The sequence below is a fragment of the Neptuniibacter caesariensis genome (assembly GCF_000153345.1).
GTDB classification, from domain to species: domain Bacteria; phylum Pseudomonadota; class Gammaproteobacteria; order Pseudomonadales; family Balneatricaceae; genus Neptuniibacter; species Neptuniibacter caesariensis.
In genome coordinates this window covers 1,933,667-1,990,871 of record NZ_CH724125.1, presented here as the reverse complement: position 1 = coordinate 1,990,871, position 57,205 = coordinate 1,933,667, and the positions used below count along the sequence as shown (strand labels likewise).

General features: G+C 47.3%; 62 protein-coding genes and 1 pseudogene (1 of these 63 only partly in view). 11 read left to right on the top strand and 52 right to left on the bottom strand.

Annotated elements, in window-relative coordinates:
- Positions 1-255, top strand: partial view of a hypothetical protein gene (locus tag MED92_RS09215; protein WP_007021258.1) — the 3' portion only. It extends 18 nt beyond the left edge of the window; 255 of the gene's 273 nt are visible here — the last part of the coding sequence; its start codon lies off the left edge, out of view; its stop codon occupies positions 253-255.
- 33 nt (positions 256-288) lie between these two features.
- Here the strand turns inward: MED92_RS09215 and MED92_RS09210 are convergent, their stop codons facing one another.
- The 3 genes from MED92_RS09210 to MED92_RS09200 all read right to left on the bottom strand — a co-directional run bounded on the left by MED92_RS09210 (position 289) and on the right by MED92_RS09200 (position 3,202).
- Complete coding sequence (locus MED92_RS09210) at positions 289-906, bottom strand: flavin reductase family protein (protein ID WP_007021257.1); 618 nt, start codon at positions 904-906, stop codon at positions 289-291.
- A gap of 77 nt (positions 907-983) precedes the next feature.
- The gene (gene ilvN / locus MED92_RS09205; RefSeq protein ID WP_007021256.1) at positions 984-1,478 is read right to left on the bottom strand and encodes an acetolactate synthase small subunit; all 495 of its coding nucleotides are present in this window, start codon (positions 1,476-1,478) and stop codon (positions 984-986) included.
- Between the two features lie 2 nt (positions 1,479-1,480).
- Positions 1,481-3,202, bottom strand: coding sequence for an acetolactate synthase 3 large subunit (locus tag MED92_RS09200; protein ID WP_007021255.1), 1,722 nt, complete (start codon positions 3,200-3,202; stop codon positions 1,481-1,483).
- A 460-nt stretch (positions 3,203-3,662) separates the two neighbouring features.
- Between MED92_RS09200 and MED92_RS09195 the strand changes: the two genes are divergently transcribed.
- Positions 3,663-3,929, top strand: coding sequence for a hypothetical protein (locus MED92_RS09195; protein ID WP_007021254.1), 267 nt, complete (start codon positions 3,663-3,665; stop codon positions 3,927-3,929).
- A gap of 70 nt (positions 3,930-3,999) precedes the next feature.
- Here the strand turns inward: MED92_RS09195 and MED92_RS09190 are convergent, their stop codons facing one another.
- The 11 genes from MED92_RS09190 to rluD form a co-directional block, all read right to left on the bottom strand.
- Positions 4,000-4,785: a response regulator gene (locus MED92_RS09190; protein WP_007021253.1), complete on the bottom strand. Its 786-nt coding sequence runs from the start codon at positions 4,783-4,785 to the stop codon at positions 4,000-4,002.
- Between the two features lie 187 nt (positions 4,786-4,972).
- Positions 4,973-5,743, bottom strand: a complete 771-nt coding sequence (locus MED92_RS09185) for a hypothetical protein (protein ID WP_007021252.1) — start codon at positions 5,741-5,743, stop codon at positions 4,973-4,975.
- A gap of 36 nt (positions 5,744-5,779) precedes the next feature.
- Entirely contained in the window at positions 5,780-7,096 is a 1,317-nt protein-coding gene (locus MED92_RS09180; RefSeq protein WP_007021251.1) for a sensor domain-containing diguanylate cyclase, read from the bottom strand.
- Between the two features lie 118 nt (positions 7,097-7,214).
- Positions 7,215-9,794 (bottom strand): ATP-dependent chaperone ClpB, encoded by a 2,580-nt coding sequence (gene clpB / locus MED92_RS09175; RefSeq protein WP_007021250.1) that lies wholly within the window; start codon positions 9,792-9,794, stop codon positions 7,215-7,217.
- A gap of 170 nt (positions 9,795-9,964) precedes the next feature.
- Entirely contained in the window at positions 9,965-10,294 is a 330-nt protein-coding gene (locus tag MED92_RS09170) for a hypothetical protein (protein WP_007021249.1), read from the bottom strand.
- Positions 10,278-11,234, bottom strand: coding sequence for a GTP-binding protein (locus MED92_RS18525; RefSeq protein WP_007021248.1), 957 nt, complete (start codon positions 11,232-11,234; stop codon positions 10,278-10,280). The genes MED92_RS09170 and MED92_RS18525 overlap by 17 nt, the downstream gene beginning before the upstream one ends.
- 215 nt (positions 11,235-11,449) lie before the next feature.
- Positions 11,450-11,803: a hypothetical protein gene (locus MED92_RS09160; protein ID WP_007021247.1), complete on the bottom strand. Its 354-nt coding sequence runs from the start codon at positions 11,801-11,803 to the stop codon at positions 11,450-11,452.
- Positions 11,800-12,753, bottom strand: coding sequence for a GTP-binding protein (locus tag MED92_RS18520; RefSeq protein ID WP_050764145.1), 954 nt, complete (start codon positions 12,751-12,753; stop codon positions 11,800-11,802). Before MED92_RS18520 ends, MED92_RS09160 begins: the two co-directional genes overlap by 4 nt.
- A 213-nt stretch (positions 12,754-12,966) precedes the next feature.
- Positions 12,967-13,596, bottom strand: coding sequence for a M15 family metallopeptidase (locus MED92_RS09150; protein ID WP_007021245.1), 630 nt, complete (start codon positions 13,594-13,596; stop codon positions 12,967-12,969).
- On the bottom strand, positions 13,596-14,351 hold the full coding sequence (gene pgeF / locus MED92_RS09145) for a peptidoglycan editing factor PgeF (protein ID WP_007021244.1): 756 nt from the start codon (positions 14,349-14,351) through the stop codon (positions 13,596-13,598). The genes MED92_RS09150 and pgeF overlap by 1 nt, the downstream gene beginning before the upstream one ends.
- Positions 14,352-14,354: 3 nt before the next feature.
- Positions 14,355-15,323, bottom strand: a complete 969-nt coding sequence (rluD, locus tag MED92_RS09140) for a 23S rRNA pseudouridine(1911/1915/1917) synthase RluD (protein WP_007021243.1) — start codon at positions 15,321-15,323, stop codon at positions 14,355-14,357.
- A gap of 147 nt (positions 15,324-15,470) precedes the next feature.
- On the opposite strand from rluD, the gene MED92_RS09135 reads away from it, so the two are divergent.
- Positions 15,471-16,394, top strand: coding sequence for an outer membrane protein assembly factor BamD (locus MED92_RS09135; protein ID WP_007021242.1), 924 nt, complete (start codon positions 15,471-15,473; stop codon positions 16,392-16,394).
- A 96-nt stretch (positions 16,395-16,490) separates the two neighbouring features.
- Positions 16,491-17,324 carry an ammonia-dependent NAD(+) synthetase gene (gene nadE / locus MED92_RS09130; protein WP_007021241.1) on the top strand — a complete coding sequence of 278 codons (834 nt, stop codon included), beginning with the start codon at positions 16,491-16,493 and terminating at the stop codon, positions 17,322-17,324.
- Between the two features lie 27 nt (positions 17,325-17,351).
- Here nadE and thiO read toward each other — a convergent pair whose 3' ends face one another.
- The 13 genes from thiO to murJ form a co-directional block, all read right to left on the bottom strand.
- A complete protein-coding gene (thiO, locus tag MED92_RS09125; protein WP_040661702.1) occupies positions 17,352-18,437 on the bottom strand; it encodes a glycine oxidase ThiO in 1,086 nt (361 codons plus the stop codon).
- Between the two features lie 60 nt (positions 18,438-18,497).
- Positions 18,498-19,043, bottom strand: coding sequence for a GspH/FimT family pseudopilin (locus tag MED92_RS09120; protein ID WP_007021239.1), 546 nt, complete (start codon positions 19,041-19,043; stop codon positions 18,498-18,500).
- Between the two features lie 46 nt (positions 19,044-19,089).
- On the bottom strand, positions 19,090-19,503 hold the full coding sequence (locus tag MED92_RS09115) for a type IV pilin protein (RefSeq protein ID WP_007021238.1): 414 nt from the start codon (positions 19,501-19,503) through the stop codon (positions 19,090-19,092).
- Between the two features lie 8 nt (positions 19,504-19,511).
- On the bottom strand, positions 19,512-23,339 hold the full coding sequence (locus tag MED92_RS09110; RefSeq protein WP_007021237.1) for a pilus assembly protein: 3,828 nt from the start codon (positions 23,337-23,339) through the stop codon (positions 19,512-19,514).
- Positions 23,340-23,354: 15 nt separating this feature from the next.
- Entirely contained in the window at positions 23,355-23,864 is a 510-nt protein-coding gene (locus MED92_RS09105; protein ID WP_007021236.1) for a pilus assembly PilX family protein, read from the bottom strand.
- Positions 23,861-24,910, bottom strand: coding sequence for a PilW family protein (locus MED92_RS09100; protein ID WP_007021235.1), 1,050 nt, complete (start codon positions 24,908-24,910; stop codon positions 23,861-23,863). The genes MED92_RS09105 and MED92_RS09100 overlap by 4 nt, the downstream gene beginning before the upstream one ends.
- Positions 24,907-25,410 carry a type IV pilus modification protein PilV gene (gene pilV / locus MED92_RS09095; protein WP_007021234.1) on the bottom strand — a complete coding sequence of 168 codons (504 nt, stop codon included), beginning with the start codon at positions 25,408-25,410 and terminating at the stop codon, positions 24,907-24,909. Before pilV ends, MED92_RS09100 begins: the two co-directional genes overlap by 4 nt.
- Positions 25,395-25,955, bottom strand: coding sequence for a GspH/FimT family pseudopilin (locus tag MED92_RS18515; protein ID WP_007021233.1), 561 nt, complete (start codon positions 25,953-25,955; stop codon positions 25,395-25,397). Before MED92_RS18515 ends, pilV begins: the two co-directional genes overlap by 16 nt.
- A 157-nt stretch (positions 25,956-26,112) precedes the next feature.
- Positions 26,113-26,547: an FKBP-type peptidyl-prolyl cis-trans isomerase gene (locus tag MED92_RS09085; RefSeq protein WP_007021232.1), complete on the bottom strand. Its 435-nt coding sequence runs from the start codon at positions 26,545-26,547 to the stop codon at positions 26,113-26,115.
- Positions 26,540-27,088: a signal peptidase II gene (gene lspA, locus MED92_RS09080; protein ID WP_007021231.1), complete on the bottom strand. Its 549-nt coding sequence runs from the start codon at positions 27,086-27,088 to the stop codon at positions 26,540-26,542. Before lspA ends, MED92_RS09085 begins: the two co-directional genes overlap by 8 nt.
- Positions 27,088-29,904, bottom strand: a complete 2,817-nt coding sequence (ileS, locus tag MED92_RS09075) for an isoleucine--tRNA ligase (protein WP_007021230.1) — start codon at positions 29,902-29,904, stop codon at positions 27,088-27,090. Before ileS ends, lspA begins: the two co-directional genes overlap by 1 nt.
- A gap of 17 nt (positions 29,905-29,921) precedes the next feature.
- On the bottom strand, positions 29,922-30,854 hold the full coding sequence (gene ribF / locus MED92_RS09070; protein WP_007021229.1) for a bifunctional riboflavin kinase/FAD synthetase: 933 nt from the start codon (positions 30,852-30,854) through the stop codon (positions 29,922-29,924).
- A gap of 104 nt (positions 30,855-30,958) precedes the next feature.
- Entirely contained in the window at positions 30,959-32,455 is a 1,497-nt protein-coding gene (murJ, locus tag MED92_RS09065) for a murein biosynthesis integral membrane protein MurJ (protein ID WP_040662494.1), read from the bottom strand.
- Between the two features lie 247 nt (positions 32,456-32,702).
- Here murJ and rpsT point away from each other — a divergent pair, with 247 nt between their 5' ends.
- Positions 32,703-32,969: a 30S ribosomal protein S20 gene (gene rpsT / locus MED92_RS09060; RefSeq protein WP_007021227.1), complete on the top strand. Its 267-nt coding sequence runs from the start codon at positions 32,703-32,705 to the stop codon at positions 32,967-32,969.
- Positions 32,970-33,041: 72 nt separating this feature from the next.
- Here rpsT and proB read toward each other — a convergent pair whose 3' ends face one another.
- From proB to rplU, 4 genes are all read right to left on the bottom strand, one after another.
- Positions 33,042-34,166, bottom strand: coding sequence for a glutamate 5-kinase (gene proB, locus MED92_RS09055; RefSeq protein WP_007021226.1), 1,125 nt, complete (start codon positions 34,164-34,166; stop codon positions 33,042-33,044).
- A gap of 43 nt (positions 34,167-34,209) precedes the next feature.
- Entirely contained in the window at positions 34,210-35,409 is a 1,200-nt protein-coding gene (gene cgtA / locus MED92_RS09050; protein ID WP_007021225.1) for an Obg family GTPase CgtA, read from the bottom strand.
- 235 nt (positions 35,410-35,644) lie between these two features.
- On the bottom strand, positions 35,645-35,902 hold the full coding sequence (rpmA, locus tag MED92_RS09045; RefSeq protein WP_007021224.1) for a 50S ribosomal protein L27: 258 nt from the start codon (positions 35,900-35,902) through the stop codon (positions 35,645-35,647).
- 27 nt (positions 35,903-35,929) lie between these two features.
- Positions 35,930-36,241: a 50S ribosomal protein L21 gene (gene rplU / locus MED92_RS09040; protein ID WP_007021223.1), complete on the bottom strand. Its 312-nt coding sequence runs from the start codon at positions 36,239-36,241 to the stop codon at positions 35,930-35,932.
- Between the two features lie 244 nt (positions 36,242-36,485).
- Here rplU and ispB point away from each other — a divergent pair, with 244 nt between their 5' ends.
- Positions 36,486-37,454 carry an octaprenyl diphosphate synthase gene (gene ispB, locus MED92_RS09035; protein WP_007021222.1) on the top strand — a complete coding sequence of 323 codons (969 nt, stop codon included), beginning with the start codon at positions 36,486-36,488 and terminating at the stop codon, positions 37,452-37,454.
- A 59-nt stretch (positions 37,455-37,513) separates the two neighbouring features.
- Here the strand turns inward: ispB and MED92_RS09030 are convergent, their stop codons facing one another.
- Positions 37,514-38,131 carry a thiopurine S-methyltransferase gene (locus MED92_RS09030; protein WP_007021221.1) on the bottom strand — a complete coding sequence of 206 codons (618 nt, stop codon included), beginning with the start codon at positions 38,129-38,131 and terminating at the stop codon, positions 37,514-37,516.
- A gap of 129 nt (positions 38,132-38,260) precedes the next feature.
- Here MED92_RS09030 and fabA point away from each other — a divergent pair, with 129 nt between their 5' ends.
- Positions 38,261-38,776, top strand: a complete 516-nt coding sequence (gene fabA, locus MED92_RS09025) for a 3-hydroxyacyl-[acyl-carrier-protein] dehydratase FabA (RefSeq protein WP_007021220.1) — start codon at positions 38,261-38,263, stop codon at positions 38,774-38,776.
- 142 nt (positions 38,777-38,918) lie between these two features.
- Positions 38,919-40,136 carry a beta-ketoacyl-ACP synthase I gene (fabB, locus tag MED92_RS09020; protein WP_007021219.1) on the top strand — a complete coding sequence of 406 codons (1,218 nt, stop codon included), beginning with the start codon at positions 38,919-38,921 and terminating at the stop codon, positions 40,134-40,136.
- A gap of 82 nt (positions 40,137-40,218) precedes the next feature.
- Here fabB and MED92_RS09015 read toward each other — a convergent pair whose 3' ends face one another.
- The 7 genes from MED92_RS09015 to moaA form a co-directional block, all read right to left on the bottom strand.
- Positions 40,219-40,956, bottom strand: a complete 738-nt coding sequence (locus MED92_RS09015) for a lysophospholipid acyltransferase family protein (RefSeq protein WP_007021218.1) — start codon at positions 40,954-40,956, stop codon at positions 40,219-40,221.
- Between the two features lie 2 nt (positions 40,957-40,958).
- Positions 40,959-41,210, bottom strand: a complete 252-nt coding sequence (gene moaD, locus MED92_RS09010; RefSeq protein ID WP_007021217.1) for a molybdopterin converting factor subunit 1 — start codon at positions 41,208-41,210, stop codon at positions 40,959-40,961.
- A gap of 1 nt (position 41,211) precedes the next feature.
- The gene (gene moaC / locus MED92_RS09005) at positions 41,212-41,691 is read right to left on the bottom strand and encodes a cyclic pyranopterin monophosphate synthase MoaC (RefSeq protein WP_007021216.1); all 480 of its coding nucleotides are present in this window, start codon (positions 41,689-41,691) and stop codon (positions 41,212-41,214) included.
- Positions 41,688-42,803 (bottom strand): 1-acyl-sn-glycerol-3-phosphate acyltransferase, encoded by a 1,116-nt coding sequence (locus MED92_RS09000; protein WP_007021215.1) that lies wholly within the window; start codon positions 42,801-42,803, stop codon positions 41,688-41,690. Before MED92_RS09000 ends, moaC begins: the two co-directional genes overlap by 4 nt.
- 121 nt (positions 42,804-42,924) lie before the next feature.
- A complete protein-coding gene (locus tag MED92_RS08995; protein ID WP_007021214.1) occupies positions 42,925-44,139 on the bottom strand; it encodes a molybdopterin molybdotransferase MoeA in 1,215 nt (404 codons plus the stop codon).
- A 3-nt stretch (positions 44,140-44,142) separates the two neighbouring features.
- On the bottom strand, positions 44,143-44,679 hold the full coding sequence (moaB, locus tag MED92_RS08990; RefSeq protein ID WP_007021213.1) for a molybdenum cofactor biosynthesis protein B: 537 nt from the start codon (positions 44,677-44,679) through the stop codon (positions 44,143-44,145).
- 38 nt (positions 44,680-44,717) lie between these two features.
- Positions 44,718-45,722, bottom strand: a complete 1,005-nt coding sequence (gene moaA, locus MED92_RS08985; RefSeq protein ID WP_007021212.1) for a GTP 3',8-cyclase MoaA — start codon at positions 45,720-45,722, stop codon at positions 44,718-44,720.
- Between the two features lie 111 nt (positions 45,723-45,833).
- On the opposite strand from moaA, the gene MED92_RS08980 reads away from it, so the two are divergent.
- A complete protein-coding gene (locus MED92_RS08980) occupies positions 45,834-46,211 on the top strand; it encodes a SirB2 family protein (protein WP_007021211.1) in 378 nt (125 codons plus the stop codon).
- A gap of 6 nt (positions 46,212-46,217) precedes the next feature.
- Here MED92_RS08980 and rfbD read toward each other — a convergent pair whose 3' ends face one another.
- The 3 genes from rfbD to ssb all read right to left on the bottom strand — a co-directional run bounded on the left by rfbD (position 46,218) and on the right by ssb (position 48,447).
- Positions 46,218-47,132: a dTDP-4-dehydrorhamnose reductase gene (gene rfbD / locus MED92_RS08975; RefSeq protein ID WP_007021210.1), complete on the bottom strand. Its 915-nt coding sequence runs from the start codon at positions 47,130-47,132 to the stop codon at positions 46,218-46,220.
- Between the two features lie 172 nt (positions 47,133-47,304).
- Positions 47,305-47,739: a hypothetical protein gene (locus MED92_RS08970; protein WP_007021209.1), complete on the bottom strand. Its 435-nt coding sequence runs from the start codon at positions 47,737-47,739 to the stop codon at positions 47,305-47,307.
- Positions 47,740-47,889: 150 nt separating this feature from the next.
- Positions 47,890-48,447, bottom strand: coding sequence for a single-stranded DNA-binding protein (ssb, locus tag MED92_RS08965; protein ID WP_007021208.1), 558 nt, complete (start codon positions 48,445-48,447; stop codon positions 47,890-47,892).
- Between the two features lie 197 nt (positions 48,448-48,644).
- On the opposite strand from ssb, the gene uvrA reads away from it, so the two are divergent.
- Both uvrA and MED92_RS08955 read left to right on the top strand, forming a co-directional pair.
- The gene (uvrA, locus tag MED92_RS08960; RefSeq protein WP_007021207.1) at positions 48,645-51,467 is read left to right on the top strand and encodes an excinuclease ABC subunit UvrA; all 2,823 of its coding nucleotides are present in this window, start codon (positions 48,645-48,647) and stop codon (positions 51,465-51,467) included.
- 41 nt (positions 51,468-51,508) lie between these two features.
- On the top strand, positions 51,509-51,934 hold the full coding sequence (locus tag MED92_RS08955; protein WP_007021206.1) for a c-type cytochrome: 426 nt from the start codon (positions 51,509-51,511) through the stop codon (positions 51,932-51,934).
- A gap of 71 nt (positions 51,935-52,005) precedes the next feature.
- On the opposite strand, the gene rplQ is transcribed toward MED92_RS08955, so the two are convergent.
- The 10 genes and pseudogenes from rplQ to MED92_RS18980 form a co-directional block, all read right to left on the bottom strand.
- On the bottom strand, positions 52,006-52,392 hold the full coding sequence (gene rplQ / locus MED92_RS08950) for a 50S ribosomal protein L17 (RefSeq protein WP_007021205.1): 387 nt from the start codon (positions 52,390-52,392) through the stop codon (positions 52,006-52,008).
- 39 nt (positions 52,393-52,431) lie between these two features.
- The gene (locus MED92_RS08945; protein ID WP_007021204.1) at positions 52,432-53,436 is read right to left on the bottom strand and encodes a DNA-directed RNA polymerase subunit alpha; all 1,005 of its coding nucleotides are present in this window, start codon (positions 53,434-53,436) and stop codon (positions 52,432-52,434) included.
- A gap of 24 nt (positions 53,437-53,460) precedes the next feature.
- On the bottom strand, positions 53,461-54,081 hold the full coding sequence (rpsD, locus tag MED92_RS08940) for a 30S ribosomal protein S4 (RefSeq protein WP_007021203.1): 621 nt from the start codon (positions 54,079-54,081) through the stop codon (positions 53,461-53,463).
- 15 nt (positions 54,082-54,096) lie between these two features.
- Positions 54,097-54,486: a 30S ribosomal protein S11 gene (gene rpsK, locus MED92_RS08935; protein ID WP_007021202.1), complete on the bottom strand. Its 390-nt coding sequence runs from the start codon at positions 54,484-54,486 to the stop codon at positions 54,097-54,099.
- 25 nt (positions 54,487-54,511) lie between these two features.
- The gene (gene rpsM, locus MED92_RS08930; protein ID WP_007021201.1) at positions 54,512-54,868 is read right to left on the bottom strand and encodes a 30S ribosomal protein S13; all 357 of its coding nucleotides are present in this window, start codon (positions 54,866-54,868) and stop codon (positions 54,512-54,514) included.
- Positions 54,869-55,016: 148 nt separating this feature from the next.
- Complete coding sequence (gene rpmJ, locus MED92_RS08925; RefSeq protein WP_007021200.1) at positions 55,017-55,133, bottom strand: 50S ribosomal protein L36; 117 nt, start codon at positions 55,131-55,133, stop codon at positions 55,017-55,019.
- A 26-nt stretch (positions 55,134-55,159) separates the two neighbouring features.
- Positions 55,160-56,479, bottom strand: a complete 1,320-nt coding sequence (gene secY / locus MED92_RS08920) for a preprotein translocase subunit SecY (RefSeq protein WP_007021199.1) — start codon at positions 56,477-56,479, stop codon at positions 55,160-55,162.
- On the bottom strand, positions 56,480-56,914 hold the full coding sequence (gene rplO / locus MED92_RS08915; protein WP_007021198.1) for a 50S ribosomal protein L15: 435 nt from the start codon (positions 56,912-56,914) through the stop codon (positions 56,480-56,482).
- Positions 56,915-56,930: 16 nt separating this feature from the next.
- Entirely contained in the window at positions 56,931-57,110 is a 180-nt protein-coding gene (gene rpmD / locus MED92_RS08910) for a 50S ribosomal protein L30 (RefSeq protein WP_007021197.1), read from the bottom strand.
- A gap of 6 nt (positions 57,111-57,116) precedes the next feature.
- Positions 57,117-57,205 (bottom strand): annotated as a pseudogene (locus MED92_RS18980) (30S ribosomal protein S5); the annotation flags it as partial.

The window sequence follows — 57,205 nt, the reverse complement described above, 5'->3', positions numbered from 1 at the left end:
GACTTTAAAAACTACCAGATTGTTTTCTATTGGTACGAAAAGGGTAAAGGCCGTCAAAGCCCATTAATGCCAACGCTCAATCACGCTGAAGAGTGGTTGCAACAATGGAGTAATGCGCAATATCAAGGCACTGAACGACGCAGACGCAGTGGGAATATGAGCTTTAGCCGCCGTTCCACAGATAAACGGATCTGTGTAGATGTGGACCTGTGCGAAAAGAAACTCGCCGAGTTAAAACATTCCTTTGCTGCCTGACTTCGCAGGCAGCACACCCTCATTTTTGGCAAATCAGGCAGGACGCGGAACCGAAAGCACCTGACCAAAGGTTTCGTATTCTGTGCCGCCAAGGCGTCCTAACGGATCAACTTTAACAGCATCGATTTTGGCTCTGCCTTTATCATCTGTAGTCACAACCGCATCATCCACCCAGATTTTTTCGATTTCACCAAAGATCAGATGTTGATTGTTATTACCGATATCCTGCTGCTGGTAAAGGGAGCAAGCCAGTGCAATTTTTGGCCCTTTGACACGTGGTAGCGAAAACCCTTCTATGGTTTCTAATTCAAGACCACAATGCTCAACTTCAGAAATACCATGGTCCAGTGACGCAGAGCTTTGCGTGACCTCATTAGCCATATCCGATCCCGCAATATGGATCACAAACTGCTTCTTACTCATGATATTTCGATAAGTGTCTTTCTCACTACCATCAGGTTTTGCAGGACCTACAGAGATCATAATGACAGGAGGATCGCTACAAACCGCAGAAAAGTATGAGTAAGGAGCCAGATTAAGCTCACCGGTTTCATTTTCCGATAAAACCCAGGCAACCGGACGCGGCACAACTACCTGCGTCAATGTATGGTAAGCCTGCAGTTTACTTAACTCGGACATTTCTATAATCACGTTGATTCTCCTCAGACACAAAAAAGCCGCACTCTGTGACCAGAGCGCGGCTTATGATCTCACAGGGGGAGGTTGACTTACAGTGTCAGAACCTTCTCACCACGAGCAATACCGGATACACCAGAACGAACAACTTCCATAATATTAGAAGTGCCCAGCGCTTCAATAAACGCATCCAGTTTGCTGCTAGAGCCTACCAACTGAACCGTAAAAGTATTCGGCGTTACATCAATAATAGTGCCACGGAAGATGTCCGCAGTACGTTTGATCTCTGCACGTACCGTTCCGTTGTTTGCCTTCATCTTGATCATCATCAGCTCACGCTCAAGATGGTCACCTTCCGTCAAATCAACAACTTTTACTACATCAATTAGCTTATTCAGCTGCTTTGTGATCTGCTCAACAACACGATCATCACCGATAGTCGTTACCGTCAGACGAGACAGTGTTTCGTCTTCGGTTGGCGCTACCGTTAGTGATTCAATGTTGAAGTTACGCTGAGAGAACAAACCCACTACGCGAGACAGTGCACCTGGCTCGTTTTCCATCAATACTGAAATAATATGACGCATGATTATGTTCTCTCCGTTTTGCTCAGCCACATGTCACGCATAGAACCACGCGGTACCTGCATTGGGTAAACGTGCTCAAACGGATCCACTGCAATATCCATGAATACCATACGATCTTTCATTGCAAAGGCTTCGCGCATTGCGCCTTCCAGATCTTCGTAGCGTTCAACTTTGATACCTACATGTCCATAAGACTCAACCAGTTTCATAAAGTCAGGTAGCGACTTCATGTAAGACTGAGAGTGACGAGACTCATAGTTCATGTCCTGCCACTGACGAACCATACCGAGAGACTGGTTGTTCAGGCAGATAACCTTAACCGGGATATCGTACTGACTGATCGTAGACAGCTCCTGGATATTCATCTGGATACTGCCTTCGCCCGTTACACAAACCACCTCTTCTTCAGGGAAGTTCATCTTAACGCCCATCGCAGCTGGCAGACCAAAGCCCATCGTGCCAAGGCCACCGGAGTTAATCCAACGGTTTGGCTTATTGAACTTGTAGTACTGAGCAGCAAACATCTGATGCTGACCTACGTCAGAACAAACGTACGCATCACCATTGGTCACTTTGCTAAGCATTTCGATCACCTGCTGAGGCTTCATCAGCTCAGAGTCATCGGTCTTATAACGACCACCATGGCGCGCACGCCACTCTTCGATCTGCTCCCACCACAGTTTCATGCTGTCAGCACAAGGAGCTTTCTTTGCAGCCTGAACCTGTTCCAGCATCTCTTTCAGTACTGCCTGAGCAGGACCTACGATTGGTACATCAGCTTTAATCGTCTTAGAGATAGAAGCCGGATCAATATCGATGTGAACAATCTTCGCTGTCGGACAGAACTTGTCAGTACCGTTAGTCACACGATCATCAAAACGTGCGCCTACTGCCAGAATCATATCGCTATGGTGCATCGCCATGTTAGCTTCATAGCTACCATGCATACCCAACATGCCAATGAACTGTTTGTCAGTGCCCGGGTAACCACCCAGACCCATCAAGGTATTCGTTACGGGGTAGCCAAGCTCTTGCGCGAGTGCAGTCAGTTCCTGACTCGCGTTACCCATAATGACACCACCGCCGGTGTAGATAACTGGGCGCTTAGCCGCCAGTAGCATATCTACTGCTTTTTTGATCTGTCCAGTATGGCCTTTAGAGATCGGGTTGTAAGAACGCATTTTCACGCTCTTAGGGTACTCATACTCGTAACGTTCAGTCGGCGTTGTCATATCCTTAGGAATATCAACGACAACCGGTCCTGGACGACCGCTTTCAGCAATGTGGAAAGCTTTTTTAATGATCTCAGGGATCTCTTCCGGACGTTGCACGCTGAAACTGTGCTTAACGATTGGACGAGAGACACCGATCATATCGGTTTCCTGGAAAGCGTCTTCACCAATCAGGTGTGACATTACCTGACCCGTGATAACGACCATAGGAATAGAGTCCATGTATGCGGTAGCAATACCTGTAACGGCATTAGTTGCACCTGGACCAGAAGTAACCAGCGCTACACCTGCTTTACCTGTAGCACGCGCATACGCATCTGCCATATGAGTGGCAGCTTGTTCGTGGCGGACCAGAACATGTTCGACTTCTTCCTGAGTGAAGATAGCATCATAGATGTGCAGTAGTGCACCACCCGGATAACCGTAGATGTATTTAACGCCTTCATCACGAAGCGCGCGAACAACCATTTCTGCGCCTGAAAGTAATTCCACTTTTCTCACCCTCTAACGACGTCAGTGTCTCGTTACTGACGAAATTAACAGTTTTAGTTTCTGTAACGTTGAACGTGCCTATACCAGACAATACTTGTTGAATCTCTAGCGATCTCACTCTGAACCATTCCAGGGGTAGAGTTGTAGGTTCACGTTCGGGTGTGTGCCGGCGCTGGGGATCGCCCAACCGACAGACCTTTGAGAAACGGCCCTTAGAAAGCTGTCTCCCTGAGCTTCGGGGTTCCCTACACACTCAAGGCCTCAAAATTCGAGGCGGTAATTGTCGCAAGCAGCGTTTATTTTTTCAACAAAAACATACCGCAACTGCGATATTCCGTGGGATTGGCGTATGAAACTACCTTCTAACTCCGGTTCAGGTTATAGTTTTGTCTATAAAAGCTCAGACAGGGTCGAGAAAACACCCCTTCAGGCTCTGAGATAACATGTACAGGAGATCCCTATGAGTGTCGCTGAGATTAAGAATAAAGAGCGCGTAATTAACGAACTTATGTCATTTATCCGCAAGGTTTTGGTTGAACCTGAAATCTGTGAAAAAGCACTGGATATCGCGCGCGAGCACCTCAACGATGAAAATGCTGAAGTCGTAATTGCTGATATGTTATCTGCATCCACTAACATCAAAATACCAGTGGAACACAGCGAAGCTGACAAACTATTTTTAGAAGTATTGATCGATGTGATTAAGGATGAGCAAGCGCTCTATTAAACCGACACCAAGGATGTTCTGATCCGATGAAAAAAGGCTGCAATAAGCAGCCTTTTTTGTTCCCAGGTTATTACTTCGGTTTCTTATTTAAGCTGGCAATATAGCCCGTAAGCACTTCAAGTTTCTCAGGGTCATTATCAACAAACTGAACATCGACAGCCAAAAAGGTGGTTTCCTGGCTTTTCTCATTCGCCTGCAAACCAATAATAAATCCATTCATTTGCGCAACGCTGCCCCCGGAAACCTGTTCAATATCAACGACCACAGGTTCTAAAAGCTGAGGAATCCCCTCTTCCCTTTTAACCATCACTTTTACGTTTTGCAGCGTTATCTCCTTAACCGCACAACGCAAGTTGCCAGCAGAAGAACGAAGATGCGCAAGGCCCTTGGGCTTTTTTGCAACTTTTTTGCTTGCAGCGGTCTTGCCTGAGGCGAGCATTTGCGCAGCTTTACGTCGAGAATCTGCGCTACTCTCTACCCTTTGACCCGCATACTTTTTAACTTTATCCACAAGCTGCTGGTCTTCAAATGGCTTGCCCATGTAGTCATTAACGCCAGCTTGTATCGCCTGTAGAACATAATCTCGTTCACCACGGCTGGTAACCATTACGAAGGGGATATCAGCGTAATGGGGCTGTGAACGGGCCCAGGTAAGCAGCTCAAGGCCAGATTTTCCGGGCATTTCCCAGTCACAAAGTATCAGGTCATAATCGACCTTCGACATGGCCTTTTGACCGTCATCACCATCTTCGGCAGCATCTATTTGATATTCAGGGAAATGTTCTTTGACTATACGTGTCACATGGTCACGAATAAAACGCGCATCGTCTACAATGAGAACTTTTATCTGGCTCATCCTACCTCTAGTCCTTCTCACATCTAAGAGGGTTTTGGCTGACTACATTTGGCCAAGAATCCACAACTTTATTTCAGGGTCACCTATCCAGAATAGCCGATTCAGTGAGGAAATTAAAAGAATTATTAATCAATAACCAAATGCTTAAAGCCAGACGAAGCGCCGAAAAAACGGACTTCCCTAGTCATCATACCCGGGGAATAATCAGTTGAGGAAACTGCCTTTTTAGAGCAAACAACATCCCTTTAAGCTCTGCGGGGTGGGTAAAAACCAGAACAGTATCGTTCTCATCAAAATAGGGGCCTAAAAGACCTGGAAAACCAGAATCTTGCTGAAAGACATTGAGACGAGCAGACCCTGTACACTCGAAAACACCGGGGTTCTCCGAGAACAACCATTTTCCATTACGCCATTTCGGAGCACCTGCCGCTTTACTAACCAGGCAGATCCGCATTCGTTTAATAACTAGCACGTAATGTTTATTGCCAGCCTGATCCACAACAAAGGCATTAGCAATACCTGACCTCCCAATACTGGTAGTCACATATCCCCAGTTTGATGCCCCCTGCTGTTTTAGCGCCAGAACGGTCTTAGAATTATCCTTGGAACTGATCTGCTGTACATAACGATAGGCACTACGAAGTCTATGCCCATTTTTTAAGCGATATAGCTCTTTCTGCGAGAGGTTTCTTAACAGAGGAAGGAGATAGTCAGCATTGGGCTCATAGTTTCCACTGCGCGGTAGATTGATGGAGAAAGGGTAAACCTCCAGATTATCATCTACTTGCGTTGCGGTTTTATTCACCCAAGGCTCACCGCTGGTGATTCTGCCTCTTTGATTGCTGGACGAATCAAGATCGCGGACTGGCTCAGAAGAACACCCCACCAAAAAGACAACGAGCACAGCAAATACAGAGCGCACAAAAATACCTACATCCGGAAAGCGACGCTGCAGCATAACCCATAGATAAAAATAGAGATAGTTGGATACTGATCAGATCCAACCGGGATCCATAACAACCCTGTTTCTGCCGTCACTTTTAGCCGCATAGAGAGCATGATCAGCGCAACGAAGTAACTGATCAATCTGCATTTGACCAAACTCGGTCGAGGCGACACCGATACTAATTGTGACAGTCGCTTTCCCCAAAAGACTCTTTTCCACAACAGAGCGCAGTTTTTCAGCTACAGATTCTGCCGCAGACACTCCTGTGTCAGGGAGTATACAAATAAACTCTTCACCGCCCCAGCGCGCCAGCATATCAGCGGCCCTGAGATAAGTATTAAGCTCGGCAACCAATCCCTGTAACACTTGGTCACCCTCTGAATGACCCCAGGTATCGTTAATATTTTTGAAGTGATCAACATCGATCATCAAAATCGATATCAGAGGATTTGTAGGTGATAATAGCTCATCAAGATACAGCTTTGCGGAACGCCTGTTGGCAATACCGGTCAGTTCATCATGCATTGCCATATGTTTTAGCTGCCGATTTTTCTCCTTCAACTCCCCACGCTTTTGCTGCAATTCTCTTTCTAGCTCACTTCTGTCTTTGATATCTCGTATAGCAGAAATACGCACTTCCTGATGGTCCCATAACGCCACACGTCCTGATATTTCTACAGGTATGGTTGTGCAATCATCACGTATAAGGGTAATTTTATAGACCTGTTGATAGTCATCTTTGATTCTTTGAGCCACCAGCCCACGGTCTTCCGGGATAATATAATCCATCATATTTCGGCCAATCATCTCTTCCCGCGTGGTATCCATAAGCATCAAACACTGGTCATTACAGTCAATGATTTCACCGGCACGGGAAATAGCTATTGCTTCAAAAGCAGCATCAGCAAGCCGACGAAAGCGTTCCTCACTCTCTTCATTGATCAGTTTCAAATGCTCCACTTCTCGTAAATCTTTAGCTATGCCCAAAAACCCGCATGGATAACCAGAATCATCATTTATCTCCGTAACCGACAGCAGCACAGGTATACGTTCACCGGTTTTGCTCACATAGGTCCATTGGTTCTCATCAGCCTGGCCCAATCTGGCTTTAGCAACAAAAGCCTCAAACCCTGCAACCGGCATACCTAACTCTAAGCTCAGCTTTTCCCCCATCGCTGACACTTCTGAAAGGTCATGAATGAGCTCAGGCGTCTCTTTATCCACAATCTCTTCGGCAGAATACCCTAAGAGCTCCAACGCATACTGGTTACAGTAATAGATAACACCATCAAGACGGGTAGCGATAACAGAGAAGCGGGCACTATCAAAAATAGCCCTGTATAGCACTTCAGGCGACTTAAACAAAAGCGTTTCCTTTAACTACAAAGAACGACTCTTTAAAGTGTAGAAGTGAACTTCCTGTTACGCCTAAAAAAGAAAAGCCAGCTATGGAAAGCTGGCTTTGAATAAATGAAAAATTCTTTTAACGGAAGACAAATTCTCCCTGCTCCACATCAACAGCAATCTCGGTTCCAGCTGCATACTTCCCTGCGAGAATTTCCTGAGCCAGCGGGTTTTCAATCCATTGTTGTATCGCTCGTTTCAATGGACGCGCACCATAGATTGGTTCAAAACCGACGTCGACTAGCTTGTCCATCGCAGTGCTTGTCAATGTTAGGCTCAACTCTCGTTCAGCTAAACGGCTTTGCAGGCGCTGTAGCTGAATTTTGGCAATACCGGCCACCTGACTTTTCTGCAGACTGTGGAAAACCACCACCTCATCGATACGGTTGATAACTTCAGGGCGGAAGTGCACACCTACCGCTTCCATTACCGCGTTATGCATTAACTGATAATCGTCATCATCACTGAAATTCTGGATCAAATCTGAACCCAGATTCGACGTCATCACAACAATCGTATTTCGGAAATCGACCGTACGCCCCTGACCATCAGTTAAACGGCCATCTTCGAGAACCTGGAGTAAAATATTGAATACATCCGGGTGAGCTTTCTCTACTTCATCAAGCAACAGTACAGAATACGGCTTTCTCCGTACAGCTTCGGTCAGATAACCACCCTCTTCATAACCCACATAGCCTGGAGGCGCGCCGATCAATCGAGCAACAGAGTGCTTCTCCATAAATTCAGACATATCGATCCGCACCATCGCCTCTTCTGTATCAAACAGAAAACTTGCCAATGCTTTACAAAGTTCTGTTTTACCCACCCCGGTAGGGCCTAAAAACAGAAACGAACCATTAGGCCGATTAGGATCAGCCAATCCCGCTCGCGAACGGCGAACAGCATTGGATACAGCCGTCACTGCCTCTTCCTGACCCACAACCCGATTATGCAGGGTAGATTCCATTCGCAGGAGTTTATCTCTCTCGCCCTCCAGCATTTTGCTTACCGGGATGCCCGTCCAGCGAGAAACAACTTCAGCGACCTCTTCCTCCGTTACTTTATTACGGAGCAGTTTCATCTCCTGCTGCCCCGACTCTTCTGCTTCAGCCGCCGCTGCGAGTTTCTTTTCCAACTCAGGAATTTTCCCGTACTGAAGTTCAGACATCTTCTGCAGGTCGCCCGCGCGAGTGAACTTTTCCAGCTCTATTCGCGCAAGATCCAGTTCTTCCTTAATCTGCTGCGACCCTTGCAGAGCAACTTTTTCTGCTTTCCAGACTTCATCCAGATCGGAAAACTCTTTCTCGATGCTTTGAATGGTACTTTCAAGTTCAGCAAGCCTCTGTTTTGCAGCCGCATCTTTTTCCTTTTTCAGCGCCTCTCTTTCCATTTTCAGTTGAATGAGACGGCGCTCCAGGCGGTCCATATCTTCTGGCTTGGAATCCATCTCCATACGTATCCGGGAGGCAGCTTCATCAATCAGGTCGATTGCCTTATCAGGCAGTTGTCGATCAGTGATGTAACGTTGAGACAACTTGGCAGCGGCTATAATCGCTGAGTCGGTGATATCAACACTGTGATGAATCTCATAACGCTCCTTCAGCCCACGCAGTATGGCGATGGTCGACTCTTCATCGGGTTCATCCACCTGAACCTTCTGGAAACGGCGCTCTAAGGCGGCATCCTTCTCCACATATTGGCGATACTCATCAAGCGTCGTGGCACCAACACAATGCAGCTCACCCCGCGCAAGCGCAGGCTTTAGCATGTTGCCTGCATCCATAGCCCCTTCGCCTTTACCTGCGCCAACCATGGTATGCAGCTCATCAATAAACAGTATGATCTGTCCTTCCTGTTTAGAGAGTTCATTGAGCACCGCTTTAAGGCGTTCTTCGAATTCACCGCGGAACTTCGCCCCCGCGATCAGAGCCCCCATGTCCAATGAAAGCACCAACTTATTCTTCAGGCCTTCAGGCACTTCACCGTTGACGATTCGCTGCGCTAGCCCTTCGACAATCGCCGTCTTACCAACCCCCGGCTCACCTATCAACACCGGATTGTTCTTGGTCCTGCGCTGAAGAACCTGAATGGTTCTGCGAATCTCATCATCTCGACCGATAACAGGGTCTAACTTCCCTGACTCTGCTCGTTCAGTCAGATCAATACAGTACTTATCTAAAGCCTGACGGTTCTCTTCAGCATTAGCATCCTGCACAGACTCACCTCCACGAACCCGATCAATAACTTGTTCCAAACGCTGTAAGGTAACGCCAGCATCTCTTAATAACTTACCCGCGGACGATTTATCTTCGACTAAGGCTATTAGCAGCAGTTCACTGGCGATAAACTGGTCACCTTTCTGCTGCGCGATCTTGTCAGTTTTGTTGAAAACACGGGCGCAGTCTTGCGAAAAGCGCAGTTCGCCATCGGGATTGCTGACCCTGGCCATGCCATTTAATTCTGCTTGGATTGCCTGTTTCAGACGGTTTAAATCAGCTCCTGCCTGTACAAGCAGTTGCGCACTGCTTCCTGACTGTTGATCCAGCAGTGCACTCAATAGATGAACAGGTTCAATGTAGTTATGATCTAAGCCCACAGCGAGCGATTGAGCATCCGCAAGGGCTTCCTGTAGTTTTGCAGTAAACTTATCTGGGCGCATATTACCTCCGCAAATTGCGTATTCTCCAACCGCTGGAAAGAGTCACTTGGGACGGTCAGCGGTGTCGCATTGATTACGATATAACTGAGGTATGGGGGTAACGGCAGCCTGATTCAAGGCATAACTGGACAAAAATTAGACAATACTGATATTCAAGAACCTAAGGCGGGTTATAGAAGAGCTAAAATATGCTCTCGGTTATCTTCAATATATTTACGCAGGTGTTGCTGGTTCGAATCAGATCGACAGAAGCAAACCAGAATTACATCCTTCTTTAAAAGATAACCACTAAAGTGAAAATGACCCACCTCCATATGCGCTTCATCATAGCCTTTGGCATTCTTCGCAACATTTTTGAAAATGTACAACAATGACTGCTTAGCAACGGCTAAATGCTTCTTCATCTCTACTGGGAAAGAGGATTGTTTAACCTCGCCTTGCTGAAGAAGGCATCCGTGTTGAACCAATCCTTTACCTTGCAACTCAGGCCAGATGCTCATTTTCTTGACTCCATTGCAGCAGATCGCTGGCTTGCTGTTTTAAAACAGGAAGAGACATCTCATGATCAGAGCATAAACACAGCGCCTGGTCCTGATCCGAAAACATTGATAACGTAGTTACCTCAGGCCCAGCAACCACAACATTACTTACTTTTCCCATGAAATCGGCTTTCTCAGAAATGGCTGAAGCAAGTTTGCTAATACTGGTCAGAATCGCTTTATTGTCAGGCTCATTGATATTAGAACAGAGCTCTTCCTGATCTGACCCAAGATGCATAGCCCCACTAATCCCGCGTTTGTTCATCGCAGCATCTAGTAGGCTTTCTTCGTATATAGGTTTATAGAAATCCAGAGTAAAGCCATTACTATCAAGAATTCGGTCACAAACCTTATCCCACTCCACGCTTTGTTCTACTGCGGATATCAGCTCTTCAACAATCCCTAAAACTGCTCGTGGGTCACGAGCATCGACAAACATAACCGAGGTAAAAAAGCCCAATTCTTTAGCAAATTTATAGTATTCATCGATAGATGGATTGGGCTCTACGTCCGCGTGAGTGACAGCAATGATAAGGCGACGTTTTTTAATGTAGTCACCAAATGCTTCTGCATAAAACCTGATATCTCTAAAGGGATCCTTGCGCGTATTATCGACCAGCATCACCATGCCAATCGCATCGTGGGCGAACTCTTTGGCTAGCATCTCCCACATAAACTGAAAACGTTCTTGCCCTGGAGTTCCGTAGAGATGGACTCGCGCATTATGGCTTAGATCAAGAACACCATAATCCATCGCGATGGTTGTATTTTTCTTACGTCGAACGGTAACGTCACTGGCACGTGCATCAGTATCCAGCGTATCAATATCGCTTAGTGAGCGTATTGCGGTGGATTTACCTGAACAAACTGAACCGGTAAAAAGGATCTTATAGTCCTTCATTAACGCCTTCCTTAGTTCGAAAATGGTTGTACGCTTAAATTTAGCAGCTTATGCCTTAACAGAACCTAAAACAGCTGGCTTATTTAAATTTCTAGACCAGTATTAATGGAATGCAACTCTGGAACTGTTATTTTCTAGCTTGTATTGATATCCCTCTAAGCCATTAGAGTTATCTCATATATTAAGAATGGCAGATATTCAGAAAAGGTCTAATTTCAGGTAGTTAGCGATTTTTTAACTCTACTTTGCAGGAACATACGATAAAACTCATGCATGTTATGGCGAACCTTCATAATATTCGCATCTTTTTTCGATAAACAAACAAGCACCAAACCCGGCTTTAATTTGAACCCACTCAATCTCATATCACCTATATGCAGATGAGCCTCATTGTGGCGGCTATGGTTTTTAACTGCGCTTTGAAAAACATATAAAAATGCCTGCTTTCCAACCGTTTCGTAGCTTTTATAATCTTTAGTAAAAGACGTAACGAGGATCTCTTTCCCCTTCAATAAACAGCTGCACTCTATTACCCCTGGCTTATCGACACGGCTCAGCAGTTCGTTCATTTACGACTCCACTGCAATAAATCAGATGCCTGCTGTTTTACCACGTTTAAGCTCAGTTGCCTGTCCGAACTAATCCCCAGGGCCTGCTCATCATCAACGAATACTGACAACGTTTCCTCATCAGGTCCACAAAGCATAAGATCATCAATTTTTCCCATAAACGCGGCTTTATTCTCCAGAGCGGCCACAAGGTTTACCATTGATTTAAGCACTTCCTGACTATCCTTATCCGGGACCTTAGAATCTATAATTTTTCGCTTGGCATCCAGATGAATAGCACCAGTCACCCCTCGGGTATGTAGCGCGGCTTCAATCATAGAAACTCTGTTCTCTGGTTGCTCTACTGCATCTGAAGAAGCATCTGGCATAGTGCTGTTTGGTTCAAGCTTAGTTTCCAAACTTTGCCAATCAATGTCGCTTTCGTAGTCACCTACCAGCTCTTTAACGACCTTTAAAACGGAAGTTGGGTCTCGAGCATCGATAAAGATTACTGAGGTAAATAACCCCATTCTCTTTAATTCCTGCATATAAAAGTCATGGTCAGGCTCTGGCTCTATATCAGAATGAGTAACGGCAATAATCAAACGCCTTCGGATAATAAAATCACGGAACTCTTCTACGTAGAAGCGGATATCTTTGAAGGGATCTTTACGGGTGTTATCAACGAGGAGAATAAGTGCTTCAGCATCATGAACAAGATCGCTCATCATGAGCTGCCACATGAACTTGAAGCGTTCCTGCCCGGGTGTTCCATAAAGATGGAGCTTTGCATTTTCGCTTAACTCCAAAACGCCATAGTCCATGGCGATTGTAGTTTTTTCTTTACGCCGAATGACTGAGTCACTTGCACTCGCGTCAGTATCTATAGTCTCTATACTACTTAACGACCTTACAGCAGTAGTCTTACCTGAGCTTACCGATCCTGTAAAAAGCACTTTGTAATCAGTCATTTCATCCCTCGAAGCCCTTTTCATGAAGGGCGTCAGACTCAAGCGTCAAATAGTATTTCGATTACTGTGATCACGCGATCTATGAAAAATCACGTTAAAAACTATAGTCCTCTAATTTTTTGCCGAAATAGCCAAACTTGCAAGTGCAGTATCTCCTAGTCCGGTTTCTTGATTTATCGACAAAGCGCTTCAGTAACCTACATTTACCTATGACTACATACTAATGGGAAAATTAAAGTACTGATCAGTATAAGGCTCATCTTGAAGAGTAAAATGCCACCACTCCTGGTGAAAGGGCACAAACCCATGCTGAGTCATCACTGTCTGAAGCAGCATGCGATTGGCCCTGGCCTGAGCTGGTATCACTTGCGAGTCAAACCAGGATTCCGGACCGAAGAAATCAAATTCAGTCCCCATATCCAGTTCAATACCCGAATCAATATCCACAATCGTCAGATCGACAGTACTACCACGGGTGTGGCTTGAATGACGAATCAAATAGCCTTTTTCAAAAAGATCGGGCCGGGATAGATCAGGAAAAAAGCGCTGCTGAGTAGAGACGGTTCCCTCTTCACCACACCAACGGATAAAGTGATCAACCGACTTTTGCGGGCGGTATGCATCAAAAATCTTTAAACCAAGGCCAAAGCTGTTCAATTCATGCTGGACACGCTGAAGAGCCTGTGCTGCTGGCTTTGTAATATAGCAAAGCTCTTCCTCATAGCCCTCAACGCGAGAGCCGATGAAGTTATCACCAGAATAATATTTAAGATCGATCAATATTGATGGTTCAATCTTTAAAAGATCGACAAAAAGCTCAGGACGTTTATCTATGTTTATCACTATACGTTCGCTACCTTAGCGTTAGCATCAATCCAGATGAGGCTGGCTAAACGCCCCGTCTGCCCATCACGCCGATAAGAGTAAAAGGTATCACTATCACCGAAGGTACATAAGTCACAGCTGCTGATCGATTTAACACCCGCTTTTTTAAGCCTGAGTTCAGCCAAGCGATAGATATTTGCAAGGTATTTCCCATCTTTGCCAAATACTGGTTCAAAAGCAGATGCAGCTTCAGCCTGATTCGCCTCAAACTGGGCCTTAACCTCAGCTCCAACCTCAAAAGCGTCTGGGCCTATTGCTGGTCCCATCCAGACATGTACCTCTTCGGGTTTGGCAAAGCACCGTAACGTATTTTCCAGAACGCCATCGACTAATCCACGCCACCCAGCATGAGCAACCGCCACATTCTCGCCCAGAGAATCAGTGAAGAATACGGGCAAACAATCTGCGGTCATCACAACGCAGGCAAGTCCTGACTCAGATGTCCAACAAGCATCCGCCTCAACAACATTGCCTGCTTTTGACGCTTCAATAACATCGGTACCGTGCACCTGAGAGAGCCATTGAGGTTCTACCTGCAAGCCCAGATCATCGATCAACAACTTACGGTTGCACTTAACTTTTTCTGAGTCATCCCCAACATGATCTCCAAGATTCAGTCCCGCAAATACACCATCACTAACTCCCCCAACACGCGTAGTCGTAACAGCTTTTATATGCTTAGGTGCAGGCCAATTTGCGGAAATATACTTCATCCCTTATTCCTCTGAACCATGTTCTTGAGCATCTTTCTCAAGCACGGCTAACAGGTTCTGTATATCTTCCGGAAGATCAACCTCCCAGGAAACAAGTTCACCGGAATGCGGGTGCCAGAGTTCAAGCTTTTTAGCGTGGAGTGCCTGGCGTTTAAAATCACGTAGGGCGTCCATCATTTCATCACTACAACCTTTCGGCAGTCGGAAACGACCGCCGTACATCTGATCACCCACCAGCGGATAGTTGATATGTGACATATGCACACGGATTTGATGGGTACGCCCGGTTTCCAGCTTCAGACGAATATGCGTGTGAGAGCGTAACTTTTTCAGTACGCGGTAGTGAGTCACCGCTTCTTTACCTACACCCACGACGGCCATCTTCTGGCGATTTTTAGAATGCCTGCCCATAGGTTCATCAACGACACCACCACCGGTCATCACGCCATTGACCACCGCTTCATATTCACGCCCCATCGAGCGCTCCTGAAGCTGTTCAACCAGCTCAGTTTGTGCAGCAATGGTTTTTGCCACGACCATCAACCCAGTGGTGTCCATGTCCAGACGATGAACAATCCCCGCTCGCGGCACCTGCGCAATGTCAGGGCAGTGATACAGCAAGGCATTTAGCAACGTTCCATCACGATGCCCAACCGCCGGATGCACAACCAATCCAGCCGGCTTATTGATCACTAAAATATGCTCATCTTCATAAACAATATCCAGGGGTATATTTTGCGGCTTATGATCTTCAATAACCTCCAGGTTGGCATCTATTGCGATTGCTTCTCCACCCAGCAGCTTTTCACGTGGCTTTTTAACTTCACCATTTACGGTAAGCGAGCCATCTTTAATCCAGCCCTGTAAACGGGACCTTGAGTAGTCCGGAAAGAGTTGAGCAACAGCCTGGTCCAGGCGTTTGCCTACCAAGTCATCAGTTACTTTTGCTTCAAGTTGAATATGGTCAGACATTGGATCCCGTCAGATCTTAAAAATGTTACACTAGGGTCTGTTAACAGGCCCCATCAGTTATGGTTAAATAGGCCGTCGAATTGCATTTAGCCTCTTTGTGTCCAGTATAACTGTTCGGACCGGAGACTACACTGGGATTAATAAAAGATGCGTATTACCAAAAGCCTGATTGTTGCTTTATTTTGTTTGATGACTGCGGCCTGTTCATGGTTCGAAGATCTTCAAGAGTACCCGGATGTACCTGAGCAACAGCTGTATCAGGAAGCAATGAAAGCGATGGAAGAGGTAAACTATGACCTCGCCATCGAAAAGCTGCAATTACTTGAAGCGCGTTATCCATTCGGACGCTTCTCTGAGCAAACGCAATTAGAATTGATTTACGCATATTTCAAAAACTACGAGCCAGAAGCTGCGCGTGCAGCGGCTGATCGTTTTATTCGACTACATCCAAACCACGACAATATTGATTACGCATACTATCTCAAAGGCCTGACTGCATTTGAGCAGGATATCTCCTGGATTACACAATACCTACCAATCGATGAAACTCAGCGAGATCCTGGTGCCGCACTGGATTCCTTTGAAAGTTTTTCTACATTGGTAAATCGCTATCCTGAGAGTCAATACGCTCCTGACTCTTATAAACGTATGGTGTATCTAAAGAACCGTCTAGCCGCATATGAAGTACACGTTGCTCGTTACTATATTCAGCGTGAAGCATTCGTGGCCGCGGCTAACCGTGGACGCTACGTTATCGAAAATATGCAGGAAACACCGGCGGTACCAGACGCATTGGCTGTGATGATTGAGGCTTACACACATCTTGGTCAGCAAGACCTCGCAGCAGATACTCAGTCAGTATTAAGTCAAAACTACCCTGAATACCAGTACACACCAGTGTACAAAGGCGAAAAAACCCTGTTCGACGCAGCAACGTTTGATCTGTTCAGCGACAATAAAGAGCCACCGGTCACGACACCTGTACGCATGAGTCAAGGTGCTCCTGAACCAGATCGCTCAATGTTCAGCAAACTCACCTTCGGTGTATTTGATGACGAAGATGAGAAATAAATAACAATAAAAAAAGGCACCTTGAAGGTGCCTTTTTAAATAGGCCTTGTGTAAAGCCCCTATAAGCAAAAGACTTATCGTATTGAGAGTAAACCTATGCAGGCAGAAGCAATTATCAAGGAGATGCAGGTAAAACCTGAGATTGATCCGGCTCAAGAGATCTCCCGACGTGTTTCTTTTATCAAAAAAACACTTACCTCTTCCGGACAAAAGAATTTAATTCTGGGTATTAGTGGCGGAGTGGATTCATCAACCTGTGGCCGCCTTGCTCAACTGGCGGTTGAAGCGTTAAACCAGGAACATAATACTAATTCTTACCAGTTCATCGCTATGCGCCTTCCTTTTGGCATTCAACAAGATGAAGACGATGCACAACTGGCATTGCAGTTTATCAAACCAAGTCAGAGTATCACGGTTAATGTTAAACCTGGGGTCGAAGGCATCCACGCTGAAGTACTCTCTGCGCTCGAGGATAGCGACTTAAATTCTGCCTCTGAAGGCGCTATCGACTTTGCAAAAGGCAATGTCAAAGCCCGTGCCAGAATGGTCGCTCAGTATGAAATTGCAGGAATCGTTGGCGGCCTTGTCATTGGCACTGATCATTCGGCAGAAAACATTACCGGTTTTTATACTAAATGGGGTGACGGTGCATGTGACCTTGCCCCTCTGTTTGGTCTAAGCAAACGCCAGGTTCGCATGTTGGCGAAAGAGCTTGGAGCGCCTGAATTGCTCGTAGAAAAAACGCCTACCGCAGATCTGGAGTGCCTTACGCCGCAAAAAGCCGATGAACAAGCCCTGGGATTAACCTATAACCAGATAGATGATTTCCTGGAAGGGCGACCTGTCTCAGCGGAAGTAGAGAACAGGATCATCGAGATCTACACCAAAACACAGCATAAACGCGCCCCTATCCTTACCATTTACGACTAATAAAAAAGGCCGCTTCCGCGGCCTTTTTTATCTATCCATTGCATAAGGTTCAGCTGGAATAATAGATTCCCGCTGCATCATCAGATCTACCAACAGACGAGTAGACGCAGGCGCCAATACCAAGCCATTACGATACTGCCCTGCATTAACATAGAGGTTATCAAATCCAGTAACCTTGCCAATATAGGGAATGCCTTCCGGAGAGCCCGGCCGTAAACCTGACCAATGATGCTCGACACGATAGTCCGCTAACTTAGGAATAATATCCAAGGCTGTTTGGTGAAGCGATTCTGCTGCCTCCTGAGTTGTCCTTTTTTCAAAACCGATACGTTCCAGCGTACTACCCACCAGCACTCTGCCATCATTACGTGGGATAACATAGCGGCCACCCTTCAGCACCACCCTATTGACCAATCCTGGCTCAGCCTTAAAAAGCATCATCTGCCCATGAACAGGCTCAACAGGCAACTTCCTGCCAACCAAACCAAGCAGCTCAGAACTCCACGCACCAGCAGCGATAATAACCTTATCCGCTTGCACGCATCCCTTTGAGGTTTCAATCCCAGAAACCACACCACCCTTAAAGTTAAAGGCGGTCACCTCATGATGCTCAAGTAACGTGACTTTAGGGTTGAGAAGTAAACTTTCCCTTAGCGAACGCCCCAACCTTGGGTTTCTTATACTAGATACCTCAGGCATCCACAGGCCTTCCGGCAGCCCTGGAACCAGATTGGGCTCTTTCTGATAGAGGAAACTACTATCAACTTTACGGAGTGGCCGATGGTACTTTTCAGCCCACGTTAGCGCATCGTCCTGATCTTCGACTGCCACCATCAGCATCCCTTTCTGCCGAAGCTCTGGGTCATAGCCAGTCTCTTCTATGAGTTCCTCGGCCAGATGCACGTAACTACTTTGCGACCAGGTTGCCAAACGGGTAACGGGCTCAGGATAACGCCATGGATATAAAGGTGAAACAATACCCCCTCCTGCCCATGAAGACTCTTGTGCGCAGGCTTTACGTTCAACCAGAGTGACATCAGCCCCAGATTGAGCCAGCTCTCGGGCAAGCATCATGCCTATTACGCCACCACCAATTACCAGTACATCAGACATATTAAATCCATTAACCATCGAATATATTTTCTCTTCAGCTCTATGATGCCATGATATTGGTTAATTTGAAGTGCGCCTTACCCGTCCGGTCATAGAGATAACCAACTTTTTGATATCATCACCCTGACTAATTTGAAATGTCCCGTTGGAAGCTCCGTATACAGAACCATCGCTTTCATAAACGAGCGTCTCACCCCTATTCCAAGTAACACTATTCTCGGGAGAGAATGAAATAACTTTGATTACATAATCTTTCGTAGATATTTGCCTATCCCCATTTTTATCCATAAAAATGAGCGCTCCGTTGTTCCATTGCTGGGTTCCGCTTTGACTCGCCCCGGTGCAGCCAAGGTTGCCATCCCAACGGCACAGAACCACCTTTTCACCGGATTTAACCGACTCCATTCTGGCAAGGGCAAGTAAGCTTTGAAGCTTATTTAAGTCAGCAAACAAATGTGAATCGGCCATATAGCGGCTCATGGCAGGTATCGCCAGAAACAGCAAAATACTGAGAAGCAAAACCCCTATCACAAGCTCCATCAATGTAAAGCCATAAAAAAAGCGTGCACAAGCACGCTTCCTCTCATTAAGAGTATAACGTTCCATGTTATTCCTCCGCCGCATTCCCTTGCGGCACGAATAGAATTATTTGTTAATCATCCCAACAGTCGGTACCACTCCCGGTAGCTCCTTTCACGCCAGCCTGAGTTAAGGTCAGATTGCCACAAGCATCGCCTTGCTGTGCTCCTGACGCTGTCGCAGTAATGGTAAAGGTTGTAGCTGTCGCATTGACTCCAAGTACATAATGAACATCAGCGCCGTCCTTAGGCGATTTAGCCAAGGGAAGCGAGGGAGAAGCATTACTTGCATCAGTATATCGCCCATTGACAGTAAACTGACGCTCCATCCACTGCCCCATTTCCAAGACAACACCTTCCGCCGTGGCACGATTCGAGTCCCTTACAAACTCCTGATACGAAGGATAAGCAACTGAGACCAAGATACCAACAACCGCTACAGCGATCAGTAGCTCGATTAAAGTAAATCCTGACGATTTTTTATGCATACTAAACCCTATTTAATCTGTATCCATGACTGACGGCCTAACTTATCCCCTGATGATTCGGCTGTCACTTCAATATTACCTGAAGAGCCTGAGGTATATTTCAACTCATCATCACCGGTTGAGATAACACCTGGCGTTTTAATAATGCCCACGGTCGATTTTTTACCTGAAACAGGGATCAGTTCATCATCACTATCAATATCACCATCCCCATCACTATCATAGCGGACATAATCGCCGGAATTGATCGAGCCATCATCATTCAAATCAAATGGAGATATGGTCAAACGAGAGCCCGTTTCAGCATCCAGCTCCATCAACCAACTTGTACCACCATAGGAACATGCTCCGGTATCTGGCACCAGTGTAGGGAAGATAACCCGGCCATTTCGTACTAGCGGATTTGCTACCACCCGCTCCCCCAGATAGGTACTGCTATCAAAATCTAATAACCATCCATCCTTAAGACCATAATCCACACCATAATCTGTAGTTAGGCGAGTGTCGTAATTTAGGCCCGTTTGTAGCGCAGTAAACTCCGCTAGAATATCCTGATTAACCAAAGTACTGCGGTTGGCAACCTGAGTGCCATCGTCTTGAATACCATAGAAGGTCTGAATCTGAGAGGTATCGGTATTATCCCCGGTCTCAAAGTACTTTCCTGTTCCGAACAACACCACTAGATCACCATTAGTGGCACGAATGACCTGCGGCTTCGATGTAATTGGTTGTGGGTCGGTGCAAGCATTATCTGTACACGCTTTAAACAATGGCGCAGGAGGGGCATTATTACCATTACCATCTTTATAGGCTACTTCCCACTTGCTTGTATTTGAATCGGAAATATCAAATTTCCACATATTACCTTTCAGGTCACCGGCATAAACTGTATCAGCAACTTTGTCGCCATCAGTATCTACAGCTATCGGGGTCGACAGACCATTGGTTGCCGATGCATTACCGGTCACATCAGTTTCCAGCTTAGCAATCACAGCACCGGTCTCAAGATTCAAAATATAGAGCACTGCTTCATGGTTAGCACTGTTGTATCCGTTGCCTACGATGACGCCCCAGTCACCGTTAGCCAGTTTGGCGATGGTGGGCTGCGCAAAGGTGTATCCCAAGTCGCTTAGGTCACTGCTGTCTAAATCCCAAAGCACATCACCCGCAGCAAAATTAAGTGGATCAGAGATATCTAATGCAAAAATCCCTTTACCGCCACCTGCTAAGGTACCAACAAGCGCTGTTCCCCATCGATCTCCTGAGCCGTCAAAGTCGATATAGGCATCACCAAATCTAGGTGAGCCATCTACAAAGTATTGATGCTGATATGATAAAGAGGCAAGGTTCGGAAGATCACTGATGAGCGATTTTGGCACATAAGCAAACACTTCTTCCCCTTCGCAATCCTGGGAGTTTGGATTACAACCTGCGGTTGAAACACCCGTTCCGCGAAGCGCATGCAGCATCCCGTCGTTACCACCCACATAAAGCATGTCCTGACGATTACCTTTTTGCCAAGTTTCAGTAGTGCCAATTAAATAATCATCATATGTTGCATTGCCACTGACAGTTTCCAGAACGTAATAGTTAAAGTTGTCATTACTGGTATAAATCGGATCTGAGTTGATTATGTCACCCAGAACCTTGCTTCTCGATCTGAAAGTAGCACCTTCATTTGACTGATCACCACGAATGTAATCCAGTTGATCAGAGGTTATCAATGCTTTTTGTGCGGTACTCAAATTAGTGTGTTCAAAGATAACACCAGCATTAGAACTATCGTTATAACTAAAGATATTACGGTTACTTTCACTTGGAATTAAATCCGCTGCATCCCAGGCCAAACTTTCGACAGCACCCGTAATCGCATTAATGTCATATGCCAGTAAGCTACCTGTCCATGTACCGCTGGAAAATCTGGCCTGATAAATTTTGGAGTTTGTATCCAGACGAGTAGAGTTAGTTGCAACTGCGGAAGCTGAAGAAGTTCTGGCCTCAATTTCATCAAAACTTGAGGAAAGCGCTGCAATCATTTTATCGGGGCGGGTTGCCAACACATAATTATCTGGCTCACCATCCCCATCACTATCCCACTCAGAAGTTAAATCAGGTTGATCATTCCCATTGGAATCCAAAAAACCACCATATTTACCTGCCAACCAGAGCATGTTCATCTGGCCTGTTAATGGGCTTGAGCTGTATTCCTGGGTGTCAATCATGAACGTCGCTACATTCTGCTCTCCATCCATTCCTGCATCGGTACGGATGTCCTGGGTATTGGCATAGTAAGCCAGGCCAGCGATATAGTATGAGTTTTCCTTAGGCGGATAAGGGCAGGTCCCAAGCACCTCACCCAAAGCAGGAATCGTTTTATTGGTAGATGACATGTTACAGTTGCCAGCGGTACAACCCACACACTGACTTGTACCATTCAAACCTTCTAAACTACCCACGGTATTCGTCAATGTCGTCACATTGATGTCAGTATCCGGATTTGATGGTTCCCCATAATCCTCAGATATATCTCGCCCATTAAACGTACTTGAGGTGAAATGGGTGCCTGGCAAACTTTTATCTAACCAAGGGTTCGCATCATTAATCCCGATAATAAAATTTTTCTGGCAAGAATACTGAATAGGATCATTCCAGCTAGTTAAAACCGGGAATCCCCCCTTCATAGTATTCGTCAAACCACTGGAATATTCTGGGGTAGGTCCTAAGTTCTTAAAGTACCGAAGTGATTCATAAAAAAGCTCCGCTGCAGGATCTAATCCCTTATAACCATATTCACTGAACCTGTTTATGTAATTAATCACACCCGAATAGTCGACTCCACCAGAGCCCGCTAGCCCATCAGGATCATTTACATAGGTACCATCCGCATTTACTTCAGCATTGGAATTAGTTTGTGTACCACCACTTCCATTAGGCATAGTCGGTCCAACATACTTCATGTTAGACCTAAGCACACCACCGTCACGAGTATTAGAGTTATCCTTTAAATAGCTTGTCACAGCAAAGCGCATATCATCCATTTTGCTTTGCACTAAGCCTTCTGGTTTATAGTAACTTCCACTGCTATAGGAAACGCAATTAGACTCTACGCCTTCGGTCTTATCGCACACTCTTACATGAACTTTATAGGATCCTAAAATCCCACTACTGCAGTCCGCAGTGGTACAAAACCTAACACTTTCGGTTGATGAATTTGGATTTCCGGACTCTCCCTTACCATAGTTTCTAATATAAAAATAACTTTGGCTGAATGGGGAAACTGTGCTTGGCGAAACATTCCAAGGGTTATAAATAACCTTACGAGGAAACCAACCGTCATTGTTTTGTCTCTTTGCCCTTTTGACCACAGTCACTGCATTACTGCCGGTATTATCAATAACTCGATTACCGCCTGTAAGGGTATACACGAACATGTCCATGGCCGTCATGGTAGCCCAGTTCATCATATTGCCACTGAACTTACCCGAGCATTCATGATCATTATTTGTAGCACCATCAGGTTCAAAATAACCACCGCCACTGTTGTACGTGTAGCACTTTTTAGGGTCGAAATAGCCCAGATAGGTCTCATCTTTAAAATAACAAGCGCCATATCCACTAGTGCGACCTGCACAAGTATTACCCCCAGCTAAAGTACCTGGCTGATCGTTATATGCAGCTCCACCCATCGGGGTTTCAATGGACATATTAAATAGAACATTCGGATCAGCACCCACTACAAGGTATAAAGGGTCTTGTGCGATTGTCGTTGCATGAGACTGCAATGGTATAAACGTATAGATTACTGTAATGAAAGTAAGGAGGACTTTTTTAAACATGTCGATCTCCTGCGACTATCGCTTATAGACGCTTTGAACAATAACTTCTGATGAACTGGTTAGACCTACAGCTCTTCCGGTCACACGATAAAAGCGCTTTGTATCAGCAGGGGTGCCCACTTCCAAGCTATCACTTGAAGCTGCGGCGGCAAGGTCTTCCACAATATATGCTGAACTACCCGCCAATTCGCCAAAGCCTGCACCTGAATAACTGCGAACATCAGATGGGTTTGCCCAAGAAACTGTCTCCCAACGCTTTGTCCCATCAGTAGGCAGCGCATAGAGGCCGTTATTCCCATCGAACGCCGGTAACACCACAATGGATTCTAAATAATCCTCGCCGTCTCTAAGTGCTGCTTCAGCAGACTGAAAAGCCATATTTCGATCACGCATGTTACCAGCCATTTTTTCTTCCAGGCTGGTCACATCCATACCTGCCAAACCAATAATCGATAAAATAAGCAGAAAAATCATGCTAATAATCAGTGTCGCGCCACGCTCTTTATAAGGTTTCGCTCCAGTCATAGTCTATTCCTCAGCGCAATTGTAGAAGTAAACACCTTCCTTAGACGCCCATCTGAAAATGAGACCGATCCACCATTAAAGGTGAGCGTTTGCCCACCCTGCACAATGCCTGCTTCGATACTTCTTACCAATAAGCTCACCCTGATGCTGACAATATCATCATCATCTGAAACTTCATCAAATGGTACATAGTAATCTGCTGCCCCATCCCCACTGGTATCCTCACCATAAAGAATCTGCATATTTTCTATACCTTCGACCAGTTCATTGACGGTCGTCCCTGAAACCCCTGAATTATTCTGCACAGTCTGTCTGTATAAAGCGGGTTCACCAAAGGAGTTGTTGGCAATAAAGTAACGATAAAAGACCATTCTTAAAACAGTACCGTTATTAAACTGGTAACTAGTACCTGTAGGGCAGTTTACCGGTGCTCCAAGGAAGCTGGTGCAATTCCCGATATCTGTTGAATTGCCGGTATTATGGTTAATGGTGGCAACAGTATTATTGTTATTGGTGTTGGTTTGCTGGAAAATGGCGGTTGTAGAGCAATCCGTCACTACTAGTAAGTCGCCCTTTTTGAATTCGTGTGTATCCTCACACTGGAATTGTGCAGAATTGGGGTTATGTTTACCTGGGATCAAGTCACACCCACCGCTTGAGTCTGCATACCTTACTTCAACAACATCAGTTCCATTAGTTGCCGCTCTACTATCAAAGCTAACAGAAGAAATATTATCCATCCCGCCGACACTGGCTGAAAAATCCAGATAACTTGGTAATGCACCACTGGCATTTCGTAAGGTATTCGCAACGGTACTTTGGCTTGAGCAGCCATTAAAGCCAGCCTGCCTTAAATCCCTAGACAGAAAAGACATAGCAAAGCGACCGTTTTCCTGAAGTTTAGAAAGGCCATTCTGCATCGAATATGTCACTTTACTGCCGACAAAAACTTGCAATACGCCGGCAATAAGTAAAAGACCAATAACCAAAGCGACCATCAATTCGACCATAGAGAAGCCGGACTCTTTTCTATTTACAAGCCTCATAATTCCACACTCACCGTTAACTGAGTTGTCGCACCAGATGCACTTTTGTCATCATTCCACCAAACATATACGACCGTTGGATTATTAGAGTTATCCGCTTCACAATCAGGGGCTTCAACAGCATCTCCGGTTAAATCACTGCGACAAACTCGCCCCCCCCCTTCTGGTAATTCAGCAGCGATAGCCGCTTGCCACTCGGCTATATCATGGGATGCCATCTGTGCAGCAGTACATCCTGAAGCTGAACCAGAGTAATTGATACAGTTGGATTCGGTTGCACCGCTAACAACATAATATGCCCCTGCATCTGCTTGAGTCTGATTTGCTCTCATCCTATCAGCAATATCATAGGCAAACAGGGTAGCCTGACTTCTAAAATATGCACTTTGGTTCTGCTGCAGCGATGTCATCTGTAGCGCAGCCAAACCTAACAGACCTATAGAGATCACGACCAGCGCGATCATAACCTCAATTAAATTAAATCCTAATTGTCTGCGCATGTTGCTGAGCTCGCTGTCCAATTCGCACACATCCTGATTCTACCTGTTGGCCGGACAGACAAGCCCGCGCCAGCATTCGAATCACCACTATCACTAATCGAAAAAGTTTCATCGGTAGTTGATGAAGTATCTAAGAGCCCCAGGCTACTAAAAATTACCACATCTCCCCTTGTGTACTGCACAGTAACCGAATCATCAATATCTCCATACACCCTGATTAGCCCATTGGTATCAATTGCCAAATTCTCATCTTCATCTAAATAAACTAGCCATCCATCTGACCAGTCCTGAGTACCGGACTGACTCGTCGCAGCACAGGTATTAGCTCCAGAACTTTTACGACAGATAACCACACGCTCACCACGCTTAATCGACTCTGAGCGAGCGAGAGAAATACTAGAGACCAGTTTATCTTTAGCAGCACTTATACGAGAGTCAGCTATAAAACTGCCAAAATTTGGCACAGCCACAAGGAGTAGAATCGCCAACACCGCGAGTGTTATAAGCAACTCAATGAGCGTAAAACCTTTTTCCCTTACCGACATTACCGACTTCCAGTAAATAAAAATTTTCTTATATTCTAAGATTAGTCGTTTAAGGGAACATACGCCATAGATTGGGGGGTCTTGATTAAGCGTAGACTATAAACCACAAAATACAAAAAACCCGAATTAATAATCCGGGTTGTCTGTTAACTTGGCCTTAAGCGTCTACCACTTTGAGGATCTCCACCTCAAAATCCAGCTTTTTCCCTGCTAACGGATGATTAAAATCAACGCTAACCATCTTATCATCAAATTCTGCGATTACCCCGGGCAACTCACCATTACCAGGATCTGAGAATGAGATAACTAAACCTTGCTCTAACTCCATACCATCAAATTGTGAGCGTGGTAGGTTCTGAATATTACTAGGATTCGGCATACCGAAGCCATTTTCAGGTAGAATTTTAAGGGTCTGCTTTGCGCCCTCTTCCAAGCCAAACAGCGCCTGCTCAAACCCTTCCAAAAGATTACCGTCACCTACTGTAAAAGTTGCAGGCTCTGCGGAAAAGTTTGAATCGATAATCTGACCATCTTCCAGCTTGATCGCGAAATGAAGTGTTACCGATTTACCAGGGCCTATCAACTTACTCATTTTCTATTTTCTCTTCTGTTATGACGTCTGAAGCTTTGCGTTTCCCTTCAAGAAACAGCATATCCAGTATTAACACGACCGCACCGATCGTGATCGCAGTGTCGGCAATATTAAATGCCGGAAAGAAATAGTTCTCATAATGGACGGAGATAAAATCGACAACATAACCATGCACTGCGCGGTCATAAAGATTGCCTATAGCACCACCCAGAATCGATGCCAACGCAATACCCAGCCACCAGAGTTTTCGTGGGGAGCGCGCCAACCAGATAATCAGCGCAACACTCACAGCCACAGCGATCCCGACAAAGAACCAACGCTGCCAACCGCCTGCTTCAGACAGAAAGCTGAAAGCCGCGCCGGTGTTGTGCAACAGAGTTAAATCAAAAAAGGGCAGAACTGGGTTAGGCTCGGCGTAACTCAGATAAGTCGATGCCAGATATTTTGTACCCAGATCCAGAACCACGATAACAGCAGCCAACCACAGCCAGATTAGGCAATTGGTTGGCTTTTGTTCTTTTTTCAACTGTTCGTCAGTCATTATGCGAAGTTACGGCTTTCGCCTTCACCCTCTACGTTTTCTACACAACGGCCACAAAGTTCTGGATTGTCAGAACTTTGACCTACATCTTCACTGAAATGCCAGCAACGCGGACATTTCTCAGCAGCGCTCTTAGCCACTTTAACCTGCAAGCCTTCCAGATCAGTCGTCTGAGCACCTTCAGCATCAGTAATCGGCGCCACAGCAGCTTTCGAAGTAATCAGCACAAAGCGTAACTCATCACCGAGCTTATTCAACAGTGCCTGCAAGTTATCATCACAGTACAAGGTTACTTCAGCTTCAAGGCTGCCACCTACATTGCCGGCATTACGTTGCTCTTCCAACTGTTTGTTCACAGCGGTTTTCACAGACATAACCTGTTCCCAGAATTGAGTATCCAGCTCGCTGCTTTCCGGTAGCTTAACCAATCCTTCGTACCAGGTATCCAGATGCACTGAAACAGAGCGATCACCTGCCAGTGTTTTCCAGATCTCATCTGCTGTAAAACTACAGATCGGTGCTATCCAGCGAACCAGACCTTCAACGATATGATAAAGCGCAGTCTGAGCTGAACGACGTGCCTGTGAATCGGTTGCAGCGGTGTACTGACGATCCTTAATGATATCCAGGTAGAAACCGCCCATATCCTGTGAACAGAAATGGGAGACTTTCTGGAATACCTGAAGGAACTCGTACTGGTTATAGTGCTCAACCAGTTCTTCTTGCAGGCGAGCAGCACGATCTACAGCCCAAGCATCCAGAGCAACCATCTCTTCTGGCTTAACCATATGTTGAGCCGGATCGAATCCACTCAGGTTTGCCAGGAAGAAACGCGCTGTATTACGGATACGACGGTAAGCATCAGCAGCACGTTTCAGGATATCGTCAGAACAGGTCATCTCGCCGCTGTAATCGGTAGACGCAACCCAAAGGCGCAGAATATCTGCACCGTACTTATTCATTACTTCCTGCGGCGCAACTACGTTACCCACAGACTTAGACATCTTACGACCCTGGCCATCTACGGTGAAGCCGTGTGTCAGCACCTGCTTGTAAGGCGCGCAACCTTTGATTGCGATACCTGTTTTCAGAGAAGACTGGAACCAACCACGATGCTGGTCAGAACCTTCCAGATACATATCGGCCGGGAATTCCAGGTTGTCACGCTGATCAATTACTGAGTAGTGAGTCACACCAGAATCGAACCAAACGTCCAGCGTATCGGTCACTTTCTCGTACTGATCCGCTTCATCACCCAACAGCTCCTTAGCATCCAGATCAAACCACGCATCCATGCCTACCTTTTCAACTTCCAAAGCGACCTTCTCGATCAGCTCAGGCGTATTCGGGTGTAATTGCTGAGTTTCTTTATGGATAAACAGGGCAATCGGCACACCCCAGGTACGCTGACGGGAAACACACCAGTCTGGGCTCTGCTCAACCATCGCTTCGATACGGTTCTGGCCCCAACCTGGGAACCATTCCACACCTTTGATCGCTTCCAGAGCACCTTTTTTCAGACCTTTCTCTTCCATGCTCACGAACCACTGAGGCGTCGCACGGTAGATCAGCGGTGTTTTAGTACGCCAGCAATGCGGGTAGCTATGCTGGAATTTATGCTCCAGCACCAGCTTGTTATTCTCGGTCAGCAGTGCGACAACTTTATCGTCCACCTTGTAAACATGCTCGCCGGCAAATACGCCAGCACCTTCACCTAGCACACCGGAAGCATTCACCAGGTTCATTGTGCCGATACCGTATTTACGGCCGACCTCAAAGTCTTCTACACCATGGTCAGGTGCGGTGTGGACAGCACCGGTACCTGCATCCAGAGTAACATGATCGCCTAGGATCACAGGAACTGTGCGCTCATAGAACGGGTGTTGAAGCGCAACATTCTCAAGCGCCTGACCCTGGCAACGACCCACGATGCTGTACTCTTCAACGCCATAACGCTTCATCGCATCTTCAACCAGCCCTTCAGCCAAAAGGATACGTTCAGCACCCAAACCAAGGTCCAACTGCACAAGCACGTAGTCCAGCTCACCACCCAGAGACACTGCCTGGTTAGATGGCAACGTCCAAGGTGTTGTTGTCCAGATGATGACCGAAGCCTCACCTTCGCCGCTGACACCTTCGAATTTAGACAGGAAACTTTCCTGATCAACAGGGGTAAAACGGACATCGATCGCGGTAGAGGTTTTATCCTGATACTCAACTTCCGCTTCTGCCAAAGCTGAGCCACCCACAACACTCCAGTAAACCGGCTTAAAACCTTTTACCAGATGCCCATTTTCAGCAATCTTACCCAGCGCACGAATGATGTTCGCTTCGGTATCAAAGTTCATCGTCAGATAGGGATTATCCCAGTCGCCAAACACGCCTAGGCGGATAAAGTCTTTCTTCTGACCTTCAACCTGACGGGCAGCATAGTCGCGGCACTTCTGACGGAAGTCCTTATGGGAAAGCTTCACACCGGCTTTGCCGTGTTTTGTTTCTACCTTATGCTCGATAGGTAGACCATGGCAGTCCCAGCCCGGTACGTAGGGTGCATCAAAACCACTCATGGTTTTGGACTTGATAATTATATCTTTCAGAATCTTATTAACCGCGTGACCAATGTGAATATCACCATTGGCATATGGAGGGCCATCGTGCAGCGTAAACTTATTACGGCCAGCACTCACTTCACGAATTTTCTGGTACAGATCCATTTTCTGCCAATCTTTCAGCATCTGAGGCTCACGTTGAGCCAGATTGCCTCGCATTGGGAAAGCTGTTTCCGGAAGGTTCAGTGTTGCTTTGTAATCGGTCATGGTTTTTAAGTTCCGAATTAACGACTGGTACGGGAGAAATAGTCCCGCACTTCTTCAATATCTTTAAAAATCTGCTCTTTAAGCTGATCTATGCCGTCAAACTTTCGTTCCTCACGGATAAATTGCTTAAACTCGACAGTCAGTAACTGCCCATAAATATCTTTATCAAAATCAAACAGATGTGTTTCCAAAACAGGCTGCTGACCACATACCGTCGGTCTTAACCCAACATTACACACACCTTGAGCTTTCAACGTCTGCCCGGTTACTTCCACCGCATAAACACCACGCAGCGGACAAGGGAAACGGTGCATTCTCACATTTGCAGTAGGTACGCCCAACTGACGACCGAGTTTCTGGCCATGCATCACGCGTCCAGACACGGTATACGGACGACCAAGTAACGCTGCTGCAGTCGCAAGGTCATTTGCTTCAAGCACATGACGAAGTCGCGTACTACTGACCCGTTCTTCTTCACTCAGAAAGGTCTCAGTGTTCACCACCGTAAAGCCGTGACGCTCACCCGCCTGGCTTAACATCTCGTAATCACCCGAGCGGTCACAGCCAAAGCGAAAGTCATCACCCACCACGAAGTGTTCTACAGCAAGCCCTCGCAGCAGCAATTCTTCGACAAACTGCTCAGCAGTCATTGAACGTAAACGTTCATTGAAAGTCAGGCAGAGGTGCCGATCCATACCTTCCGCTTGCAGCAAACGGTACTTTTCACTAAAACGGGTCAATCGAGGCGGCGCCTTATCACCGGCAAAAAACTCGCGCGGCTGAGGCTCAAACGTGATCACAACCGAAGGCAACCCCAGCTCTTGAGCCTTAGCTTTAACCTGTGCCAGTACCTGACGATGGCCTAAATGCACGCCATCAAAATTACCGATGGTTGCCACGCAACCCCGGTGCTTTTCGCGCAGGTTATGTAATCCGCGAATCAGTTCCATCAGGTACTCTTGTTACTGCCAGAAAATCGAACGCGGCATTATAGCTCAGATAATATCCAACCTGTAGCTTTGCCGCCCTTTAAACCGGGGAATCAGAAAAAAACTTAAGCGTGTTTCAAATGACGGGGTCTTATTCCAGCCAGCACAAGAACAGCCCCGTAAACAGATACCCCTGCTACGACCAATATAGCCATCTCTGTGATACGCTGCCAAACACTCATCTCTAACCACAGTTCTGCTTGCTCCATCAGGAAAACAATACACACTGCCATTGCTATATTAGCCACCAGCATTCTGAATATCTGCACCAACCAACCTTGCGCCCAAATCAGTACACCCGACTTACGCAATCCATAAAGCAGCAACCCCGCATTAAGGAAAGCCGACATTGCTGTCGCAGCCGCCAAACCCACATGGGCGAACGGACCGATCAACAACAAATTGAAAACCATGTTGGCAACAGCCGCCTGGATGCCGATTTTCACCGGTGTTTTTGTATCCTGACGGGAGAAATAACCGGTCGCCAGTACCTTAATCAACATGAAGGCAACCAAGCCACAAGCGTAAGCCCGCAGACTCATCGCCGCCATAGCCACATCACGGTCGGTCAACGCGCCATAGTGAAACAGGGTAATCAGCATCGGCTCAGCCAATACAAATAGCGCCACCGCTGCAGGGACACCAATCAACAGCACCATCTGCATCGCCCAATTGAGGGTAGAAGAGAAATGCTCAGACGATTTTTCCGCATGCTTTCGGGAAAGGCTCGGCAAAATCACTGTCGCTATTGCGATACCAAACACACCTAAGGGCAACTCAGCCAGGCGATCTGAGTAATAGAGCCAAGAAACACTCCCGGTTTGTAGAAAAGATGCCAGCACCGTATCCAATAACAGATTAATCTGGGTAACAGACACCCCAAACAACGCAGGGATCATCAACTTCATAATCCGCTGCACTCCCGGGTCACGCCAACCCCAGGTCGGTTTTGGTAACAAATGTAGTCGAGCCAGAAACGGCAGCTGAAAAATCAACTGCACAACCCCTGCAATCATTACACCCCAAGCCAGTGCAAGTACCGGAGGATCGAACAACGGACTTAAAAAGATAGCCGAACCAATCAACGAAACATTTAACAGCACTGGAGTAAAAGCAGGTACAGCAAAGCGCTCATAGCTATTCAGCACCGCCCCGGCAAAAGCCGTTAACGAGATCAAGAGCAGGTAAGGAAAGGTAATACGCAGCATCTCAGCCGCTAGCTCAAATTTGCCCTCATCCCCAAGATAGAAACCCGGCGCGAACATCGCAGTCAACATGGGCGCAGCTACCACAGCTAATACTGTGATCGCAATCAACACACTACCCAGGGTACCTGCCACATAGTTGACTAACTGCTGAACGGCCTGCAGATCCCGCTGCGTACGATATTCGGAAAGAACCGGCACAAAAGCCTGGGAGAAAGCCCCTTCAGCGAACAAACGGCGCAGGAAATTTGGGATTTTAAATGCAACAAAAAAAGCATCGGCACTACCACTGGCACCGAAGTAGTTTGCAACCACTACATCTCGCGTCAAGCCCAGAACCCTGGACAGCATCGTCATCACGCCTACCACGGCACTCGACCTCAGCAACCCAGCAGATTTTTTCTCTTCCTTTTGCGGCTCTGACACGGACAAATTCCATCAATTTATGAATTAGACTCAAGCGAAGGCGCATTTTACTGCTTAAAGAAGAAAATTTCTGCGGTTTTATTGACAGATAGCCAACAAATATGAATAATCTCGCCTCTTATTTTCGGCGACCAATTGTACGCCGATTGATTTACTAACTAATTTAAGGAGCCGGACTGTGGCAAATTCCGCAGGATCTCGTAAACGTGCTCGCCAGGCAGAGAAGCGTCGCCAGCATAACGCTAGCCTGCGTTCCATGGTACGTACCTACATCAAAAAAGTAATCTCAGCTGTAGAAGCTGGTGATCAGGCTGTTGCACAGGAAGCTTTCAAAGCTGCACAGCCTATTCTGGACAGCTCTGTATCTAAAGGCATCTTCCACAAGAACAAGATTGCCCGCACTAAGAGCCGCCTGAGCAAGCAGATTGCTGGTATGGCTGCTTAATCGCACCCTACCCATAAAAAAACCGGCTTATGCCGGTTTTTTTATGCCTGAAATAAGCCACACTGGGAAAAATTAAGCCAACACAAGATTATCTCTGTGCACTAACTCTTCTTCACCCATAAAGCCCAATACTGACTCGATATCCCGGCTAGCCTTACCCATGATCCGCTGAGCATCCTCGACGCCATAATTCACCAGACCACGCGCTACGATTCGGCCATACTCATCACTGATAATCACCATCTCACCACGAGAGAAATCACCACTGATGCTCCGCACACCCGCAGGAAGCAAACTTTTACCACGATCACGAAGCGCTTTAACCGCCCCCTCATCAAGCACCAATGTTCCTCGCGCCTGAAGGTGCCCGGCAATCCACTGCTTACGTGCAACCATCGGCTCTTTTTCAGGCACAAGCAAGGTGCCTAGTTGCTCCGACTCACGCAGCCTCAACAACACATCATCTTCACGACCACTGGCAATCACAGTCACCGCGCCGGAACGCGCCGCCAACTTAGCAGCACGCACTTTGGTCGCCATACCACCACGACCCAGCTTTCCGCCATCCCCCGCCATCGCTTCTAGCGCTTCATCTCCAGCTCTCGCCTCAGAGATTAATATCGCGCCAGGATCATACCTCGGATCCGCCGTAAACAAGCCCTTTTGGTCAGTCAGAAGGATCAACGCATCCGCCTGCACCAAATTAGCTACCAAGGCCCCAAGCGTATCGTTATCCCCGAAACGGATCTCTTTCGTTACAACCGTATCATTCTCATTAACAACAGGGACAACACCGAGTGCCAGCAACTCTTTTAACGTCGCCTGAGCATTCAGATAGCGCTTACGGTTAGAGTGATCTTCATGGGTAAGAAGTATTTGCGCCGTATGCGTTTCATGACGACGGAAGTTCGCCTCATAAGCCTGCACCAGACCCATTTGACCTACCGCAGCTGCAGCCTGCAATTTAGACACTTCATGGGGTCGAGAATCCCAACCAAGACGCGTCATCCCTTCCGCGACAGAACCAGAAGAGACCAAAACAACCTCAAGACCCGACGCCTTAAGTGCTGCGATCTGATCAACCCAGCGACTGATCGCCTCAAGATCAAGGCCCTGACCATCATTGGTTAACAGCGCACTGCCGATCTTAATCACCCAACGCTTACTGCGCTTAAGCTTTTCCCTTCCTATAGCCACTTACCTACCCCGGCCAACAGAGCAACAAAGAGTTACTCAACAGTTATTCTCTTACCCACTCAACTTCAACATCGTAGTCATCGTCGTCAAAGTCGTCATCATCCAGATCATCTTTCTCGCGACGAGCCCGCATCTCAGTACGCATCTGCTCGATGCGTTGACGCGCTTCAGCGTCAACCTGCTCACGAACCCCCTGCTCGCGCTCAAGAATCGAAGGATCTTCCTCTATCGCATCAAGGCGCTGATCAAGGAATGCCTGGATATCACGCATCATCTCTTCAGTACCCTGCTGACTTATCGCTGAAATCCGATAAACAGGACCATCCCAATCCAATGCGTCTAGCACAGCCTGGCAGCGCTCTTCACGCTCTTCTTCCGGAACCATATCCAGCTTGTTCAGCACCAACCAGCGCGGCTGATCAGCCAGAGTCGGGCTAAATTTTTCCAACTCATTAACGGCAACTGCTGCAGCTTCCTCTGGCGTCACTTCATCCCACGGAGCCATATCAACCAGATGCAACAGAATACGGTTACGCGCCAGATGCTTCAGGAAACGAATACCCAAGCCCGCACCTTCCGCAGCGCCTTCGATAATCCCAGGAATATCCGCAATAACAAAGCTGCGGTGTTTCTCGATACGCACAACGCCCAGATTTGGCACCAGTGTCGTGAACGGATAATTGGCCACCTTCGGCTTTGCCGCCGAAACAGCTCGAATCAGCGTCGACTTACCTGCATTTGGCAAACCCAGCAACCCCACATCCGCCAGTACTTTCAGCTCCAGCTTAACGTTACGGGTTTCACCCATAGAGCCTTTAGTTGTTTGACGCGGCGCTCGGTTAACACTGCTTTTAAAGCGCGTATTGCCTAAACCATGAAAACCGCCCTGGGCAATTTTCTCAGTCTGGCCAATCTCTGTGAGATCAACAAGAATCTCATCCGTATCAGTATCAATAACAGTCGTACCTACAGGCACCCTAAGAATGACATCCTCACCTTTAGCACCAGTACAGTTACGCCCCATACCTGACTGACCATTCTCCGCCTTGTAGTGACGGGTGAATCGGTAATCAATCAGCGTATTCAGATTTTCATCCGCCTGGAGAAACACCGAACCACCATCACCGCCGTCGCCACCATCCGGACCACCTTTGGGGATGTATTTTTCACGCCTGAAGCTCATACACCCATTACCGCCTTTACCGGCCTCAACCGTAATGACTGCTTCATCGACAAATTTCATTCTAACTCCCCAAAAGTTTGCACAGGAAATCTACTAAGGAACCTGCGGATAAGCCTAATACCCTGCAAAATATGAACACAAGAGGCATAGCAAAGTCGCATATAACTTATTCGCAGGCTCCCTAGTCCTGAGTATTTTACAAGACTCAGCGGTAGACACCCTAAAATTTTCACACTAAACCAGAAACAAAAAAGCTCCGCCTTGGCGGAGCTTTTCAGAAGCTTAAAAACTGCGCTTATGCATCAACTACAGAGATGTACTGACGCTTCTGCGGACCTTTAACTTCGAATTTAACAACGCCGTCTGCTTTAGCAAACAGAGTGTGGTCTTTACCACAACCTACGTTTGTACCTGCGTGGAACTTAGTGCCACGCTGACGAACCAGGATGTTACCAGCAATAACTGCCTGACCACCGTATCGCTTAACGCCCAATCGTTTCGATTCGGAATCGCGACCGTTCTTAGTAGAACCACCAGCCTTCTTATGAGCCATCTATTTAACTCCTAAACTAGGTTAATATTAGGCAGAGATGCCAGTAATTTTAACTTCAGTGAACCACTGACGGTGGCCCTGACGTTTCATGTGGTGCTTACGACGCTTGAACTTGATGATCTCAACTTTCTTAGCGCGGCCGTGCTGAACAACTTCAGCAGTCACTTTAGCACCATCAACAACAGGCTCGCCGATTTTGATGTCGTCGCCGTTGCCAACTAGCAGAACACGGTCAAACTCAACGTTTGCGCCCGCTTCAGCCTGCAGTTTTTCCAGTTTAAGGGTTTCACCTTCCTGGACACGGTACTGTTTACCACCGCTTACGATTACTGCGTACATTTTAATCTCCGTTATTTGCCCACCCAGCTACTAGAAAAAGGCCTACTTCTAATGGTTTCACCATATGGTAGGGAGCCATTATTGGATGGGTCAGGGCGCGCGATTATATAGCAATCCCTGATACAGCACAACTTTTAATCTATTTCGCCCTTATAGATTCTGTACATTTCTTGACAGCCAAGAGCCCGCCCCCTAGCATTCGCTATCACTTTTTTTTAAATTTGTAGAAGCAGCTACCAGAATTATGCAGCCACACCAACTCAACCCTGCAATTGAGCCGCAGTTTGAAGCCGTAAACGATTACATCATCAATCACCTTGGTTCCAACGTGCCTCTGGTTGAGAAGATTGGCCACTACATAGTTGAAAGTGGCGGCAAACGACTGCGCCCCCTTTTAGTACTGCTTGCAGCAAATGCCGCGGGCTATAAAGGCGACAAGCATGTCCCCCTCGCAGCCATTATCGAATTCATTCATACAGCCACGCTACTTCATGACGATGTTGTGGATAACTCTGATCTACGCCGAGGCAAAGATACCGCCAATGCTAAATGGGGTAATGCCCCCAGCGTACTGGTAGGAGACTTTCTGTACTCCCGCGCTTTTCAGATTATGGTTGAGATCGGCTCCATGCAGATCATGGAAGTGATTTCCAATGCCACTAACGTGATCGCCGAAGGCGAAGTACTGCAACTGCTGAACACCAAAAACCCAGACACGACTGAAGAAGCCTATATGCAGGTAATTCTGGGTAAAACAGCCATGTTATTTGAAGCGGCTACCGAAGCAGGTGCAATTCTGGCCGATGCCACAGCCGAAGAACGCGAAGGCCTCCGCTTATACGGGCTTCATCTGGGCACCGCTTTCCAGTTAATTGATGACGTAATGGATTACCTTTCTACCGCTGAAGAGATGGGTAAAAATGTCGGCGATGACCTGGCAGAAGGTAAAGCAACCCTGCCACTGATTCACGCCATGCGCGCAGGTAATGAGGAACAACGTTTACTGGTTCGTCAGGCGATTCGCAAGGGCGGGCTAGATGACCTTCAGCCTATTATGGACATCGTAAAAGAGACCGGCGCAATCGAATACACTCAACAGAAAGCACAGGAAGAGGCGGACAAAGCTATCGCAGCCCTCAGCGCACTGAGCGACAGCTCTTTCAAAGAGACCCTGGTACAACTGGCAAACATGGCAGTAAAACGTAAGAGCTAGCCCATAACGCCTTCATACCTCCCGCACAGCTATACTGTGCGGGAGTGCTCAGCACATCCTTAGCCTTTATCTACCAACAACCAGCACACCTCTGTACGATCACCTTCCATCGACTCCTGCAGCCGAGTCAGTTTAAATCGTCCACCATAAAGTGACTCTAATTCTTGCCCAGGGACACTAAAGGGAGGACCCGAATCCCCCTCAAATTCCAGTGTAATTAACAACATTTTGACTCCCTCAGGCAGAACCTTACACATTTTCTGCGCATATTGCTGGCGCATTTCAGGAGGCAGCGCAATTAAAGCAGCACGGTCATAAACGGCAGCCATCCCCTCGAGGTGATCGGGCCTAAGCGCAAAAAAGTCACCGGTCATCAACAGCAACTTATCCACCGAGCGAATCTCATAACCAAAAGCACTGACCCGCTCTGGCAAGAGATTATTTTCTTTGAAAAAAGCGTCACTGGCAGCATCACTTAATTCGTTACCCACCACCTGATAGCCCTGCTCCCTCAACCAGAGAAGGTCTTTACTTTTGCCACATAAAGGAACAAAAACACGAGACCCTTCTGCTAAATCCAGACTCTGCCAGTTAGAAAGTAGCAAAGAATTAATCTCGCTTTGATGAAATCCAATCCGCCCTTCGGACCAGCGCTGATGCCAAAAATCGTGTTCCATAAGCCCAAATAAACCTTAAGTCGTAAACTTTTTACCCAATAAATATGACTCAGATCGTGCTTAGCGACGCTCAAGTCTGTATAATTGCGCGATATTTTGACTTATAAAAACCCGGATATACAGAAGCTAATGACAAGACCTTCCTCTTTTAATCGCGATGAGCTGCTGTCTTGCGGCCACGGCGAAATGTTTGGACCAGGCAATGCACGCCTGCCAATTGGCAATATGTTGATGATGGACCGCATCCTGAAAATCACTGAAGACGGTGGTGAATTCGGTAAAGGCGAAATCGTTGCTGAGCTGGATATCAACCCTGATCTGTGGTTCTTTGCATGCCACTTTGAAGAAGATCCTGTGATGCCTGGCTGCCTGGGTTTGGATGCTATGTGGCAGCTGGTTGGCTTCTACCTGGGTTGGAAAGGCAACCCTGGTCGCGGTCGTGCACTGGGCTCTGGTGAAGTTAAATTCTTCGGCCAGGTACTGCCTAACGCCAAGAAAGTTACTTACAAGATCCAGCTGAAGCGTGTTATCGAACGTAAGCTGGTTATGGGCATCGCTGATGGCAGCATGTCCGTTGACGGTCGTGAGATCTACACCGCTAAAGACCTGCGCGTAGGCCTGTTCACATCGACTGACAATTTCTGATCCTGATTGGATTTGTAATTCTAAGGCTCTGATTTCAGAGCCTTTCTTCTATTTTCCGATGAGTTTTTTACGAATCAGGTGGCAAAATGCTACTGATTCACGGAAAATAAGCACCTCAAATTAGAAAAAGAGAGAGAAGCACATGCGTCGCGTTGTTGTTACTGGTATGGGGATCGTTTCTTGTCTGGGTACAGATAAAGAAGCTGTTCTGGAATCACTGCAGCAGGGTCGTTCTGGAATCAAATTCCAGGAAGATTACAAAGAGCGCGGTTTCCGTAGCCAGGTAGCCGGCAGCATCGATATCGATTTCTCTGAGAAGATCGATCGTAAACTGTTACGTTTCATGGGTGATGCAGCAGCATACACTTACATCGCAATGCAGGAAGCGATCGCTGACTCCGGCCTGGGCGAAGACCAGGTTTCCAATGAGCGCACTGGCCTGATCGTAGGCTCCGGTGGTGCATCTGCAGATAACATTGTTGAAACAGCAGACATCACTCGTGAAAAAGGCGTTAAGCGCGTTGGTCCTTACCGTGTAACCCGCACAATGGGTTCCACTGTATCTGCTTGCCTTGCAACACCTTTCAAGATTAAAGGCGTTAACTACTCCATTACTTCTGCTTGCGCGACCAGCGCACACTGTATTGGCAATGCAGCTGAACAGATTCAGCTAGGCAAACAGGACGTAGTTTTTGCCGGTGGTGGTGAAGAGCTACACTGGGTACAGACTGCAATGTTCGATGCAATGGGCGCGCTGTCCAGCAAGTACAACGAAACACCTGAGAAAGCGTCTCGCGCATACGATGCAAACCGTGATGGTTTCGTTATCTCTGGCGGTGCAGGCATTCTGGTTATCGAAGAGTACGAACACGCTAAAGCACGTGGCGCTAAGATCTACGCTGAGCTGGTTGGCTACGGCGCAACATCTGACGGTTACGACATGGTTGCTCCTTCAGGCGAAGGCGCTGCACGCTGCATGAAGCAAGCAATGGCGACTGTTGATGGCAAGATCGATTATATCAACGCGCACGGTACCTCTACACCAGCAGGTGATATGCAGGAACTGAAAGCGATGAAAGAAGCGTTTGGCGATGACATGCCTACCGTTACTTCTACTAAATCCCTGTCTGGCCACTCTCTGGGTGCTGCAGGCGTACAGGAAGCGGTTTACTCACTGCTAATGCAGGAAAACAACTTCATTGCTGCTTCTGCAAACATCGATGAACTGGATGCAGACGCTGAAGGTATGCCGATTGCTGTCGAGAAGCAGGACAATGTAGACCTGAAACGTGTTATGTCTAACAGCTTTGGCTTCGGCGGCACTAACTGCACACTGGTATTCGAAAAGCTGGATAGCTAATCAGCCCACCTTTTCGAGACATAAAAAAACCGCCTGATGGCGGTTTTTTTTATGTCTCATACTGAGCAAAGTCAGAAACGCTTCAAGCGATTTCCAATGACTTCATATGCTCCTCAAGCCATGCCACCATATCCGCATGAATCTCATCAACAGTTCGCCCTTCAACCGGTATAGGCTCACCCACATGCACCTGAACGGTACCCGGAAACTTCGCAAAGCTTTTGCCTGGCCAATAGACACCTGCATCATGAATCATAGGCACAACAGGTACCCCTGCACTTAGCGCAAGCATTGCACCACCTTTATTGAATTTCCCCATCTTACCCACTGGCACCCGGGTGCCCTGAGGAAAGATAATCACTGGAATATCATCTTCCAGTCTTTTCTTACCTTCTGTCAGCAACTGCTTCAATGCACCACGACGCTGGCTACGATCAATTGCAATAGGGTCCAACAACCCAAGCGCCCAGCCAAAAAACGGAATCTTCAGGAGTTCTTTCTTTAACACAGTCACCTGCGGACGCACTAGAGTCTGCAAGAATAAGGTTTCCCATTCACTCTGATGGTTTGCCACTACAACGTAAGCGCCCTCTTTGGGAAGGTTCTCACGGCCCTGAATGTTAACACCCACACCACAGCAAACTTTTAGCCAGAAAATATAGAAGTAGTTAATCTGGGTAACCATCGCAAAGCGCTGACGAAAATTCAGCATCGGTGAAGCGATCAGACAAAGAGATGCATAGACAATAGTCAGCGGATAAAAGCCCAGATAATACAAACCTGCACGTAAGTAGCTGAATAAACTCGCTTTTTTCGCCACGATTAACCCCCTGTTACCGGAGGGAAGAAAGCAACTTCATCAGCATCGGATACCATAGCTTCCTGATCAGACATCTCTTGATTGATAGCAACCATCACCTGACTATCATTAAAAACTGTCTTCCAGGTCTCACCATGCTGCTCAACTAGTCTATCCACTAAACCGCTTACAGAGATATCCGCATCTAGTTGAACCGTTTCTTCAGCCAGCCCCAGACGCTCTCGCAAACTGGCAAAGTAAACTACTTTAGCCATCTTAACTCTCCACCTTCCAATGTCCGCTTTTACCGCCTTTCTTTTCAAGCAGTTTAACCGAACGGATAACCATCCCTTTATCCACCGCTTTACACATATCGTAGATCGTCAGGCCAGCAACAGAAGCCGCAGTAAGCGCCTCCATCTCTACACCGGTCTGCCCCGAAAGCTTACAGGTAGCAGTAATCTCGACCACATTGCGCTCAACATTGGGAATCAGATCAACCGCTACCTTACTCAACATCAACGGATGACAGAGTGGAATCAGATCACTGGTTCGCTTCGCAGCCTGGATACCCGCTATACGGGCTACGGCCAGAACATCACCCTTTTTATGACCACCTTCGGTAATTAGTTTTAACGTTTCAGGCAGCATCTCAACTTCTGAATAGGCAACAGCCTCACGAAAAGTAACCTGCTTCTCAGAAACATCAACCATACTGGCATTGCCCTGATCATCCAGATGAGTAAGGCGACTCATGATGACTCCTCAATTTTCTTCTGATTATTCACAGGGTTAGCATACATCTGACGGAGTATATCTTTAGCCCCATTCGCCACTGATTCAAAGCGCGATTCCAGACCTTCACGCTGCTCAGCAGTTACCTCTGCACCCTGATCAGCCGCCAACAGATTGGACGGGTGCAGGTAATAGCTGGAAATAATCTGGCGATCAATCTCTTCTGCCAAAGCTTCCGGGGTATCAAAATCCTGCTCAATAGGGTCACCAAAGGCGATATGAACATGGCCTTTATTCCCCGTAATTCCCTTCACAATGCTTGAAATATCTTCAAACTGGGATTTCTCATAAGCACCCTCGGTTTCTTTAGCGTAAAGTTCATTCGCCTTCAGGTAATCGCAGGGGTCATATTCATAAGAGATAGAAACAGGCACGATGTTCAGACGCTTAGCCTGCTCAGCAAAGCTTCTGGATTTGCGGTGTGCCATATAAAGCATTTTCAGAATCGCCGGATCGGTCGTATCATTTCCATCTTTTGCACGCCCTTCTCGCTGTGCCAACCAGATCGAATTGCCACTCTGAATACTGTGATCTATATAGGAAGACAGCTGAGTCAGCGCTTTCATCATTTCACGCCCAGAGGCTGAACGGTTAACAATGAAGCTTTTGTTCAGACGCATAATATCCGAAACGTATGGCTTACGAAGCAGGTTATCGCCGATCGCAATACGCACGGTATCCATACCGTACTGATGACGCACCCAGTTTACAAAGGCCGGGTCCATAGCGATATCACGGTGGTTAGAAACAAAAAGGTACGCTTCTTCCGGATCTAACTGATCAATACCACTGCACGTCAGTTTTGTCGTCGTACGGGCGATCATCTTCTTCATATAGTTCGCCACCAGCATCTGGAAGTCATAGACACAGTCGACTTCACCGACTTTGGCAGCCAGCGCAATACGCACAAAAGGTTTCAGCAACCAACCAATACTTCCCGCCATTTTCGGAAACTGGTAACGGGTCACCGCAGTGATGAACTCATCGTTCTGTAGAATATCGTTCAGCGTATCAGCCACTTCATCATCATGATAAGGCCTGATCTCTTTATACGGGTCCTGCTGATCTGACATGCGTTTCTCGATCCAATCTTTTTAAACAATCCGCCATTTTAACGTTTTCAGTACAAACCTGCAGGGAAAATAAGCTAAAAATCGCGAAAATTAGTAATTCCGTAACAATTTTCAGCTAGTGCTAATTCAATAGATCAGCAAACGGAATAAATGCCACGAAGTCTCCAGGGGATACCATCGTCTCAGGGGGGATAACAGCAATACCATCCGCCCAACTGGCGGAGGCCAGAACACCAGAGCTTTGGTTGGAAAAAGGCACCAGCCGATTATCCTCGACCTTTACCCGAAGATACTCCTGACGTTGAATAGCCCGCTTTCGCGTAAAACCTGCCGGTATGTTGAGCTGTAATGGCGCAGCATAAGTAGCGCCCTGTAGCTGCTGAAGGCAAGGTTTAGCCAACAGACAAAAAGTGACCAATGTGGAGGTAGGGTTACCGGGCAAGCCAATAAAGGGGGTCCCCTGCACATGCCCATAGGCCACCGGCTTACCCGGTTTAATACGGATCTTCCACATATCGAGCTGCCCCAGCTCCTCTACGCAGCCTTTTACATGATCTTCTTCCCCGACAGATACACCGCCAGTGCTGATGATCGCATCGGCTGAAGCGGAGGCTTTGCGAAGTGCATCGAGCGTTGCCTCACGGGTATCCGCGACACAACCCAGATCAACCACTTCCATATCCAACGCCTGCAGCAACCCAGTGAGAATATAGCGATTGGAATTATAAATCTGACCAGGCCCCAGAGCTTCACCCGGCTCCATCAGCTCATCACCCGTAGATAAAATCGCCACTTTTAGCTTTCGATAAACCTCTACCTGCGCAAGCCCCACCGAAGCAAGCAAGCCCAGCTCGGCAGGCCTGAGTTTAACACCGGCGGAAAGCACCGCATCGCCGACATGTATATCCTGGCCTTTTCGACGTATATTCTCAGCATCAGAAGGGCACTGAGTAAAAACAGCAAACTCGCCATCAGCCTTAACGTTTTCCTGCATCACTACCGAATTCGCCCCAGCCGGAATCTCAGCTCCCGTAAAGATACGCGCACAAGTTCCTGGCTTAAGCGGCTGCGGCGGGGTGCCGGCTGGTATTCTCTGACTAACCGGTAGGCGCGTCTCGCCCTGAATATCAGCTAGATTGACCGCATACCCGTCCATGCTGCTGTTATCCGCAGGCGGAACAGAAACACTGGCAATAGGCGACTCAGCCAATACACGTCCGGCAGCTTCAGCTAATAAAACTTGCTCAGTAGCTACCTGACAGCTGGCACTGTCCAATAAGCGCTGAAGCGCCTCCTCAAAGGGAATAAGTCCGGACTGAGTATCACAACTGATCATTGATCAAGCCTGCTCTTGACGGTGTTTCAGGATCATAGAAACAAAGTTACAAGGCTTATGGCGATGATCGAGCTGCTCTGCAATCACATCATCCCAGCCTGTACGGCAGGCGCCAGTCGAACCGGGCAGGCAGAAAAGAACCGTACCATTCGCTAAACCACCCAACGCACGAGACTGAATCGTCGATGTACCAATCTGACCTGCCGACACCTGACGAAAATACTCACCAAACCCTTCAATCGTCTTATCGAACAGAGGCGCCATCGCTTCCGGTGTAGAATCACGACCGGCAAAACCTGTACCGCCTGTTGAGATCACAACATGAATCTCAGGATCCGCAATCCACTTCGAGGCAACCGCACGCATCTGATACACATCATCTATCACAATCTCGCGAGCGCCTAATTTATGACCCGCAGCTTCCAAACGATCAACCAATGCTTGCCCGGAAGTATCTGTTTCCAGAGTACGAGTATCGGAGACAGTCAAAACGGCAATATTTAATGGGATAAACTCAGCTCTAGCTGGTGTGTGGGACATGATAATTTCCTTAAAATCCTTTACGGGCTGAGTTGCACTCAACCCCCGGTCATATTCATAAAACGAATGATCTGCGGCTTATCATCAAGATCAAACTCATGCTTCTCTGGCTTCAGGTCCATTGCTTTGATGATAACGTCTCGCAACCGTTCCTGGTCATTAGGGTAACGGCGCAGTATTTCTCGGAGATCCACAGAATGCTCATTACCTAAGCAGAGCAACAGCCGACCTTCTACAGTAACCCTGACCCGGTTACATTCGGAACAGAAGTTGTGGCTATGCGGCGAGATAAATCCAACCCGACTCTCACTATCTGCCATCCGGTAATAACGTGACGGACCCGCGGTTCTCTCGGTGGTTGGCTGCAACGGGTAACGGGATTCAATCATCTCCCGTACCTCATCACTCGAACAGTACACCTCAGCCCGATCATGTTCATTTATATTGCCCAGAGGCATCTCTTCGATAAAACTGACATCAATCCCTTTATCGCGAGCGTAATTCACCAGATCCAGTACTTCATCGTCATTACGACCTTTCATGACAACCGCATTTAACTTTATGCGATCAAAGCCTGCCGCAATCGCCGCATCAATACCCGCGAGTACTTTGGGTAATTTGCCAATACGGGTCATCTCTTTAAAACGCTCTTCCTGGAGACTGTCGATACTGATATTTAAACGATTAACACCGGCATCTTTTAACGGCTGAGCCATATCAACAAGCTGAGAACCGTTCGTGGTAATCGCCAACTCGGCATCTAACTGGCCTACACCGCGGATTAGTTTAATCACTTCACGGCGAACCAGAGGCTCGCCCCCGGTCAAGCGTATTTTCTTAACCCCTAAGCTGACAAAGGCTGCAGCTACCTGCTCAATCTCTTCCAGAGAAAGTACCTGGGCATGCGGCAGAAACGTCATCTCTTCGCCCATGCAATAAACACAGCGAAAGTCACAACGATCAGTCACGGAAAGACGAATGTAATCTACAGTTCTTCCAAACCGGTCAACCAGGGCATTCGTTTCTTGGTTATTTTCTGACATGGGCTCTGAGCAAAAAGCGTTTAGTTCTTATAGTTGGACTGACAAAAATAGCATAAATTCAAGACAACAGCAGTTATACTCTGGACCGATAAAAATCTGAGGCCCTAGCGAATGTACCTAGCTATTAAGCACATCCATCTGACCTGCATTGTTCTCAGTCTGTCGCTATTTCTGCTTCGAGGATACTGGGCACTGTTTTCACCCAGCCACCTACAACGCAAGTGGGTGAAGGTCGTACCGCATTGTATCGATACCCTGCTACTAATCAGTGCGATAACGCTGGCCGCTCTGCTTCAGCAATATCCGTTTATCGATCACTGGCTAACCGCTAAGGTTGTCGCACTGCTCGCGTATATAGGGTTCGGCACGTTCGCAATTAAACGCGGTAAGACCCGCAGCAGCAAGGCACTGTTTTTGGTACTCGCCCTGCTCTGCTTTGGCTATATTGTCGTGGTAGCTATCAACCACAATCCGCTACCCTGGACATAATCAACATTACTTTTGTTGATTATAAATGATTCGCATAAGCCACTGGAGCTCCTGGCGCCAGGGCTTTTGCCTGATACCAAACACACTCAATAGTTTCTTACAGATAAGGATGGATGTATTCGGGCGCTGCGCCTCAGTTACATAGTCTTTGCTGGAGATGGGCACCATCTTCTCAACTTCGAAATTCTCATAGTTACCCGCAGCGATAAGAATTTCCTTACAAAAATCATAACGGTTGGTAATCTCCGCACCGCAGTAATGGTAAGTACCCCAGGCATCCGCCCCGTTATGGATCTGTTTCAACATAGCCAGAATCACGCGGGCAACATCTGCAGCAGAGGTAGGGCAACCTCGACGGTCACTGACGGCTTCCAATACTTTACTCTGCCGAGCCGCTTCAAGGGTACGCAAGACGAAGTTATTGCCTTGCTCACTGAACAACCAACTTACACGCAAAATAATATGCTTAGGGAGTAATTGGCGGAGACGCTCCTCTCCCTGCCATTTGGAATCCGCATAGACACCCAAAGGCGCAACTTCATCATCTTCCGTATAACCGCTGGCATAATGGCCATCAAAAACATAATCGGTGGATAGGTGAAACATAGGAATATTCAGATCACCGCAGGCAAGCGCCAGCTTCTCCACACCTTCCGTGTTAACTGCATAACAGGTTTCAGACTTATGCTCAGCCTCATCGATATGGTCAAAAGCAGCACAGTTGATCACATAATCCGGAAGATGCTGAGCAAGCAGTTCATTAATCTGCTCACTGTCCGTAATATCCAGCTTAGATTTATCCAGAGGGATAACGTTAAAGAAACTCTCATTCTCCCCCTGCAGCTGCAGGGCCGTACCAACTTGACCGTTAGCCCCTGTAATTAAGATTTTGACCGGCTTTAATAGTAGATCCAGATCCATTTTCAGACTCTCCAGTAACCACTCACAACTGAACGAGTCCAAATGCCTGATTGAAACTTAGGCATCGAGTGCTCCCCCACCAAACACAATGGCAAAAATATACCTTAATCTATAGATCAGGCCTAGGGAGCACCGCAACTAGTTAAAACCCGGCTTTTTATTTTCAACCCAGTTAACCGATATAACCCCCACCCCATAGATTATCTTTCTGACGACGGCCCTGATGGATCCGGCGGTCTCGTGAACCGGGCTTAAAGCGAATTTCACTTCTTCGATCGTCTCGCTGGCGCCGCTCAACCTTACGCCTTTCGCCAACTAATTTGCGCTGACATTGACACACAGACTGATCACAGGTAGCCAAAGGCAGATCTTTAATCTCAGAAGATCTGAGCGTCCGGTTAAGCAAGGGTTTCACTGCTCTGCAACAATCCCCATTGGCTTTTATCTCGTACCCTTTAAAGCGACGACCACGAGCCGATTTATCCACAGCCATTTTTTCACTGAACTCGCCCCCGATACCCGACAGTTTCCGGCGATGCTGAATCTGAATTTTCAACATCAACAGAACACAAACAACAATCAACGTTACCAATACATAGTGCGCCATTATCTTTCCCTCCCTTGTCTGAAGGTAAAGATAGCGCCTGACTATGGATAAAAATTGAGCAAATCATGGAGAAAATAAGGAGAACAGTCTGAAACAAATAAGCCCCGCATGAGCGAGGCTTATTTGGAGAATATCTAAGCAGGTTTAGACTTAGAACGGGATATCATCATCAAAGTCATCAAAACCTGGCGCTGGCTGAGGAGGTTGCTGAGGCGTAGGCGCAGGACGCTGCTGCATCTGCGGTGCTTGCTGAGGAGCCTGTTGAGGCGCAGCCTGTGGTGCCATCTGCGGTGCAGGTGCTGCCTGCTGCTGAGGCTGCTGTGCATATCCACCCTGCTGTTGCTGAGGAGCATAACCACCTTCGTTACCGCCACGGCTATCCAGTAGCTGCATCTCGCTTGCAACAATCTCAGTAGTGTAGCGATCCTGACCACTCTGGTCCTGCCACTTACGGGTACGCAACGCACCTTCTACATAAACTTTGCCGCCTTTGCGCATGTACTCGCCAGCAATTTCAGCCAGACGATTAAAGAAAACAACACGGTGCCATTCAGTACGTTCCTGCTGCTGGCCTGTCTGCTTATCTTTCCATGATTCAGACGTTGCGATGGTTACGTTAGTTACAGCATTGCCGTTTGGCATATAACGTACTTCCGGATCTCCGCCCAGATTACCAACTAAGATTACTTTGTTAACACCACGTGCCATTTTCTTCTCCAAAAATCTTTAATCACAACAGACTTTCAATCTGCGCGTGTAACCGCCAAGCTTAACATGACAGGCAGCGGAGTCCCATAGTTATCAACAGCCTAATTGTGTGGAATAAGATTCACTGAGATAGTTGTTCAGCGATCATCAAAAGTCTTTATAATGACGGGTTTTGTTGTTCAGCTTTGAGAGCCATTATGGATAAGATTCTGGTCCGCGGTGCCCGTACCCACAACCTGAAAGGCATTGACCTGGAAATCCCCAGGGACAAATTGATCGTTATTACCGGTCTTTCAGGTTCGGGGAAATCCTCCTTAGCCTTTGACACCTTATATGCTGAGGGCCAGCGCCGTTATGTAGAATCACTATCGACATACGCTCGTCAGTTCCTTTCGATGATGGAAAAGCCTGAGGTCGACCATATTGAAGGCCTCTCCCCCGCCATCTCAATCGAGCAGAAATCTACATCGCACAACCCCCGCTCAACAGTAGGTACCATTACGGAAATCTATGATTACCTGCGCCTGCTGTTCGCCAGAGCCGGCGAACCACGCTGCCCTGATCATGACCTGCCGCTCGACGCGCAAACGATCAGCCAGATGGTCGATCAAGTGCTGGAGTTGGAAGAAGGCTCTAAGATGATGTTGCTTGCGCCAGTAGTGCAGGGACGAAAAGGTGAGCACTTACATACCATAAGCAACCTTCGCGCTGAAGGCTTCATCCGCGCACGCATCGACGGCATCGTGGTTGATTTGGACAGCGCTCCAGAGCTGGATAAGAACAAAAAACATGATATTGAAGTGGTCATTGACCGTTTTAAAGTACGCCAGGATTTACAAACACGTCTGGCAGAATCGTTTGAAACAGCACTAAACCTTACAGATGGCATCGCTAAGGTTGCATACATGGACGGCGGCCAAACTGAATTGATCTTTTCGGCACGCTTTGCCTGCCCAGAATGCGGACACAGCATTCAAGAGCTGGAACCCCGTCTATTCTCATTTAACAATCCACATGGTGCATGCCCTAGCTGTGACGGTCTTGGGGTTAAGCAATACTTTGACCCTAGCAAAGTGGTCCATGATAACAAGCTAACCATTTCTGAAGGGGCAATTCGTGGCTGGGATCGCCGCAGTTTGTATTACTTCCAGCAACTTAAAGCAGTCGCGGAACAATACGGCTTCGATATAGATACCCCGTTCAAGGATTTAGACAAGAAGCACCAGAAAATTGTCCTCGAAGGTAGCGGCAGCGAAACCGTTACCTTTCGCTATCTGAATGATCGTGGCGATATTATCAATAAGGCCCACCCCTTCGAGGGCGTCCTAAATAATCTAGAACGTCGTTATCGGGAAACAGAATCTGATACTGTTCGTGAAGACCTGGCTAAATATCTGAACATGCAGCCTTGTCCGTCCTGTAACGGAAGCCGACTGCGCCGGGATGCCCGTCATGTATATATTGATCAACACACATTGCCTGATCTGGTCAAAAAGCCGATTGGCGAAAGCCTTGAGTACTTTGAACAATTACACCTGACCGGCAAACAAGGTGAAATTGCAGAAAAAATCCTCAAAGAGATTCGGGAACGCTTGAGCTTCCTGGTAAATGTTGGCCTGGAATATCTCTCACTCGATCGTAACGCTGACACCCTATCCGGTGGTGAAGCCCAGCGTATTCGTCTGGCCAGCCAAATAGGTGCGGGCCTGGTGGGTGTTATGTATATCCTGGATGAGCCATCAATAGGTTTACACCAGCGTGATAACGAACGCTTACTGAAAACACTCGTGCACTTACGTGATCTAGGTAATACGGTAATCGTTGTAGAGCATGACGAAGACGCTATTCGCCTTGCCGATTATGTCATTGATATTGGCCCTGGGGCGGGCGTCCATGGCGGCCAGGTGATAGCAGCAGGGAAACCTGATGAGGTGATGAGTAACCCGGAATCAGTGACTGGGCAATACCTGAGCGGCGCTAAAGAGATCGCGATTCCATTGCAACGTCATACTGCCGATCCAAAAAAACAACTCGAGCTTAAGGGCGCCACAGGCAACAACCTCAACGAAGTAGATCTTAAAATACCCGTGGGCTTATTTACCTGTATCACAGGCGTATCCGGATCAGGCAAATCCACTCTAATTAACAGCACCTTGTATCCGATTGCCGCAACCGAGCTAAACAATGCAACTACGCTGGATGCAGCCCCTTATAAAACCATCACGGGCATGAACAATTTCGATAAAGTCATCGATATTGATCAGAGCCCCATCGGACGTACACCCAGATCTAACCCAGCAACATATACCGGCATCTTTACCCCAGTGCGTGAACTGTTTGCAGGCACTCAAGAAGCACGCTCGCGTGGTTATAAGCCAGGCCGCTTCAGTTTTAATGTGAAAGGCGGACGCTGTGAAGCCTGTCAGGGCGATGGCGTTATCAAGGTAGAAATGCACTTTCTTCCAGATGTTTATGTCCCTTGCGATGTGTGTAAAGGTAAACGCTATAACCGCGAGACACTTGAGATCAAATATAAAGGTAAAAACATCCACGAGGTGTTGGACCTGACAATTGAAGATGCACGTGAATTTTTTGATGCTATCCCAGCCCTGGCCAGACGCTTACAAACACTGATGGACGTAGGCCTGTCTTACATTCGACTGGGGCAAGCAGCAACAACCCTCTCTGGTGGCGAAGCGCAACGCGTCAAGCTTGCTAAGGAACTCTCAAAGCGAGATACCGGAAAAACACTGTACATTCTGGATGAACCAACAACAGGTTTACATTTCTACGATATACAGCAGCTTCTTAATGTACTAAATAGACTACGAGACCACGGCAACACCATTGTAGTTATTGAGCATAATCTTGATGTGATTAAGACCGCTGACTGGATAGTCGACCTCGGACCGGAGGGCGGTGTTAAGGGTGGCTATATTATTGCTGAAGGTACCCCTGAAGAGGTTGCTCAGAACCCTGCCTCCCATACCGGGCGCTTCTTAAAGCAAATGCTAAAGTAATACGCTAGTCGCTAGACAGAATGAGATTAATGATGAGATATATGAAAAAAGCTTTAGTGGTTGGATTAATCGCCTGCTCTACAACGGCATGGTCGCATTCAGGTGCGACCGGCGTCGTAAAGGAGCGTATGGACCAATTCAAAGAATCTAAAGCATCCGTTAAAGCCCTGAAGAAAGCTTTAAAAGCACAGGACTTTGTGACCATTACAAAAGAAGCTGCATCGATCAACCTGTGGGCAAAACAACTTACCAAGCTATTTCCTGCAGGCTCTAACCCACATCCGTCAGAAGCATTAGATAATATTTGGCAGGAATTCGATCAATTTGAGCGTAAAGCACAGGAACAAATTGAAGCTTCAAACAAGCTGAATCAGGCAGGTATAGCGAAAGATATTTCAGCGGCAACAGCTGCGTTTAAAGCACTGACACAAACCTGTAAGTCCTGCCATAACGATTACAGAAAATAGAAATTAAAACTGATTAATCGAGACAATAAAAAACCCGGCACAAGGCCGGGTTTTTTGATGATCAAGAAATCTTAATCTTCAGCTTCGTCAGCTTCAACAGCTGGACGATCAACTAGCTCAACGTAAGCCATTGGTGCGTTGTCGCCTGGGCGGAAACCGCACTTCAGGATACGAACGTAACCACCAGGACGAGCGTTGTAACGCGGGCCCAGCTCGTTGAATAGTTTACCTACAGCAACTTTGTTGCCAGTACGTGCGAATGCCAAACGGCGGTTCGCAACAGTGTCGTTCTTAGCCAGTGTGATCAGTGGCTCTGCATAGCTACGCAGTTCTTTTGCTTTAGGCAGAGTTGTACGAATCAACTCGTGCTCAAACAAAGAAACTGCCATGTTTTTAAACATAGCTTTGCGGTGCGCACTGGTACGGCTTAATTTACGACCAGATTTACGATGACGCATGATAAATCCCTACCAAACCAGTCAGTTATAATCGCCGAATCAGGAAGCGACTTTGTCGTCGTTCTTCAAGCTAGCCGGTGGCCAGTTTTCAAGACGCATACCCAGGGACAGACCCTTAGATGCAAGTACGTCTTTGATTTCTGTCAACGACTTCTTACCCAAGTTCGGAGTCTTCAGCAGTTCAACCTCTGTACGCTGGATCAGATCACCAATGTAGTAGATCTGTTCTGCTTTCAGACAGTTGGCGGAACGTACAGTCAGCTCCAGATCATCTACAGGACGCAGAAGAATTGGATCAATTTCCGGCTCTTCTGGTTCATCCTTAGCCTGATCTGCACCATCTTCCAGGTCAACAAACACAATAAGCTGTTGCTGTAAGATAGTAGCGGCGCGGCGGATAGCTTCTTCTGGATCGATCGTACCGTTAGATTCGATATCGATAACCAGTTTATCCAGGTCAGTACGCTGTTCTACACGAGCGCTTTCTACTACGTAGGAAACGCGACGTACTGGGCTGAAAGTAGCATCCAGCTGCAGACGACCAATTGCACGAGTCTCTTCTTCATCAGATACACGCAGATCAGCTGGTACGTAGCCACGGCCACGACCAATTGTCAGCTGCATGTTAAGACTCGCACCTTCATTAAGGTGAGCAATAACGTGGTCCGGGTTAGCGATTTCAACATCCTGATTCAGTTGAATATCACCAGCAGTTACAGGACCTGCTTCAGATTTGCTCAGAGTCAGGACTGCTTCGTCGTTGTTGTGCAACAACACGGCAATCCCTTTCAGGTTCAGGAGGATCTCAATAACATCTTCCTGAACACCTTCAATTGTGCTGTACTCATGCAGTACGCCATCAATCTCAACTTCTGTTACGGCACAACCCGGCATAGAAGAAAGAAGAATGCGGCGTAATGCATTGCCCAGCGTATGGCCAAACCCACGCTCAAGCGGCTCAAGAGTCACTTTCGCGCGCGTTTTGCTGATTTCCTGTACGTCGATGTGACGTGGACTTAGAAACTCATTTACCGAACGCTGCATATTTCCACCAAATAAAGTTAAAAATTACTTAGAGTACAGCTCTACAATCAGCTGTTCATTGATATCAGCAGACAGATCAGAACGCTCTGGGGTAGCTTTGTAAGTACCTTCCATTTTACCAGCGTCTACCTCAACCCATTCTACTGCAGCACGCTGGCCAGCAAGCTCAAGTGCGTTTTTGATACGCAGCTGAGTTTTAGCCTTTTCACGTACAGCCACAACATCACCTGCTTTAACCTGGTATGAAGCAATGTTCACAACCTGGCCGTTCACAGTGATAGAACGGTGAGATACGATCTGACGAGCTTCGGCACGAGTAGAGCCGAATCCCATACGATATACAACGTTGTCCAAACGGCCTTCCAGCAGTTGCAGAAGGTTTTCACCTGTTGCACCACTGCGACGAGCCGCTTCTTTATAATAACTACGGAACTGTCGTTCCAGAACGCCGTACATACGACGAACTTTCTGTTTTTCACGTAGCTGCAGGCCGTAGTCGGATAAACGACCACGACGAGCGCCGTGAACACCAGGGACAGTCTCAGCTTTACACTTGCTGTCCAGTGCACGTACGCCACTCTTCAGGAAAAGGTCAGTACCTTCCCTACGAGACAGCTTGCACTTTGGTCCAAGATAACGAGCCATATTACCGTCTCCAGATTAAACGCGACGTTTCTTCGGTGGACGACAACCATTGTGAGGGATTGGCGTCACGTCAGTGATATTTGCAATTTTGTAGCCTACAGCATTCAGAGCACGAACCGCTGATTCGCGACCTGGTCCTGGGCCTTTTACAAATACGTCTAAGTTTTTCAGGCCATATTCTAATGCAGCCTGTCCAGCGCGCTCAGCCGCAACCTGAGCAGCGAAAGGGGTACTCTTACGAGAACCACGGAAGCCGGAGCCACCCGCAGTTGCCCAAGAAAGAGCGTTACCCTGACGATCGGTAATTGTAATGATCGTATTGTTAAAAGAAGCATGGATGTGCGCGAAGCCATCAGCTATTTGCTTCTTCACTTTTTTGCGTGTGCGATTACCTGGCTTTGCCATATTCGGAATTCCTATCGCTTACCACTTATTTACGGATCGGCTTACGCGGGCCTTTTCGAGTGCGCGCGTTAGTTTTACTACGCTGACCGCGAACCGGTAGGTTTCGGCGGTGGCGAATGCCGCGGAAACAACCAAGATCCATCAAACGTTTGATGCTCATGGAAATTTCACGACGCAGGTCGCCTTCAACAGTAAATTTAGCAACTTCTCCACGAACGATGTCCAATTGTTCATCAGACAAATCAGCAATCTTAGTGCTTGGTGCAATACCACAAGCTTCCAAGATGTCAGACGCTGTCGTGCGGCCAATACCGTAAATGTAAGTCAGAGAAATTACCGCATGCTTATTGTCAGGAATGTTGACGCCAGCTATACGGGCCATTCTATTACTCCGTTCATAAAAAGGTGTTTGGAACAAGTCCACGAACACCAGTAAAAATTTTGTTCTGTTCGCAGAAGGCGCGCAATAATACACATTGATTAAAATTAAATCAAGTGTTGCACGCCTTCAGCGCCCAAATCAGGGTAAATTAACCCTGACGCTGCTTGTGACGCGGCTCTACTTTACAGATCACACGTACTGAACCGTTACGACGAACGATTTTGCAGTTACGGCAGATCTTCTTAACAGATGCACGTACTTTCATGATCTACTCCATGTAGCCATTACGCATTAATTTGCGCGGCCACCTTTGAGATTAGACTTCTTCATCAGGGACTCATATTGATGAGACATCAAGTGAGACTGAACCTGGGCCATAAAGTCCATCACGACGACTACGACGATCAGGAGCGATGTGCCACCGAAATAAAACGGTACGTTAGCTGCAACCACCATAAATTGAGGCATCAGAGATACCGCAGTGATATACAGGGCACCGAACAGTGTCAGCCTACCCAGCACAGTATCGATATAACGTGCTGATTGCTCACCTGGGCGAATCCCCGGGATAAAAGCACCTGATTTCTTCAGGTTATCCGCTACGTCCTTAGGATTGAATACAATCGCTGTGTAGAAGTAGCAGAAGAAAATAATTGCGATCGAGAACAGTAGAATGTAAAGCGGCTGACCTGGGCCAAGCGCTAGTGCTACATTCTGTAGCCAATCCATACCTTCACTGTTGCCAAACCATTGGCCCATTGAAGCAGGGAATAGCAGGATACTGGATGCAAAAATCGGCGGAATCACACCAGCCATGTTGACCTTCAGAGGAAGGTGACTGGACTGAGCCGCAAAAACACGATTACCCTGCTGGCGTTTCGCGTAGTTAATGGTGATACGGCGTTGACCGCGCTCCATAAATACAACGAAACCAACAGTAGCAATCGCGAGTACAGCGATAGCTAGCAACGCAAGAATATTCAGGTCACCCTGACGCGCTGCTTCAAAGGCCTGGCCGATTGCGCTAGGCAAACCTGCCACAATACCAGCAAAGATCAGGATTGAGATACCGTTACCGATACCACGCTCAGTTACCTGCTCACCAAGCCACATCAGGAAGACAGCACCAGCTACCAGTGTTACAACCGCAACAAAGTAGAAGCTGATATCAGCACTGAATGCGATACCCTGGTTAGCCAAACCTACAGCCATGCCGAAGGATTGGATTGTAGCAAGTAGCACAGTTCCGTAACGGGTGTACTGGTTGATCTTACGACGACCAGCCTCACCTTCTTTCTTTAACTGAGCCAAGGTTGGGCTAACAACAGTCATCAGCTGCATGATAATCGATGCAGAGATGTACGGCATGATACCCAACGCCAGTATACTCATTCGCTCCAGTGCACCACCGGAGAACATATTAAAGAGACTCAGGATTGTGCCCTGATTCTGATCAAACATAGCAGCCAGACGATCTGGGTTAATACCAGGAACCGGGATATGTGCCCCGATACGGTAAACCACGATTGCCAACAGAACGAACAACAGACGAGATTTAAGTTCGCCTAGTCCGCTCTGTGCTCCAGCTGGTATTGGTCCTTTATTAGCCATTTACGCCTCGACTTTACCGCCAGCAGCTTCGATAGCAGCCTGTGCACCTTTGGTCACACGAAGACCTTTAACAGTGACAGCCTTGTTGATCTCACCAGACAAGATCACCTTCGCAGATTTAATTTCCTGCTTGATGATGTCTGCTGCTTTCAAAGCTTCCAGATCAATTACTTCAGCTTCGATCTTAGCAAGTTCGTTCAGACGGATCTCTGTAACGTAACGAGCAATACGAGAAGTAAAACCAAATTTTGGCAGACGACGCTGCAGTGGCATCTGACCACCTTCAAAACCTGGCTTAACTGAACCGCCGGAGCGGGATTTTTGACCCTTGTGACCACGGCCACAAGTTTTGCCCAGACCGGAACCGATACCACGACCAACACGTTTAGCCGCTTTACGAGAACCTTCTGCAGGACTCAGAGTGTTCAGACGCATGTTGTGAACTCCCTTATTAGTCTTCTACCTGAACCAGGTAGTTGACTTTGTTGATCATGCCACGTACAGAAGGAGTGTCTTCCACTTCTACTGTGTGTCCAATTCGACGTAGACCCAGGCCCTTAACACACAGTTTGTGGTTAGGACGAGTACCGATAGGGCTGCGTACTAGTGTTACTTTAACAGTCTTAGCCATTATCGATTACCCCAGGATATCTTCTACAGACTTGCCACGCTTAGCTGCAACATCTTCCGGAGATTTCATTGCCGCAAGACCTTTAACAGTCGCGC

Excerpts from the sequence above, each read along its gene's own strand:
- MED92_RS09105 (WP_007021236.1), bottom strand. The coding sequence starts at position 23,864 with ATGACTGGAGCGAAACCTTATAAAGAGCGTGGCGCGACACTGATTATT.
- MED92_RS08995 (WP_007021214.1), bottom strand. The coding sequence starts at position 44,139 with ATGATCAGTTGTGATACTCAGTCCGGACTTATTCCCTTTGAGGAGGCG.
- moaC (WP_007021216.1), bottom strand. The coding sequence starts at position 41,691 with ATGAGTCGCCTTACTCATCTGGATGATCAGGGCAATGCCAGTATGGTT.
- moaB (WP_007021213.1), bottom strand. The coding sequence starts at position 44,679 with ATGTCCCACACACCAGCTAGAGCTGAGTTTATCCCATTAAATATTGCC.
- fabA (WP_007021220.1), top strand. The coding sequence starts at position 38,261 with ATGACAAGACCTTCCTCTTTTAATCGCGATGAGCTGCTGTCTTGCGGC.
- MED92_RS09195 (WP_007021254.1), top strand. The coding sequence starts at position 3,663 with ATGAGTGTCGCTGAGATTAAGAATAAAGAGCGCGTAATTAACGAACTT.
- MED92_RS09135 (WP_007021242.1), top strand. The coding sequence starts at position 15,471 with ATGCGTATTACCAAAAGCCTGATTGTTGCTTTATTTTGTTTGATGACT.
- rpsK (WP_007021202.1), bottom strand. The coding sequence starts at position 54,486 with ATGGCAAAGCCAGGTAATCGCACACGCAAAAAAGTGAAGAAGCAAATA.
- rpmD (WP_007021197.1), bottom strand. The coding sequence starts at position 57,110 with ATGGCTAAGACTGTTAAAGTAACACTAGTACGCAGCCCTATCGGTACT.
- pgeF (WP_007021244.1), bottom strand. The coding sequence starts at position 14,351 with ATGAAGTATATTTCCGCAAATTGGCCTGCACCTAAGCATATAAAAGCT.
- MED92_RS08955 (WP_007021206.1), top strand. The coding sequence starts at position 51,509 with ATGAAAAAAGCTTTAGTGGTTGGATTAATCGCCTGCTCTACAACGGCA.
- rplU (WP_007021223.1), bottom strand. The coding sequence starts at position 36,241 with ATGTACGCAGTAATCGTAAGCGGTGGTAAACAGTACCGTGTCCAGGAA.
- MED92_RS18520 (WP_050764145.1), bottom strand. The coding sequence starts at position 12,753 with ATGACTGATTACAAAGTGCTTTTTACAGGATCGGTAAGCTCAGGTAAG.
- MED92_RS09160 (WP_007021247.1), bottom strand. The coding sequence starts at position 11,803 with ATGAACGAACTGCTGAGCCGTGTCGATAAGCCAGGGGTAATAGAGTGC.
- ileS (WP_007021230.1), bottom strand. The coding sequence starts at position 29,904 with ATGACCGATTACAAAGCAACACTGAACCTTCCGGAAACAGCTTTCCCA.
- MED92_RS09120 (WP_007021239.1), bottom strand. The coding sequence starts at position 19,043 with ATGGAACGTTATACTCTTAATGAGAGGAAGCGTGCTTGTGCACGCTTT.
- murJ (WP_040662494.1), bottom strand. The coding sequence starts at position 32,455 with ATGACGATGCTGTCCAGGGTTCTGGGCTTGACGCGAGATGTAGTGGTT.
- MED92_RS18525 (WP_007021248.1), bottom strand. The coding sequence starts at position 11,234 with ATGAAGGACTATAAGATCCTTTTTACCGGTTCAGTTTGTTCAGGTAAA.
- ssb (WP_007021208.1), bottom strand. The coding sequence starts at position 48,447 with ATGGCACGTGGTGTTAACAAAGTAATCTTAGTTGGTAATCTGGGCGGA.
- MED92_RS09030 (WP_007021221.1), bottom strand. The coding sequence starts at position 38,131 with ATGGAACACGATTTTTGGCATCAGCGCTGGTCCGAAGGGCGGATTGGA.
- MED92_RS08945 (WP_007021204.1), bottom strand. The coding sequence starts at position 53,436 with ATGCAGCGTTCGGTAAATGAGTTTCTAAGTCCACGTCACATCGACGTA.
- MED92_RS08970 (WP_007021209.1), bottom strand. The coding sequence starts at position 47,739 with ATGGCGCACTATGTATTGGTAACGTTGATTGTTGTTTGTGTTCTGTTG.
- fabB (WP_007021219.1), top strand. The coding sequence starts at position 38,919 with ATGCGTCGCGTTGTTGTTACTGGTATGGGGATCGTTTCTTGTCTGGGT.
- secY (WP_007021199.1), bottom strand. The coding sequence starts at position 56,479 with ATGGCTAATAAAGGACCAATACCAGCTGGAGCACAGAGCGGACTAGGC.
- MED92_RS08980 (WP_007021211.1), top strand. The coding sequence starts at position 45,834 with ATGTACCTAGCTATTAAGCACATCCATCTGACCTGCATTGTTCTCAGT.
- thiO (WP_040661702.1), bottom strand. The coding sequence starts at position 18,437 with ATGTCTGATGTACTGGTAATTGGTGGTGGCGTAATAGGCATGATGCTT.
- ribF (WP_007021229.1), bottom strand. The coding sequence starts at position 30,854 with ATGGAACTGATTCGCGGATTACATAACCTGCGCGAAAAGCACCGGGGT.
- moaA (WP_007021212.1), bottom strand. The coding sequence starts at position 45,722 with ATGTCAGAAAATAACCAAGAAACGAATGCCCTGGTTGACCGGTTTGGA.
- rpsD (WP_007021203.1), bottom strand. The coding sequence starts at position 54,081 with ATGGCTCGTTATCTTGGACCAAAGTGCAAGCTGTCTCGTAGGGAAGGT.
- rpmA (WP_007021224.1), bottom strand. The coding sequence starts at position 35,902 with ATGGCTCATAAGAAGGCTGGTGGTTCTACTAAGAACGGTCGCGATTCC.
- rplO (WP_007021198.1), bottom strand. The coding sequence starts at position 56,914 with ATGCGTCTGAACACTCTGAGTCCTGCAGAAGGTTCTCGTAAAGCGGCT.
- lspA (WP_007021231.1), bottom strand. The coding sequence starts at position 27,088 with ATGACTGACGAACAGTTGAAAAAAGAACAAAAGCCAACCAATTGCCTA.
- pilV (WP_007021234.1), bottom strand. The coding sequence starts at position 25,410 with ATGCGCAGACAATTAGGATTTAATTTAATTGAGGTTATGATCGCGCTG.
- MED92_RS09185 (WP_007021252.1), bottom strand. The coding sequence starts at position 5,743 with ATGCTGCAGCGTCGCTTTCCGGATGTAGGTATTTTTGTGCGCTCTGTA.
- nadE (WP_007021241.1), top strand. The coding sequence starts at position 16,491 with ATGCAGGCAGAAGCAATTATCAAGGAGATGCAGGTAAAACCTGAGATT.
- MED92_RS09170 (WP_007021249.1), bottom strand. The coding sequence starts at position 10,294 with ATGAGCATCTGGCCTGAGTTGCAAGGTAAAGGATTGGTTCAACACGGA.
- ispB (WP_007021222.1), top strand. The coding sequence starts at position 36,486 with ATGCAGCCACACCAACTCAACCCTGCAATTGAGCCGCAGTTTGAAGCC.
- cgtA (WP_007021225.1), bottom strand. The coding sequence starts at position 35,409 with ATGAAATTTGTCGATGAAGCAGTCATTACGGTTGAGGCCGGTAAAGGC.
- MED92_RS09000 (WP_007021215.1), bottom strand. The coding sequence starts at position 42,803 with ATGTCAGATCAGCAGGACCCGTATAAAGAGATCAGGCCTTATCATGAT.
- rluD (WP_007021243.1), bottom strand. The coding sequence starts at position 15,323 with ATGTCTGACCATATTCAACTTGAAGCAAAAGTAACTGATGACTTGGTA.
- uvrA (WP_007021207.1), top strand. The coding sequence starts at position 48,645 with ATGGATAAGATTCTGGTCCGCGGTGCCCGTACCCACAACCTGAAAGGC.
- rplQ (WP_007021205.1), bottom strand. The coding sequence starts at position 52,392 with ATGCGTCATCGTAAATCTGGTCGTAAATTAAGCCGTACCAGTGCGCAC.
- clpB (WP_007021250.1), bottom strand. The coding sequence starts at position 9,794 with ATGCGCCCAGATAAGTTTACTGCAAAACTACAGGAAGCCCTTGCGGAT.
- ilvN (WP_007021256.1), bottom strand. The coding sequence starts at position 1,478 with ATGCGTCATATTATTTCAGTATTGATGGAAAACGAGCCAGGTGCACTG.
- moaD (WP_007021217.1), bottom strand. The coding sequence starts at position 41,210 with ATGGCTAAAGTAGTTTACTTTGCCAGTTTGCGAGAGCGTCTGGGGCTG.
- rfbD (WP_007021210.1), bottom strand. The coding sequence starts at position 47,132 with ATGGATCTGGATCTACTATTAAAGCCGGTCAAAATCTTAATTACAGGG.
- MED92_RS09100 (WP_007021235.1), bottom strand. The coding sequence starts at position 24,910 with ATGAGGCTTGTAAATAGAAAAGAGTCCGGCTTCTCTATGGTCGAATTG.
- rpsM (WP_007021201.1), bottom strand. The coding sequence starts at position 54,868 with ATGGCCCGTATAGCTGGCGTCAACATTCCTGACAATAAGCATGCGGTA.
- MED92_RS09190 (WP_007021253.1), bottom strand. The coding sequence starts at position 4,785 with ATGAGCCAGATAAAAGTTCTCATTGTAGACGATGCGCGTTTTATTCGT.
- MED92_RS18515 (WP_007021233.1), bottom strand. The coding sequence starts at position 25,955 with ATGTCGGTAAGGGAAAAAGGTTTTACGCTCATTGAGTTGCTTATAACA.
- MED92_RS09110 (WP_007021237.1), bottom strand. The coding sequence starts at position 23,339 with ATGTTTAAAAAAGTCCTCCTTACTTTCATTACAGTAATCTATACGTTT.
- MED92_RS09085 (WP_007021232.1), bottom strand. The coding sequence starts at position 26,547 with ATGAGTAAGTTGATAGGCCCTGGTAAATCGGTAACACTTCATTTCGCG.
- rpmJ (WP_007021200.1), bottom strand. The coding sequence starts at position 55,133 with ATGAAAGTACGTGCATCTGTTAAGAAGATCTGCCGTAACTGCAAAATC.
- MED92_RS09115 (WP_007021238.1), bottom strand. The coding sequence starts at position 19,503 with ATGCATAAAAAATCGTCAGGATTTACTTTAATCGAGCTACTGATCGCT.